This window comes from Blastomonas sp. 34TW (assembly GCF_059803595.1).
This window is the reverse complement of sequence record NZ_JAPFGW010000012.1, coordinates 57672-113540: the sequence shown is the minus strand read 5'-3', so window position 1 is coordinate 113540 and position 55869 is coordinate 57672. Positions and strand designations below refer to the sequence as shown.

55 protein-coding genes (2 of these 55 running past the window's edge) are annotated in these 55869 nt (G+C 65.8%); 33 read left to right on the top strand and 22 right to left on the bottom strand.

What is annotated here, in order from left to right; all coding sequences use genetic code 11:
- Positions 1-408, bottom strand: the 5' portion of a protein-coding gene (locus tag OPU69_RS15510) for a TMEM165/GDT1 family protein (RefSeq protein WP_060979366.1). 156 nt of this gene lie to the left of the window's left edge; only the first 408 of its 564 coding nucleotides appear in the window; the start codon lies at positions 406-408; the stop codon falls past the left edge of the window.
- Positions 409-429: 21 nt separating this feature from the next.
- On the bottom strand, positions 430-771 hold the full coding sequence (locus OPU69_RS15505; RefSeq protein WP_498512237.1) for a hypothetical protein: 342 nt from the start codon (positions 769-771) through the stop codon (positions 430-432).
- A gap of 267 nt (positions 772-1038) precedes the next feature.
- On the opposite strand from OPU69_RS15505, the gene rpmG reads away from it, so the two are divergent.
- From rpmG to OPU69_RS15475, 6 genes are all read left to right on the top strand, one after another.
- Positions 1039-1206 carry a 50S ribosomal protein L33 gene (rpmG, locus tag OPU69_RS15500; RefSeq protein ID WP_023839125.1) on the top strand — a complete coding sequence of 56 codons (168 nt, stop codon included), beginning with the start codon at positions 1039-1041 and terminating at the stop codon, positions 1204-1206.
- Positions 1207-1308: 102 nt separating this feature from the next.
- The gene (locus OPU69_RS15495) at positions 1309-1962 is read left to right on the top strand and encodes a LolA family protein (protein WP_498512235.1); all 654 of its coding nucleotides are present in this window, start codon (positions 1309-1311) and stop codon (positions 1960-1962) included.
- Positions 1963-2566: 604 nt separating this feature from the next.
- Positions 2567-3373 (top strand): exodeoxyribonuclease III, encoded by an 807-nt coding sequence (locus OPU69_RS15490; RefSeq protein WP_060979369.1) that lies wholly within the window; start codon positions 2567-2569, stop codon positions 3371-3373.
- Between the two features lie 25 nt (positions 3374-3398).
- Positions 3399-4448, top strand: a complete 1050-nt coding sequence (gene ribA, locus OPU69_RS15485; protein ID WP_498512232.1) for a GTP cyclohydrolase II — start codon at positions 3399-3401, stop codon at positions 4446-4448.
- Positions 4445-4969 carry a L,D-transpeptidase family protein gene (locus OPU69_RS15480; RefSeq protein WP_498512230.1) on the top strand — a complete coding sequence of 175 codons (525 nt, stop codon included), beginning with the start codon at positions 4445-4447 and terminating at the stop codon, positions 4967-4969. The genes ribA and OPU69_RS15480 overlap by 4 nt, the downstream gene beginning before the upstream one ends.
- A 119-nt stretch (positions 4970-5088) precedes the next feature.
- A complete protein-coding gene (locus OPU69_RS15475) occupies positions 5089-5433 on the top strand; it encodes a hypothetical protein (RefSeq protein ID WP_498512228.1) in 345 nt (114 codons plus the stop codon).
- 535 nt (positions 5434-5968) lie between these two features.
- Here OPU69_RS15475 and OPU69_RS15470 read toward each other — a convergent pair.
- From OPU69_RS15470 to OPU69_RS15450, 5 genes are all read right to left on the bottom strand, one after another.
- Positions 5969-6730 (bottom strand): LytR/AlgR family response regulator transcription factor, encoded by a 762-nt coding sequence (locus OPU69_RS15470; RefSeq protein ID WP_498512226.1) that lies wholly within the window; start codon positions 6728-6730, stop codon positions 5969-5971.
- Complete coding sequence (locus tag OPU69_RS15465) at positions 6720-7844, bottom strand: sensor histidine kinase (protein WP_498512224.1); 1125 nt, start codon at positions 7842-7844, stop codon at positions 6720-6722. Before OPU69_RS15465 ends, OPU69_RS15470 begins: the two co-directional genes overlap by 11 nt.
- A 106-nt stretch (positions 7845-7950) precedes the next feature.
- On the bottom strand, positions 7951-9678 hold the full coding sequence (ggt, locus tag OPU69_RS15460) for a gamma-glutamyltransferase (protein ID WP_498512222.1): 1728 nt from the start codon (positions 9676-9678) through the stop codon (positions 7951-7953).
- A 43-nt stretch (positions 9679-9721) separates the two neighbouring features.
- A complete protein-coding gene (locus tag OPU69_RS15455) occupies positions 9722-9931 on the bottom strand; it encodes a DUF2061 domain-containing protein (protein WP_498512220.1) in 210 nt (69 codons plus the stop codon).
- 283 nt (positions 9932-10214) lie between these two features.
- Entirely contained in the window at positions 10215-11246 is a 1032-nt protein-coding gene (locus tag OPU69_RS15450) for a quinone-dependent dihydroorotate dehydrogenase (protein ID WP_060977644.1), read from the bottom strand.
- A 117-nt stretch (positions 11247-11363) separates the two neighbouring features.
- Between OPU69_RS15450 and OPU69_RS15445 the strand changes: the two genes are divergently transcribed.
- Together OPU69_RS15445 and OPU69_RS15440 are read left to right on the top strand one after the other, a co-directional pair.
- Positions 11364-13172, top strand: coding sequence for a DUF885 domain-containing protein (locus OPU69_RS15445; RefSeq protein WP_060977643.1), 1809 nt, complete (start codon positions 11364-11366; stop codon positions 13170-13172).
- 299 nt (positions 13173-13471) lie between these two features.
- Positions 13472-14311, top strand: a complete 840-nt coding sequence (locus OPU69_RS15440; RefSeq protein ID WP_060977642.1) for a helix-turn-helix domain-containing protein — start codon at positions 13472-13474, stop codon at positions 14309-14311.
- A 22-nt stretch (positions 14312-14333) separates the two neighbouring features.
- On the opposite strand, the gene OPU69_RS15435 is transcribed toward OPU69_RS15440, so the two are convergent.
- The gene (locus OPU69_RS15435; protein WP_060977641.1) at positions 14334-14750 is read right to left on the bottom strand and encodes an ATP-binding protein; all 417 of its coding nucleotides are present in this window, start codon (positions 14748-14750) and stop codon (positions 14334-14336) included.
- An 83-nt stretch (positions 14751-14833) separates the two neighbouring features.
- Between OPU69_RS15435 and OPU69_RS15430 the strand changes: the two genes are divergently transcribed.
- The 6 genes from OPU69_RS15430 (at position 14834) to OPU69_RS15405 (ending at position 20320) form a co-directional block, all read left to right on the top strand.
- Positions 14834-15229, top strand: coding sequence for a FecR family protein (locus OPU69_RS15430; RefSeq protein ID WP_498512216.1), 396 nt, complete (start codon positions 14834-14836; stop codon positions 15227-15229).
- Complete coding sequence (locus OPU69_RS15425) at positions 15226-15828, top strand: OmpA family protein (protein ID WP_498512214.1); 603 nt, start codon at positions 15226-15228, stop codon at positions 15826-15828. Before OPU69_RS15430 ends, OPU69_RS15425 begins: the two co-directional genes overlap by 4 nt.
- Positions 15829-15897: 69 nt before the next feature.
- Positions 15898-17568 carry a formate--tetrahydrofolate ligase gene (locus tag OPU69_RS15420; RefSeq protein ID WP_060977638.1) on the top strand — a complete coding sequence of 557 codons (1671 nt, stop codon included), beginning with the start codon at positions 15898-15900 and terminating at the stop codon, positions 17566-17568.
- 73 nt (positions 17569-17641) lie between these two features.
- A complete protein-coding gene (gene metX, locus OPU69_RS15415; RefSeq protein ID WP_498512212.1) occupies positions 17642-18799 on the top strand; it encodes a homoserine O-acetyltransferase MetX in 1158 nt (385 codons plus the stop codon).
- Positions 18796-19386, top strand: coding sequence for a methionine biosynthesis protein MetW (gene metW, locus OPU69_RS15410; RefSeq protein ID WP_498512210.1), 591 nt, complete (start codon positions 18796-18798; stop codon positions 19384-19386). Before metX ends, metW begins: the two co-directional genes overlap by 4 nt.
- Positions 19387-19390: 4 nt before the next feature.
- Positions 19391-20320 (top strand): NAD(P)/FAD-dependent oxidoreductase, encoded by a 930-nt coding sequence (locus OPU69_RS15405; protein ID WP_060977635.1) that lies wholly within the window; start codon positions 19391-19393, stop codon positions 20318-20320.
- 597 nt (positions 20321-20917) lie between these two features.
- Here OPU69_RS15405 and OPU69_RS15400 read toward each other — a convergent pair.
- The gene (locus OPU69_RS15400) at positions 20918-22678 is read right to left on the bottom strand and encodes a hypothetical protein (protein ID WP_498512207.1); all 1761 of its coding nucleotides are present in this window, start codon (positions 22676-22678) and stop codon (positions 20918-20920) included.
- A gap of 281 nt (positions 22679-22959) precedes the next feature.
- On the opposite strand from OPU69_RS15400, the gene OPU69_RS15395 reads away from it, so the two are divergent.
- The 4 genes from OPU69_RS15395 (at position 22960) to OPU69_RS15380 (ending at position 26552) form a co-directional block, all read left to right on the top strand.
- Positions 22960-24780 carry an ABCB family ABC transporter ATP-binding protein/permease gene (locus OPU69_RS15395; protein ID WP_498512205.1) on the top strand — a complete coding sequence of 607 codons (1821 nt, stop codon included), beginning with the start codon at positions 22960-22962 and terminating at the stop codon, positions 24778-24780.
- On the top strand, positions 24777-25145 hold the full coding sequence (locus OPU69_RS15390; RefSeq protein ID WP_498512203.1) for a hypothetical protein: 369 nt from the start codon (positions 24777-24779) through the stop codon (positions 25143-25145). Before OPU69_RS15395 ends, OPU69_RS15390 begins: the two co-directional genes overlap by 4 nt.
- 166 nt (positions 25146-25311) lie before the next feature.
- Entirely contained in the window at positions 25312-25752 is a 441-nt protein-coding gene (locus OPU69_RS15385) for a protein tyrosine phosphatase family protein (protein WP_498512262.1), read from the top strand.
- A 239-nt stretch (positions 25753-25991) separates the two neighbouring features.
- Positions 25992-26552 (top strand): hypothetical protein, encoded by a 561-nt coding sequence (locus OPU69_RS15380; protein WP_060977631.1) that lies wholly within the window; start codon positions 25992-25994, stop codon positions 26550-26552.
- Between the two features lie 158 nt (positions 26553-26710).
- On the opposite strand, the gene dapE is transcribed toward OPU69_RS15380, so the two are convergent.
- Positions 26711-27865, bottom strand: a complete 1155-nt coding sequence (dapE, locus tag OPU69_RS15375; protein WP_498512200.1) for a succinyl-diaminopimelate desuccinylase — start codon at positions 27863-27865, stop codon at positions 26711-26713.
- Positions 27866-28003: 138 nt separating this feature from the next.
- Here dapE and OPU69_RS15370 point away from each other — a divergent pair, with 138 nt between their 5' ends.
- From OPU69_RS15370 to OPU69_RS15360, 3 genes are all read left to right on the top strand, one after another.
- Positions 28004-28450, top strand: a complete 447-nt coding sequence (locus OPU69_RS15370; protein ID WP_060977630.1) for a cupin domain-containing protein — start codon at positions 28004-28006, stop codon at positions 28448-28450.
- A 176-nt stretch (positions 28451-28626) separates the two neighbouring features.
- The gene (locus OPU69_RS15365; RefSeq protein WP_498512198.1) at positions 28627-30828 is read left to right on the top strand and encodes a TonB-dependent hemoglobin/transferrin/lactoferrin family receptor; all 2202 of its coding nucleotides are present in this window, start codon (positions 28627-28629) and stop codon (positions 30826-30828) included.
- Positions 30829-30867: 39 nt separating this feature from the next.
- Entirely contained in the window at positions 30868-31875 is a 1008-nt protein-coding gene (locus OPU69_RS15360; RefSeq protein WP_060977628.1) for a DUF6607 family protein, read from the top strand.
- A gap of 85 nt (positions 31876-31960) precedes the next feature.
- Here OPU69_RS15360 and hisN read toward each other — a convergent pair whose 3' ends face one another.
- Genes hisN through OPU69_RS15340 form a run of 4 tightly spaced genes read right to left on the bottom strand, consistent with a single transcriptional unit; the run spans position 31961 to position 34966 of the window.
- Positions 31961-32746 (bottom strand): histidinol-phosphatase, encoded by a 786-nt coding sequence (gene hisN, locus OPU69_RS15355; RefSeq protein WP_498512195.1) that lies wholly within the window; start codon positions 32744-32746, stop codon positions 31961-31963.
- A gap of 48 nt (positions 32747-32794) precedes the next feature.
- Entirely contained in the window at positions 32795-33595 is an 801-nt protein-coding gene (locus tag OPU69_RS15350; protein WP_498512193.1) for an arylamine N-acetyltransferase family protein, read from the bottom strand.
- Entirely contained in the window at positions 33592-34023 is a 432-nt protein-coding gene (locus OPU69_RS15345) for a cupin domain-containing protein (RefSeq protein WP_060977625.1), read from the bottom strand. Before OPU69_RS15345 ends, OPU69_RS15350 begins: the two co-directional genes overlap by 4 nt.
- A 7-nt stretch (positions 34024-34030) precedes the next feature.
- Positions 34031-34966 (bottom strand): ribose-phosphate pyrophosphokinase, encoded by a 936-nt coding sequence (locus tag OPU69_RS15340; RefSeq protein WP_060977624.1) that lies wholly within the window; start codon positions 34964-34966, stop codon positions 34031-34033.
- A gap of 147 nt (positions 34967-35113) precedes the next feature.
- Between OPU69_RS15340 and OPU69_RS15335 the strand changes: the two genes are divergently transcribed.
- The 4 genes from OPU69_RS15335 to gltX are packed head-to-tail and all read left to right on the top strand — an operon-like array spanning position 35114 to position 38751.
- Entirely contained in the window at positions 35114-36769 is a 1656-nt protein-coding gene (locus tag OPU69_RS15335) for an NAD+ synthase (protein WP_498512190.1), read from the top strand.
- 37 nt (positions 36770-36806) lie between these two features.
- Positions 36807-37085: a type II toxin-antitoxin system RelE/ParE family toxin gene (locus tag OPU69_RS15330; RefSeq protein WP_060977622.1), complete on the top strand. Its 279-nt coding sequence runs from the start codon at positions 36807-36809 to the stop codon at positions 37083-37085.
- An 11-nt stretch (positions 37086-37096) separates the two neighbouring features.
- Positions 37097-37381 (top strand): HigA family addiction module antitoxin, encoded by a 285-nt coding sequence (locus OPU69_RS15325; RefSeq protein WP_060977621.1) that lies wholly within the window; start codon positions 37097-37099, stop codon positions 37379-37381.
- A 44-nt stretch (positions 37382-37425) separates the two neighbouring features.
- Positions 37426-38751, top strand: coding sequence for a glutamate--tRNA ligase (gltX, locus tag OPU69_RS15320; RefSeq protein ID WP_498512187.1), 1326 nt, complete (start codon positions 37426-37428; stop codon positions 38749-38751).
- 27 nt (positions 38752-38778) lie between these two features.
- Here the strand turns inward: gltX and dapD are convergent, their stop codons facing one another.
- From dapD to queG, 3 genes are read right to left on the bottom strand one after another with little or no spacing between them, the layout of a single operon-like run.
- Positions 38779-39621: a 2,3,4,5-tetrahydropyridine-2,6-dicarboxylate N-succinyltransferase gene (gene dapD, locus OPU69_RS15315; RefSeq protein WP_498512185.1), complete on the bottom strand. Its 843-nt coding sequence runs from the start codon at positions 39619-39621 to the stop codon at positions 38779-38781.
- Entirely contained in the window at positions 39618-40292 is a 675-nt protein-coding gene (locus OPU69_RS15310; protein ID WP_498512183.1) for a pyrimidine 5'-nucleotidase, read from the bottom strand. The genes dapD and OPU69_RS15310 overlap by 4 nt, the downstream gene beginning before the upstream one ends.
- 13 nt (positions 40293-40305) lie before the next feature.
- Complete coding sequence (gene queG / locus OPU69_RS15305) at positions 40306-41451, bottom strand: tRNA epoxyqueuosine(34) reductase QueG (protein WP_060977649.1); 1146 nt, start codon at positions 41449-41451, stop codon at positions 40306-40308.
- A 78-nt stretch (positions 41452-41529) separates the two neighbouring features.
- On the opposite strand from queG, the gene OPU69_RS15300 reads away from it, so the two are divergent.
- Together OPU69_RS15300 and OPU69_RS15295 are read left to right on the top strand one after the other, a co-directional pair.
- Entirely contained in the window at positions 41530-42474 is a 945-nt protein-coding gene (locus OPU69_RS15300; RefSeq protein WP_066282568.1) for an ABC transporter ATP-binding protein, read from the top strand.
- Positions 42467-43660, top strand: coding sequence for an ABC transporter permease (locus OPU69_RS15295; protein WP_060977616.1), 1194 nt, complete (start codon positions 42467-42469; stop codon positions 43658-43660). The genes OPU69_RS15300 and OPU69_RS15295 overlap by 8 nt, the downstream gene beginning before the upstream one ends.
- A 58-nt stretch (positions 43661-43718) precedes the next feature.
- Here OPU69_RS15295 and phbB read toward each other — a convergent pair whose 3' ends face one another.
- The 4 genes from phbB to hflK all read right to left on the bottom strand — a co-directional run bounded on the left by phbB (position 43719) and on the right by hflK (position 48286).
- Positions 43719-44441: an acetoacetyl-CoA reductase gene (phbB, locus tag OPU69_RS15290; RefSeq protein WP_060977648.1), complete on the bottom strand. Its 723-nt coding sequence runs from the start codon at positions 44439-44441 to the stop codon at positions 43719-43721.
- A gap of 179 nt (positions 44442-44620) precedes the next feature.
- The gene (locus OPU69_RS15285; RefSeq protein ID WP_498512179.1) at positions 44621-46147 is read right to left on the bottom strand and encodes a Do family serine endopeptidase; all 1527 of its coding nucleotides are present in this window, start codon (positions 46145-46147) and stop codon (positions 44621-44623) included.
- 145 nt (positions 46148-46292) lie between these two features.
- Entirely contained in the window at positions 46293-47144 is an 852-nt protein-coding gene (gene hflC / locus OPU69_RS15280; protein WP_498512177.1) for a protease modulator HflC, read from the bottom strand.
- Complete coding sequence (gene hflK, locus OPU69_RS15275; RefSeq protein WP_498512175.1) at positions 47144-48286, bottom strand: FtsH protease activity modulator HflK; 1143 nt, start codon at positions 48284-48286, stop codon at positions 47144-47146. The genes hflC and hflK overlap by 1 nt, the downstream gene beginning before the upstream one ends.
- Positions 48287-48432: 146 nt before the next feature.
- On the opposite strand from hflK, the gene OPU69_RS15270 reads away from it, so the two are divergent.
- From OPU69_RS15270 to OPU69_RS15255, 4 genes are all read left to right on the top strand, one after another.
- A complete protein-coding gene (locus tag OPU69_RS15270; protein ID WP_498512259.1) occupies positions 48433-49425 on the top strand; it encodes an Mrp/NBP35 family ATP-binding protein in 993 nt (330 codons plus the stop codon).
- 4 nt (positions 49426-49429) lie between these two features.
- Complete coding sequence (locus OPU69_RS15265) at positions 49430-51733, top strand: xanthine dehydrogenase family protein molybdopterin-binding subunit (RefSeq protein WP_498512173.1); 2304 nt, start codon at positions 49430-49432, stop codon at positions 51731-51733.
- A gap of 26 nt (positions 51734-51759) precedes the next feature.
- Positions 51760-52758, top strand: coding sequence for a ferrochelatase (hemH, locus tag OPU69_RS15260; RefSeq protein ID WP_498512257.1), 999 nt, complete (start codon positions 51760-51762; stop codon positions 52756-52758).
- A 213-nt stretch (positions 52759-52971) separates the two neighbouring features.
- Positions 52972-54555, top strand: coding sequence for a helicase HerA-like domain-containing protein (locus tag OPU69_RS15255; RefSeq protein ID WP_498512171.1), 1584 nt, complete (start codon positions 52972-52974; stop codon positions 54553-54555).
- Positions 54556-54690: 135 nt separating this feature from the next.
- On the opposite strand, the gene OPU69_RS15250 is transcribed toward OPU69_RS15255, so the two are convergent.
- Entirely contained in the window at positions 54691-55119 is a 429-nt protein-coding gene (locus tag OPU69_RS15250; RefSeq protein ID WP_060976906.1) for a CBS domain-containing protein, read from the bottom strand.
- A 144-nt stretch (positions 55120-55263) separates the two neighbouring features.
- On the opposite strand from OPU69_RS15250, the gene OPU69_RS15245 reads away from it, so the two are divergent.
- Positions 55264-55554, top strand: a complete 291-nt coding sequence (locus OPU69_RS15245) for a hypothetical protein (protein WP_060976907.1) — start codon at positions 55264-55266, stop codon at positions 55552-55554.
- A 13-nt stretch (positions 55555-55567) separates the two neighbouring features.
- On the top strand, positions 55568-55869 hold the 5' portion of the coding sequence (locus OPU69_RS15240; protein WP_060976908.1) for an acyl-CoA thioesterase. Its footprint extends 106 nt past the window's final position; the window shows 302 of its 408 coding nt (coding positions 1-302); the start codon lies at positions 55568-55570; the stop codon falls past the right edge of the window.

The window sequence follows — 55869 nt, the reverse complement described above, 5'->3', positions numbered from 1 at the left end:
GATCAGCGGCCAGACCCAGTCATGGCTGCGCGCGGCGGTCGCCGCGACGATGAACTGCCCCTTGTCGCCGAACTGCAGGATAAACAGGCCCAGCAACCCGGTGAGCAGCGGCCCCGTGCGCCATCCCGGCAGCGTATCGACCGGCCGCCGGGGAGCAAGCATGCCGAGCCCGGCAAAGAGCAGCGACAGCGCATAGAACAGCCGGAGCGCATCGAGGCTTATCCAGGTTCCGACCACAACGCCGCCCAGTGCGCCGATCAGCGCCATCAGCCCGCAGGCCAGCGCGACGCCGATCGTCAGCGGCACCGGCCGGGCAAAGCGCTGGCCCAGAGCGGCGCACAGCAGTTGCGCGCGGTCACCCGTCTGGACGATCGCGGTCAGCAGCAAACTGGTGAGAAAAGCTTCCATCCCTGCCGACGTTAGCGCCAATCAGCGCACGCCGCGCACCGCAATCGAGGCCAGCATCGCCGCGCGCATTTCGCCATCGCCCGAATCGCAGGCAATCGCCTCGTCCATCGCATCGAGATAATGCGCGGCCATCGTCCGGCTCCAGCCATGGCTGAGCAGATGCTCGAGGCCATGCGCAAGGTCGCTGACGCAAGGCAGCGCATTCACCTCTGCCATATGCCGCATCTTGCCCAGTTCGCGCTGCAGATCGTTGCGCGCGACGCGGCGGGCGAGCGCGCGGATATGCCCGGCCTGCAGGCGCAATTGCTGGCGCGCCAGCTTCTGCCGGTCCTGCGCGGGGTCCGAAGGCGAAAATGGCTGCATGGCGATCCGCTCCTGCAAGACACCGGCCTGCATTCGGCCGGTCTTGGTCAAGATTCGCACGCATCGGTTAATTTTCGGGTAAGCGCCTTTCGAGCAAACAGCTGGCCCCGGCGCGTGGCGCAGCTTGACAAGCCACCGCCCATCCGGCATGGGCCGCCTTCGCGTTTGAAGGGCGGCCGCATGTGCCGCTCTTTGTGTTTGTGATTCTCAGCAGGGCCCGGCAGCCACCGTGTTCTGCGTCCGATTTCTAACCCAAAGGAACAGGTCATGGCCAAGCCAGCCACTGTCAAGATCCGCCTGGTCAGCACCGAAGGCACCGGCTTCTTCTATGTCACCAAGAAGAACCCGCGCAACATCACCGAGAAGATGACCTTCCGCAAGTACGACCCCGTCGCGCGCAAGCACGTCGAGTTCAAGGAAGCCAAGATCAAGTGATCTTGTCGGTCCGTCCGCGATGAACCGGCGATTCAGCGCCGGTTCAATCGCAACGGACCAGGGGTTTCGGCGTATTTTCCGCTTTATGGAAGCCTGATCCCGATGCTGAAGACCTCTTTCAAACCGATTGCCGCCGTGCTGCTCGCCAGCGCGGCTTTTGCTGCGCCTGCAGCCCTGCCCAGCGCGGCGATCGGCCAGACCGCTGCCCAGGGCGACGAACTCGCGCAGGTCTCTCGGCACCTGAAAGCGATGCAGTCGCTGCGCGCGAATTTCACCCAGACCGACCGCAGCGGCCAGACACTCACCGGCACGCTGACGCTCAAGCAGCCGGGCAAGATCCGGTTCGAATATCAGAAGGACGCGCAGCTGCTGATCGTCAGCGATGGCCGCGCGCTCACCATGATCGACTATCAGGTCAAACAGGTCCAGCGCTGGCCGATTCGCAACTCGCCGCTCGGCGCGCTGCTCGATCCCAGCCGCGACCTCACCCGCTATGGCAAGGTGGTGCCGACCGGCGACCCCAATGTCGTCAGCGTCGAGGTGCGCGATCCCAAGCGCCCCGAATATGGCGTGATCACGCTGATCTTCACCCGCAGCGGCTCCGCGCCGGGCGGACTGTCGCTGGTCGGCTGGGTCGCGCTCGATTCGCAGAACAAGCGCACGACCATCCGCCTCTCGAGCCAGCAGTATAATGTCGCGGTGGCCGATACCGCCTTTGCCTGGACCGACCCGCGCGGCAAGGGCCCGCGGCGTTGATCGACCCACAAGCTGAGCGCGTCGCCTCGCTGAATTGAGCATTCCCCCCCCTTGATGGGGGAGGCAGCGAGACTTGGCGACAAAGGAGCCGAGTCGCAGCGGTGGGGGTGAGGGCGCGTCCGGGCGCGAGCTTGGCGATCACTGAACGGACGGCTCTATCCCGCACCATCACCCCCACCCAAACCCTCCCCCATCGAGGGGGAGGGCTTTTCAGCCGCGTACCCGTGCTCGTCACCCCCGCGAAGGCGGGGGTCCCGCTTGTTCTTCACCGGCACAGCAAAAGCGGGATTCCCGCCTTCGCGGGAATGACGAGGGTCCTGGGGGAAGATCGCACGCGCACCCTGACGAACCGACGCGCGCCATCGACGAACTGCGAAAGATTCTCAAATCCGTTCACATGGCAGACAGGGTTCGCCCGCTAGAACGGTTTTCGAAGACGGCGACGAGGTTTCCCCCTGTTACCTGGTCGAACCACCGGCTTCACCCAAGCGTGACGAACGCAACAAAGAACCCTCGTTCCAATGCCCCCGGGACGAGGGTTTTTTGCGGCCTATCCAAAGTTTAGGGCTTGGGTTTGAGGGGATCGCTGGCTAGAGCCTTCCCCATGGCTGCCCCTCTGAAAATCGCTTCGTGGAACATCAACTCGGTCCGTTTCCGGCTGGCCTCGGTGCAGCGGTTCCTGGCCGAGGAGCAGCCCGACATCCTGTGCCTTCAGGAAACCAAGGTCATCAACAACGACTTTCCCGAAGGTCCCTTCCGCCAGCTCGGCTATAATTTCCAGAAGCTGCACGGCCAGCCGATGCACCATGGCGTGGCGATCATCAGCAAGATGCGGCTGAGCGACGACAACCGGCTCGACTGGCAGGCCAATGGTGAGGCGCGGCATATTGGCGTCAGCATCACCGGCCCGCTGGGTGGCACGGTGCGGCTGGAAAATGTCTATGTCCCCGCGGGCGGCGAGATCCCGGACCGCGATCTCAACCCCAAATTCGGCCAGAAGCTCGATTTCCTCGAGCGCATGACGCAATGGTCGCGCGGGCTCGACGGGCGCACGATCATCCTGGGCGATTTCAACATCGCACCGCTCGAATCGGACGTGTGGAGCCACAAGCAGCTGATCAACACCGTCAGCCATACCGCGATCGAGATCGAACGGCTGAAGGCGCTGCAGGATGCGCACAATTGGGTCGATATCGGCCGCAAATTCTATCCGGCGCCGCAGCGGCTCTACACCTGGTGGAGCTATCGCGCGCGCGACTGGTCGGTATCGGACAAGGGCCGCAGGCTCGACCATATCTGGGTTTCGCCCGACATTGTCGACGCAGTGAAGAGCCACCGCGTGGTCGAGCCATGCCGCGGCTGGGCGCAGCCTTCGGACCATGCGCCGCTGATCAGCGAGTTCCTGTTCTGATGGCACGCGCCTCGGGGGGAGCGCGATGAACGCGCGCGCTGCGGCCCGGGCGCTCGATGCGCTGGCCCGGGGCTGGGACATAGTGGTCGAGAGCGAGAGCGGCAGGCTCGCGCTGCGCCCGGTGGAAACCGGCGGCGCGCCGCTGGGCACGGGCCGCAAGCTGCTCATTTCCGCCGCACGCGCGATCACGCTCAAGCTCGCCAACCAGAAGGAAGCCGCGCGCCCAGATGCGCCGGTGCTGATCGCGGTGCCCGGGGAGCTCGATGCGGCGCGCGCAATTGCGATTGCCGATCCCTCGCTCGATCTGGCGCAGCCGATGAAGGGGCCGTTTGCCGCGCTCCCCTTGCCTGCTCCGCAAGCCGCCGAGGGGGCGATGCAGCTCGCGCGACTCGCAGGGTTGCTGCCCGCCTATCATCTGCTGGCAGACGGCGAGGCGGATTTCGACGCGCCGATGGTCACCCCCGCCGATGTCGCCGCCTATGCCGATCCGGCGCAGCTGCGCATCGCGGCGCGCGCGCGGCTGCCGGTGAGCGCGAGCGAAAGCGCCGAGATCGTCGCCTTCCGCTCGGACGCCGATTTTCACGAACATGTCGCGCTGATCGTCGGCACGCCCGATGACAGCATCCCCGTCGTCCGTCTGCACAGCGAGTGCCTGACCGGCGATGTCTTCGGCAGCCTGAAATGCGATTGCGGGCCGCAGCTCAACGGCGCGCTGCACGCGATGGCGCACGCGCGCTGGGGCATATTGCTGTACCTGCGCCAGGAAGGGCGCGGGATCGGCCTGATCAACAAGCTGCGCGCCTATCAGCTGCAGGACCAGGGACATGACACGGTCGATGCCAACAATCGGCTCGGCTTCCCCACCGATGCGCGCGATTTCGCGGTGGCGGCGCAGATGCTCAAGGCGCTGCGCGTGCCCGCCATCCGGCTGATGACCAACAATCCGGAAAAGCAGGCGGTGCTCGCGAGCCTGGGGGTCGAGATTGCCGAGCGGCTGCCGCTGCAGATCGAAGCCAATCCGCACAACGAACGCTATCTGGTCACCAAGCGTGACCGCACCGGCCACCAACTATGAGCGATACGGTCCGCGTCGATACCGCAGCGCTGACCGTGACGCTGGGCGACTGGACCGTCTCCTGCACCATCGGCCGCAGCGGCGCGTGTGCCGCCGATGCCAAGCGCGAGGGCGACGGCTGCACGCCGCTGGGCACCTGGCCGATCCGCGCCGCGCTGTTCCGCCCCGGCCGCAGCAGCCCCCCGCCGGGCTTCGCGCTGCCCTGGCGCTGGACGAACGCTGCGGACGGCTGGTCCGACGACGCGCAAGACCCTGCGTACAACCGCCCCGTCCGCCTGCCGCACGGCTTCAGCGCCGAGACGCTGCAACGCGAGGACATGCTCTACGACATAGTGCTGGTGCTCGGCCATAACGACGCACCGCCGGTGCCGGGTGCAGGCAGCGCGATCTTCTTCCATCTGTGGAACGAGGCCAAGCCGCTGGCGGAGCGCACGACCGAGGGGTGCGTGGCGATTGCGCGCGCGGATATGGAGGCGTTGCTGCCGATGCTCGGGCCGGGGATGGTGCTGGAGATCGGGTGAGCGGGGTTGGGCGGCTTTTGAAACGTCGGCTTTTGGTGTGTGTTCCGTAGTCGGCTGATGGCGGGCTTCGGGTGGTTTCCTGTCATTGTTCTGAAGTTTAAGCTCGACTAAAAAGGGGCATGGCGAAAACAGACTACTTCCTGCTGGTAACTGGTATCTTGCTGAGCTTGATCGGCATTGTGATTGCGTTCGATGTCTTTGCAGCGATTGGGGCCGAAGCTTGTACCGAAGGCGCAGGAAGCGCGAACTGCTACCCTTGGGCCGCTGAGGGGCCTTCTTCGGAATCGTGGCGCTACGAAAGCAAAAGCATCTACATCGCCTCGGGCGTCGCCATCGCAGTCTTGCCTATCGTTGCGACCGGCTCAATCGCTCTGAAGGGAGCCCAGAGGATTCAACTTTCAGGCCGTCATCGCGGAGTAGTTGGAGCAACGCTGGCGGTAGTGTTAGCGCTAATCTTTGCCTAATCTGAGCGGCAGGAATGGGGCTGGCTTAGGAACGGCGGGTTTTCTTCGGCTTGGTTCGATATCCGTCACACCTCCATTCAGCCCGAGCGCAGTAGAAGACCGCACTATGCGGCCAGCGTGGGCGCGGGTCCTTCGACGACGCGGGCTTAAGGCCGCTGCTCAGGATGAACGGGGGTGGGTGAATGGGTGGCTTTGGCGAGACGGATGCAGGCCGGCTACGAACGGTAAGACCAGGCGCGTTCCCCTGCCTGCAAGGGAGGGGTTAGGGGTGGGTTTGGGCGGGGCTCGCTGGGGTTGTGCCGACTATCGGGCGTGGCTGACCCACCCCCCTGCCCCTCCCTTGCAGGCAGGGGAGTATTGTGCGGCAGGTGAGGGAGTGAGCCAGCTAAGTCCTCTCCCCTTCAGGGGGGAGGGTTTGGGAGGGGGGAATGCGCTGCCCTTGCCTGATACGCTAGGCCCCTCTCAACTGCGGCTAGGCAGCATTGCTGCCAAGCCTCCGTATCTCTCCCCCATGGGGGAGAGAGCAACCCGCCGCTCAACGCCCCGCCATTTCCTTCACTCTTGCGAGATACGTCCGCCCGACCCTCAACTCGCTACCGTCTGCCAAACACGCGAACCAGACGCCGCCGCCATTGTGGCGCAGGCTCGTGATGTAATCGTTGCGCACGATGTGCGAGCGGTGGAGGCGGACGAAGCGGGAGGGGTCGAGCCGCTCCTCGAGCGTCTTGATCGTCTCGTGCATCAGATAGCTGCGCGTGCCGACATGCAGCCGCATGTAATCGCGCTCGGCGTCGATGCGTTCGATCAGATCGGCGTCGATGCGTTTCAGCTCGCTGCGGTGCGGCACCCAGAATTCGCGCACCCAGTCGCCCTGCGCCGGTGCTGCCACCGGCGGGTTGGCGAGCACCGCGCTGCGCCGTTCGAGCACGCGCGCCACCGCGCGTTCCAGCCGGTCAGTGGCGACGGGTTTCAGCAGATAGTCGATCGCGGCGAGATCGAACGCCTCGACCGCGAACGCCTGATAGGCGGTGACGAAGATGATCGCGGGCGATTGCCCAGTCTTGCCGAGCGCGCGCGCGACGCCCATGCCATCGAGGCGCGGCATGTTGATGTCGAGAAAGACCAGCTCGGGCTTCAACTGTTCGGCGAGGCGCAGCGCGGATTCGCCGTCGCTCGCGGTGCCGACCAGGCTGATCCGCGGCAGCCGCGCGCACAGCAGCTGCAACCGCTCGACCGCGAGCGGCTCATCATCGACGATCATGGTCCTGAGCGGAGCGGCGTCGCTCTCAACAGTCATGGCGCACCGCCGGCAAGGTCAATTCCACCACAAAGCCTCCTTCAAACGGGACATGCCATTCGATCCGTCCGGCGCTGCCATAGCGCGCGTCGAGCCGGTCGCGGACATTGGCGAGCCCGATGCCGCTGCCCTTCTCCGAATCGGTCGGGATGACATCGCCATCGTCGCTGACCGTCAGGTGCAGCACGCCATCACCCTCGCATGCGCCGATGCGGATGGTGACCGGGCGGGTGGCGCGGGCGACGCCGTACTTGATCGCATTCTCGACCAGGGGCTGCAGGATCAGCCCGGGCACGCAGCAATCCATCAGTTCGTCCGGAATATCGATCTCGATCCGCAGGCGATCGGGAAAGCGCACCTCCTCGATCGCGAGATAGAGCTGCTGCAGCTGCACCTCGTCCTCCAGCCGCACATCGTCGAGCGGATCGCCGGTCAGGCTGGTGCGATAGAAGGTCGAGAGGTTCATGATCATCGATTCGGCCTCGTCGGGCCGGTTGCGCAGCACCAAAGTCGAGAGCGAATTGAGCGTGTTGAACAGGAAGTGCGGGTTGACCTGATAGCGTAGCGAGCGAAGCTCCGCCTGCTGCGCGGCCTGGGCAAAGCGTGCGGCCTTGCGCTCGGCGGTGCGCACCTCGGCGGCATAGCTCAATGCCAGATAGAGCATCGCCCATGAGCTGAGGAAATAATAGCTGGAAATGGCGAATTCGAGGACGTTGGCGACCGGATCGAGCGTCACAATCTTTTCGGCGAGTTCATTGTCCTGGAACACGCTCATCGGGTCATAGACGTTGAACGCGAAATAGTTGAACACCGAGATGGCGAGAGCCGCCGGGATCGAACCGACCACCGCCGCGACGATGCGCGGGGTGAGCGGCTTGTCCTCGAACCAGCGCAGGCCGAAATACAGCACCACATTGATCAGCACGCCGAACAAGGTGACCGCGATGCGGCGCACCACCAGTTCCTGCTGCGCGGGAAAATCGAGCACCGCCGCGCGCAGCGTGACGATGATCATGTAGAACAGCCAGAAGCCCAGGATCGACAGCAGGGCGACCTGCTGATCGACACGGGGGCGGGCCGGGCGGGTTATGGCGCGGGGAACAGGAAGTTTCATCACGGGTCGTCTTAACCTGCGATGACCCGCCTGTCTGCCCCGTGCCCTTGTGCTGGTCGAAGCCCGCGCCGCCTTGGTCGAAAGCGCGCGCCCCAGGATCAGGCGGTCATTCGGCGAGCGCGACGCCCGGGCTGCGCGGATCGGCATAGCCGGTCCAGCCCTTGCCGTTGAACTGCGCGGCGTTGAGCTTCGATCCCAGCTCGTCAACGACCACCGGCTGACCGAAAGCGGCGAGCGCCTCGTTCATGCCGCCCAAGGGCGTCTTGCCCTCGACGATCAGCGAGCCGTTTCCGAAATAGATATTGGGCAGGGCCAGCGCCTCGCCCGCAGGCAGCTTGAAATCGATCACCCCGATCAGCGCCTTTGTGACGTGCATGATGATACGCTTGCCGCCCGCCGAACCGACGGCAAGCACCGGGCGATCCTGAGCATCATAGACGATATGCGGCGACATCGACGACAGCGGGCGCTTGCCAGGCTGCACCCGGTTGGCGACCTTTTTGCCGTCCTTTTCGGGCGCGAAGGTGAAGTCGGTCAGCTCGTTGTTGAGAAAATAGCCGTTCGCGATCAGCTGGCTACCGAACGGGCCTTCGACGGTCGATGTCATGCTGACGATATTGCCCGCGCCATCGACCGCGACGAAATGCGTAGTGCCCGCGACTTCGCTCGACAATGCGGCGGTGCGCGGCTCGGAGCCCGGCGGGGTGCCCGCTTCATATTTGTTCAACGCCTTGTCGGGATCGATCAGCGCCGCGCGCGACTTCACATAGGCCGGGTCGAGCAGGCCGTTGACCGGCACCGAAACAAAGTCGGCATCGCCCAGATAGCTTTCGCGATCGGCATAGGCGAGCTGCATCGCCTCGCCGATCAGGTGCCAGGTCTTGGCATTGTCCGGCCCCATCGCGCCGATATCGTGCGGCTCGAGCATGCCCAAGATCTGCTGCACCGTGGTCGCGCCCGAGGAGGGCGGACGCATGCCGCAGATCTTGTAGCCGCGATAGCGCGAGCAGACCGGCGGGCGCTCCTTGGCCTTGTACGCGGCAAGGTCCGCCAGCGTCATCGCCACCGGATTGACGCTGGCCTTGCTCACCGCATCGACCAGCGCCTGCCCGTGCTTGCCGGTATAGAAGGCATCGGGGCCCTGCTTGGCCACCGCGCGGAGCAGCTCGGCGAGCGCGGGATTGGTGACGCGGTCGCCGACGGTCTTGGGTCCGGTCGCGTTCCAGTAGACCGCGCGCGCATCGGGGAAGCGCGCCCAGATCGGCGCGAGCCGCGCCAGCGCCCGGGCCAGCGCATCGTTGACGACAAAGCCCTCTTCCGCGAGCTTGATCGCGGGACCGAACAGATCGGCCCAGGGCAGCTTGCCCCATTTGGCGTGCGTCATCGCCATAAGCCGGATATTGCCCGGCACGCCGACGCTGCGCCCACCCTGGAACGCTTCGATAAAGGGCAAAGGCTTGCCGTCTGCGCCGAGCAGCAACTGCTCGCTCGCCGAGGCCGGGGCCATCTCGCGCCCATCGATGGTCGCAAGCGTGCCCGTTGCCGCATCATGGTGCAGCAGCAGCCCGCCGCCGCCGATGCCGGAGCTTTGCGGTTCGACCACGGTCAGCGCGAGCATCATCGCCATCGCGGCATCGGCAGCAGACCCGCCCTTGCGCAGCATCTCCTGCCCGGCCGCCGTTGCGCGCGGATCGGCCGAGGAGACCACGCCCTTGCCGAGCGGCGCAGTAGCGGAGGTATCGGCGGGCGGCGTGCTCTGCGCATGGCAGGCGATCGAGAGCGAGGACAAAGCCAGCGCGGCGGCGGCAACGAAGGTGCGGGAGATGAAGCTCATGCTAAGCGTTATACTGGCATGGTGCGATGCGGCAAGCACCGCATCAGGCAGCCAAGACCTCCCTCGGTCGCGGGGATACCCCACGCGCCCAGAGTTTCTCGTGGAAGAAGAATGCGACCGCGTTGATCATCGGCTCGATGATCGCGAGGCCGCTGGCGATCTCGATCGATCCGGTGAAGGCATAGGCGACCGAGAAACCCACGGTGAGATGCACCGCAAGATAGCTCAGGGTCTTGGCAAGATCGCGGGGCATGGCAAACTCCTGTCGGCTCAACAGAGGTATTGATAATCATTTGCAATTAAGACTGCCAATGAGCGTTTTGCGGCGGGTTGATCGAGCGGGTCGATCAATTCGGGCCGGTCCGCTGGGGTTCACGTGAGGACGCGAAGGCGCGTAGAGCTTCTCAGCATGCCGTTCTCCGGCGAAAGCCGGAGCCCAGGAGCCGAGGGGCGAAAGCGCGCCTCTGGATTCCGGCTGTCGCCGGAAAACGAGAATCTTCGCGGCTTCGCGCCTTCGCGTGAACCAACGAGAACGCTCAGCCAGCGCCGACTGCCTCGCTCAAAGTCGCAAAGCCATCGCGCTGGAGCAGCGCCTCCAGCCCCCGGTTGATTCGCGCGGCGAGCCCCGGTCCCTCATAGACCAATGCCGAATATAGCTGCACCAGCGAGGCCCCGGCGCGGATGCGGGCATAGGCGTCGTCGGCGCTCGCGATGCCGCCGACGCCGATCAGCGGGATCGCGCCGCCGCTGGCCGAGCGGAAATCCTTGAGCCGCTGCTGCGCCAGGTCGCGCAACGGCGCGCCCGAAAGCCCGCCGGCCTCGCCAGCATGGCGAGAGCGCAAGGCGGGCCGCGAGATCGTGGTGTTCGACACGATCAGCGCATCGAGCCTTTTGTCGATCGCGATGCGGGTGATGTCGTCGATATCCGCTGCTTCCAGATCGGGCGCGAGCTTGAGGAACACCGGGCAGCCGTGACTGCCCCGCGCCTCGGTCACCGCATCGAGCAGGTCGGACAGGGCACCGGCGTCCTGCAGCGCGCGCAGGCCCGGCGTGTTGGGCGAGGAAATGTTGACCGTGAGATAGCGCGCGAGCGGCGCCATCGTCCGCGTCATCATCGCATAATCGGCGATGCGATCGGCCGAATCCTTGTTCGCGCCGATATTGACGCCGATGATCCCGGCACGCCCCTGCCCGGCCTTCAGCCGCGCGACCACGGCCTCCGCGCCGTGATTGTTGAAGCCCATGCGGTTGATCACCGCCTTGTCTTCGGCAAGCCGGAACAGCCTGGGGCGCGGATTGCCCGCTTGGGGCAGCGGTGTCACCGTGCCGATCTCGACGAAACCGAAGCCGAAGCCGAACATCGCGTGCGGCGCTTGCGCATTCTTGTCGAAGCCGGGCGCAAGCCCCACCGGTGTCGGAAAATCGAGCCCGGCAACGCGCATCGCCAGCACCGGATCGGGCCTGGGCGGCGCGGAGGCGGGCAGCAGGCGGAGGCCCGCGATGGTCAGCCGATGGGCATCCTCGCCATCGAGCAGGAAAAGGGCGGGCCGGGCGAGCGAGAACAGCATGTCGCCCTATGGCTTTGCGACGGGCCGATGGTCAAGCGGCGGCGAGACGGTTTACGTATGCGGTAACTCCCGATAGCTTCGCCATTAACCCTGCACGACATAACGGAAAACCGCTTCATGACCCTACGCCCGATCGCCCTTGCCCTTTTTCTCGCGGCCAGTCCGCTTGCCTTGACCGTCTCCGCCAGCGCCCAGAGCGCGCCCGCCGAGGCCGCTGCGCAGAACGCCGAACTCAAGGCCTTCTTCGACCAGGTCGATGCCGAGAATCTCGCCGCCGCGCCGCAGGGCAAGGCCTATCGCGGCATTCGCGACGGTGATTACGGCAAGTGGAACGACCCCTCGGATGCCGCCGAGGCCGCGGCCTTCGCACGCGGCCAGAAGGCGCTGGCGACGATGAAGGCGCGGTTCGACCCTGCGAAGCTCTCGCCCGAGGACCGGCTTAGCTACCGCCTGTTCGAATATCAGGCCGAGCGGTCGGCGCGCGCGCACCCCTATCGCAAGAACGAGTATATCTTCGACCAGATGAACGGCGCGCAGAGCCAGATGCCCGCGTTCCTGATCAACATCCACAGCGTCAAGAGCAAGCAGGACGCCGAGGCCTATGTCCAGCGGCTGCAGGGCATGGGGCCGCAGATGGATGCGCTGGTCGCCGAATCCAGGCAACGCTCGGAAGCGGGCGTTATGCCGCCGAAATGGGTCTATCCTTTCGTCCTCGACGATGCGCGCAACGTCATCAAGGGCGCGCCGTTCAATGAGGGCGCGCCGTCGACGTTGCTTGCGGACCTGACCAAGAAGGTCGAGGCGCTCGACATTGCCGCACCGGAAAAGGCCGCGCTGATCGAGGCGGGGCGACAGGCGCTCACCACCAGCGTCAAGCCCGCCTATCAGCGGCTGATCGCCGAGATGGAGCGGCAACAGGCCATCGCGCCGACCGAGGACGGCATCTGGCGGCTCAAGGACGGCGGCGCCTATTACACCCAGTTGCTCGCCAATTACACCACGACCGATCTTAGCGCCGACCAGATTCACCAGATCGGGCTCGACAATGTCGCGCGCATCCACGGGGAAATGCGCGAGATCATGAAGAAGGTCGGGTTCAAGGGCAGCCTGCAGGAGTTCTTCGCCTTTGTCCGCACCGACGACCGCTTCTATTTCAAGACGCGCGAGGACTATCTCGCCACGGTCGATACCAGGCTGAAAGCGATGCAGGCGAAGCTGCCCGACTATTTCGCGACGCTACCCAAGGCCCCGCTGACGGTCAAGGCGGTCGAGGCGTTTCGCGAGAAATCGGCGGGCAAGGCCTTCTACCAGAGCCCCGCGCCCGACGGCTCGCGCCCCGGCACCTATTATGTGAACCTCTACAATCTCAAGGACATGGCCTCGACCGAGCTCGAGGCACTAGCCTATCACGAAGGCCTGCCCGGCCATCACCTACAGCGCGCGGTTCAGACCGAGCTGGGCGACCTGCCGCCGTTCCGGCGCTTTGGCGGGGTCACCGCCTATACCGAAGGCTGGGGGCTCTATTCGGAAGAGCTGGGCAAGGACATGGGCTTTTACGAAGACCCCTATTCGGACTTCGGCCGACTGGGCATGGAGTTGTGGCGCGCCTGCCGCCTGGTGGTCGATACCGGCATTCACCACAAGCGCTGGAGCCGCGAGCAGGCGATCCAGTATCTGACCGACAACACCCCCAATCCGCCAGGCGACATCTCCAAGGCGATCGAGCGTTATGTCGTCTATCCCGGCCAGGCGACCGCGTACATGATCGGCAAGCTCAAGATCATGGAGCTGCGCGACAAGGCGCAGAAGACGCTGGGGCCGAAGTTCAGTTTCGCGCGGTTCCACGATGCCGTTCTGCGGAGCGGACCGGTGCCGCTGACGGTGCTCGAGGAGCGGATCGACGCCTGGATCCAGGCGGGCGGCTGAAAACCCCGGTTTTGCGGCGTTTCAGGGCAGACACCCGATTTTGCACGATTTTTCAGAATGTCGAATCTGTCCAATCGCCCTGACTCGCTTGCGATTATACACCGCCTTGCGACCCGAAGGGCTCAAGGCGGAGACGCCGAGAGTTCTTTTCCTAACAGGCGACCCTGATTTTTTCGGGGTCGCCTTTTTTTTGGTCCGATTTGGAGCTATACCCTCGCCCGGGTCGACAGAAAGATAAATCCGGCGAGAGGAGGACGGCGCAAACGCCGCGCCTGTCGTACGGCCGATTGGGGTCGCCAATGCCACATCTCGAATATGCGCTGCCCAGCGAACCGCTGAGAGAGTTCGTCTCGGTCTATTATCGCCTCACCTGCCCCGAACCTCTGGTGGTGGACGGCGAGCGCGCGGCGATTGCACAGCTGCGCATGGCCACCGGCGGACGCGTGACGCTGCACATGCCCGACGGCAGTTCGACCGTGTGCACCGGGGCGGTGCTGGTCGGGCCGACCACGGCAGCGGTGCGATTCGAGATCGAGGGGCCGTTCCACATGTTCGGCATGGGCATTACCGCCGCCGGATGGGGCGCCCTCACCCATGCCAGCGCTGCCGATTTCGTCGACAAGGTGGTGCCTGCAGCCACCGTGTTTCCGCGAATCGAAGAGCGCATGGCGTTGCTGCGCACTCTCGATACCCTGCCGCAGATGACGGCTGCGGCCGATGAGATCATCCAGGGCTTTGTCGATCAGGTCTCGCCCGAGATGGTCGAGTTCACGCGCATGGTCGATGCCTGGCTTGCCTCCAGCGTATCGCCGATGGTCACCGACCTGCACGCTCAGAGCAAACTTTCCGAACGTCAGCTGACCCGCCGGGTGAAACAGCTTTACGGGATGCCGCCCAAATATCTGTCGCGCAAATATCGCGCGCTGCGCGCCGCGCGTTCGCTGATCGATGCCGAACCCGACGAAGCAGACTATCTGCGCGACGCGTTCTACGACCAGTCGCACATGATCCGCGAGCTGAAGCTGTTTGCGGGCACGACCCCGACACGGCTGCGCACCGGCGAGGGCGAGATGGCGCGGCTGATCGACCAGCGCAGCCAGCTCAAGGGCGCGATCAACCCGCTGGTGGCAGAGACCTGAACGCCGCCTGCCGCGCCGACGCTCAGCCGAGCAGCACGAGTTCGAGCAGGTTGAAGCCGTCCTCGCGCCGGTAATCGGCAATCTCTGCCCAGGCGCGGATCATCGCGAGCCCGGCTCCGCCGCCGCGCTCCGCGTTCGGCGCATCGATCTCATCAGCTTCGCGCGGGTCGAAAGGGCGGCCATTGTCGGCCAGGATGATGCAGATTCCCGCTGGGTCCGGATAGAGGTCCAGCCAGCCGGACAGGGACCCTTCCACCGCGCCATGCTCGTAAACATTTGTCACAGCCTCTTCGACCAGAACGGCAAGCTTTGCGCCGAGCATGGGGGACAGGCTATGTTCCTCGGCAAAGGCCTGCGCCTGCGCGACCGCGCGATGTATCGATTCGGGACCATTGCCGTCCAGATCGCAGCGATACGGATTGAAATTGCGCGACGTCATGGCGCAGGTTATGCCATGCATGCGGGCAAGTGGGGATGCCTAATATGAGACGCGTACTGCTTGTAACACTGTCGCTGCTGGCCATGACCGCTCAACCCGCCTGGGCCGATATCGGCCGGGTCAAGAAAAGCGCAGGCGCCGCGCAGATCGAGCGCAAGGGCACGCGGATTAACGCTGCGGTGGGCACGTCACTGCTGCCGGGCGACGTGCTCGTCACCGGCAAGGGCGGGCAGATCGCGGTCGCCTTTGCCGACAACACCCGCTTTTCGGTCGGCCCCAACAGCCGCATCGCGGTCGATAAGTTCGACTTTGACCGCACCACGCGTTCGGGAGCCTTCGAGACCCGGGTGGAGCGCGGATCGCTGGGCGTCGTTTCGGGCCAGATCGCCAAGTCGCGGCGGGACGCGATGAAGGTGCGCACCCCCACCTCGCTGCTCGGCGTGCGCGGCACCCGCTTCATCATCAACGTGCCCGAATGATGCGCGCAAGGGGGCTTTCGATCGCGTTGCTCGCGCTGACCCTGGCCGGCTGTGCCGGGCCTTCGCTGCTGCTGCTCAGCAGCGAGGAAGGCGGGGAAGAGGGCGCACTGGCGGTGATCGACGAGAAATGCGGCAATCCCGACGGATCGACCATTGCCGGATCTTTCACCCGCACCAGGCTTTCGGGCTGTGCGCCGCGCCCCAAGGGTGTGGGCGAGGCGGCCCTCAAGCCGGAGGAGCGCAGCCTGATCGCCAATCTGCCGCCGCCACCGGCGCGCTTCACCATGTATTTCATTCCCGACACGACCGTGCTGGCGCCAGGATCGGAAGGCATGATCGATGCTCTTGCCGAGCATTTCAGGGCGCGGCCCGGCGCGGAGCTCGAGATCATCGGCTATACCGATACTGTCGGCAAGGCCGAGTATAACCTCACCCTGTCGCAGAAGCGCGCCGACGAGATCAAGGAACGGCTGGTGCAGCTGGGCTTCCCGGCCGAGGTCATCACCACGACGGGACGCGGCGAGACCGAATTGCGCTTCCCCACCCCCGACGAGACCGAGAATGGCGGCAACCGCCGGGTGGAAATCATCGTCCGCTGATCATCGGCGCTTGCCTGTACCGGCATGACCGCTACCACCATCGGTCAACGCTTGTTCCCGCGAGGCCCGATGCTCACCGATATTCAGATTTCGCGCGCCGCTAGCCTGCAGCGCATCTCCGCCATTGCCGAGACGCTCGGGCTGCCAGATGCAGCGGTCGAACCTTATGGCCATTACAAGGCCAAGATCGACCTCAAGGCGGCGGGACTCGACGGCGCCGAGCCGAGGGGCAAGCTGATCCTGGTCACCGCGATCAATCCGACGCCCGCCGGCGAGGGCAAGACCACGACATCGGTGGGGCTCGCCGATGCGCTCAACCGGATCGGCCACAAGGCAGTGCTCGCACTGCGCGAACCCTCGCTCGGCCCCTGTTTCGGCACCAAGGGCGGCGCGACCGGGGGTGGCTATGCCCAGGTCGGGCCGATGGAAGACATCAACCTGCACTTTACCGGCGATTTCCACGCGATCACCTCGGCGCACAATCTGCTCGCCGCAATGATCGACAACCACATATACTGGGGCAATGCGCTCGATATCGACGTGCGCCGCGTGGTCTGGCGGCGGGTGCTCGACATCAACGACCGCGCGCTGCGCGCCATCGTCCAGTCGACCGGCGGGGTCGGCAACGGCTTCCCGCGCGAAAGCGGCTTCGACATCACCGTCGCGTCCGAGGTCATGGCGATCCTGTGCCTGGCGCGCGACCTTGACGATCTGGAGGAACGGCTGGGCCGCATCGTCATCGGTTATACCCGCCAGCGCCAGCCAGTGACCGCGAGCGACCTCAAGGCGGCAGGCGCGATGGCGGTGCTGCTCGCCCAGGCGATCAAGCCCAATCTGGTGCAGACGCTCGAGGGCAACCCCGCGCTGCTGCATGGCGGGCCGTTCGCCAATATCGCGCATGGCTGCAATTCGGTGATCGCGACGCGCGCCGCGCTGGCGCTGGGCGATTTCGTGGTGACCGAGGCCGGGTTCGGCGCCGATCTGGGCGCGGAGAAATTCTTCGACATCAAGTGCCGCCAGGCCGGGCTCGATCCGGCGGCGGCGGTGATCGTGGCGACGGTGCGCGCGCTCAAGATGAACGGCGGCGTCGCCAAGGCCGAACTCGGCCATGAGGATGTCGAGGCGGTACGGCGCGGCAGCGTCAACCTGATCCGCCATATCGAGAATGTGCGCCAGTTCGGCGTGCCCGTCGTCGTCGCGATCAACCATTTCCACAGCGACAGCGAGGCCGAGATCGCGGTGCTGCGCGAAGTGGCCGAGGCGCAGGGCTGCGAGGCGCATCTGTGTCGCCACTGGGCCGAAGGCGGGGCGGGCGCGGAAGGGCTGGCACACGCGGTCGCGCGCATCGCAGCCAGCGGCGGAGCGCAGTTCAAGCCGCTGTATGACGATGCGTTGCCGCTGATCGCCAAGATCGAGACGGTGGCAAAGCGCATCTACCGCGCCGAGGGCGTTTCGGCGACGCCCGCCGTGCTGGCGCAGCTCCAGCGCTGGGAAGAGGCGGGATACGGCCATCTGCCGGCGTGCATGGCCAAGACGCAGTACAGCTTCTCCGCCGATCCGACGCTGCTCGGCGCACCGACGGGCCACGTCCTGCCGGTGCGCGAGGTGCGGCTGAGCGCGGGCGCGGGCTTTGTCGTCGCGATCTGCGGCGAGATCATGACCATGCCCGGGCTGCCGCGCGTCCCCGCCGCCGAAGCGATACGGCTCGATGCCGATGGCGAGATCGAGGGGCTGTTCTGAGCGGCATGACGCGCGCTCGGCGATCATCGCGCCCCATTGACAGCCGCACGGCTTGACGCCAAGCCCGCGGCCCATGGCGAGCGCATCTGCCCCTCTTTCCGACGAACGTTTCGGCCTCGACCGGCGGATCACGCTGCTCGGACCGCTGCCGCTCGATTGCGGCGCCGCGCTCGCACCGGTGCAGATCGCGTACGAGACCTATGGCAGCCTCAACGCCGACAAGAGCAACGCGATCCTGATCTGCCATGCGCTGACCGGCGACCAGTATGTCGCCTCGACGCACCCGATCACCGGCAAGCCCGGCTGGTGGCAACGGCTGGTGGGGGAGGGAAAGCCCGTCGATCCATCGCGCGACTTCATCATCTGCGCCAATGTCATCGGCAGCTGCATGGGCTCTTCGGGCCCGGCAACGGTCAATCCCGCGACCGGCGAGCCATGGGGCATGGACTTTCCGGTGCTGTCGATCGCCGACATGGTCCGCGCGCAGGCGCTGCTGCTCGATTATCTGGGCATTCCCGTGCTCTCCGCCGTCATCGGCGGATCGATGGGCGGCATGCAGGCGATCAGCTGGCCGGTGCTCTATCCCGACCGTGTCCGCGCCGCGCTCGTCATTGCCTCGACCGCACGCCACTCGGCGCAGAATATCGCGTTTCACGAGGTCGGCCGCCAGGCGATCATGGCCGATCCGCGCTGGCGCAAGGGGGCCTATTATGCCGATGGCGACGTGCCCGCATCGGGCCTCGCCGTGGCGCGCATGGCGGCGCACATCACGTACCTCTCCGAAGCGGGCCTCACCGAGAAATTCGGTCGGCGGCTGCAGGACAAGAGCGGCCAGGATTGCAGCGGCAGCAGCTTCGGCTTCGATGCCGATTTCCAGGTCCAGAGCTATCTGCGCCATCAGGGGATCAGTTTCGTCGACCGGTTCGATGCCAACAGCTATCTCTACATCACGCGCGCGATGGACTATTTCGACCTCGCAGAGCCCTATGACGGGGTGCTCGCCAGAGCGTTCATGGGCACGAAGACCCGCTTCTGCCTGATCAGCTTCGATACGGACTGGCTCTATCCCACCGCGGAATCGCGCCGCATCGTCCACGCGCTCAACGCCGCCGGGGCCGAGGTGAGCTTTGTCGAGCTGTCCTCGCCCTTCGGCCATGACGCCTTTCTGCTCGAATGCCCCGAAATGAACCGCATCGTCGATGGTTTCCTGCGCGCGGGGGCGAACGCGTGACCGGATTGCGCCCCGACCTCCAGATCATCGCCGAGAACGTGACGCCCGGCGCGCGCGTGCTCGATATCGGGTGCGGCGACGGCGCGCTGATGGCGGCGCTGCGCGACACGCGCCAGGTGCGCGCGCGCGGGCTCGAGCTCGACCCGGCCAACGTGAGCGCGGCGGTAGCCCGCGGCCTTTCGGTGATCCAGGGCGATGCCGATACCGATCTTGCCGATTATCCGTCGGACAGCGTCGATTACGCGATCCTCAGCCAGACGCTGCAGACCACGCGCGCGCCGCATCAGGTGCTCGAACAGCTGCTGCGTATCGGGCGGCAGGCGTTCGTCAGCTTCCCCAATTTCGCGCACTGGCGCATCCGCCTGTCGCTGGCGACGCAAGGCCGGATGCCTGTCACCCGGCTGCTGCCCGAAAGCTGGTACGACACGCCCAATATCCACCATGTCAGCATCGAGGATTTCCGCGATCTGATCGCGGCGCGCGGCTGGACCTGCGATGGCGCGTGGTTCCTGTCGGGCGGCAAGCCGACATCGCGCAGCATGGCCAATCTGCTTGCCGAACATGCCGTGTTCCTGCTGAGGCGCTGACCACATGAAGATCGGAATCATCGGAGCCGGGCTGGCAGGGCTCACCGCAGCGCGCGGGCTGGCAAAGGCCGGGCACGCGCTCGTGCTGTTCGACAAGGCGCGCGGCCCGGGCGGCCGGATGTCCACCCGCCGGACCGAAACCGGGCAGGGCATGGCGTATTTCGACCATGGCGCGCAATATTTCACCGTGCGGGACGCCGGTTTTGCCGAAACGGTCGCGCGCTGGGAGGTCGAGGGCGTCGCGGCGCGCTGGGCGGCGGCGGGCGACAATGCCTGGGTCGGTACCCCGGGCATGAACGCGATCATCAAGGCCGAGGCGGCGGGGCACGATGTCCGCTGGAACTGCCGGATCGAGCGGATCGTGCGCGAGGGCGCGGGTTGGCGGTTCGAGCACGATGCGGGCAGCGAGAGTTTCGATACCGCGATCGTCGCGGTTCCGGCAGAGCAGGTCGCGCCGCTGCTTGCCTCCCATGCCCCCGAATGGGCGGCGCTGGCCGAGGCCACGGTATCGCAGCCGTGCTGGACGGTCATGGCAAGTTTTGCCGAACGGGTCGATTTCGGTCCCGATTGCCTGCGCGACATGGGCGCGATCGGCTGGGCGGCGCGCAACAGCGCCAAGCCGGGGCGGACGGGGCCGGAAAGCTGGGTCATCCAGGGATCGCCCGCCTGGTCGGCGGCGCATCTCGAGGACGAGGCCGACAGCGTGATCGCGGCGCTGATCGCCGATCTGGCGGCGGCGACAGGTGTGGCGCTTCCCGAAACACTGGTCGTGCAGGCGCATCGCTGGCGCTATGCGCTGTCGGGCGCGGCGGCGCGGACGATGCTGTGGGATGAAGGTTCGAGGCTGGGGGTCAGCGGCGACTGGCTGATCGGACCCCGGATCGAAAGCGCCTGGGCCTCGGGCCGGGCGCTTGCGGCGGCGATGACCGCCTGATCGGATCACCTGAAGATCAGACGATCGCGCCGGGGCCGATGCTCGCGGCGAGGAACAGCGCCGAACTCAGGATCGCGAGCGCGGCGGCACCGATCTGGCTGGAAAGCTGGAGCGACATTGTTTCTTTTCCTTGAAAGATGACAGTGAACGGGCGGTCAGACGATGATGCCGGGGCCGACGCTGGTTGCGACCAGGATGACCGAGCAGATCGAAGCGAGAGCGGTGGCGAGGATGTTCATGGGGAAGGTCCTTTCGATTTCGGTTTGAGGTGCTGGCTGGGGATCAGGCGACGACGCCGGGAGCGACGCTGGCGGCGATGAACAGGCTGGAGGTCAGGATGGCGAGAGCGACGGCGGCGATCTGACTCTGGGCGTTCGAGAAGAGGGTCATGGCGGTGTCCTTTCGTGGGTATCTGGTGGTTCCGGTCGGTGTGTCCGGAGATGCCAGATACTTTGCACACGCCGTGCCAAACTGAGAAAACCACGCTATTCCAGCGACTTAGGCTTTTTCAGGCCCAAGTTGAACATGAACAAATGCTGACTGTTGGGAACATTTCCCATTAATCGGGATCAGTGCTGTGCGGGGGTTGCAGGCGCGTCAGCCTGCCGCAGGGACCAGCCCGGTCGCCTCGGCCTCGGCCTGCATGCGGCGCGCGAAGAAGGGCGAAATGGTGAACCGCGCCAGCACGTCGGAGGCGGGGGCGCCGGAGGGCGCGCCCACCAGCTTTTCCAGCGCGCGCCAATCGGCCCGGCCTTCCGCAACGCGGCCGTTGGCGGCCAGTGCCAGTGCGCGCCCGAGCAGGAAATTGGGCTGCGTCTCCAGTTCGGGCTTTTCCGCACTCAGCGCGAGTTGCAACGCTTCGGCGCGCTTGCCGTTGATGACGCGCGTGATCACAAGCGACGAGATCTGATAGCCCCCGGGCTGTTCGTTCAGCGCACTTGCGCGTTCTAGCACGGGTTCGGCGCCCGTGTAATCGCCGCACGCCATCAACAAGCTGCCCGCAAGGCCCAGCGTATCAGGCTCGAGCGGATTGCTCTCGATCGCACGGCGGGCAAAGGCGGTCGCGCGCGGGCAGTTGCCCCGCGCCCAGGCCGAGCGCGCCACCGCGATCTGCGCCAGCGCCGATGTTCCGTTGTTGCGCAACGCAGCTTCTGCAAGATCGCGCCCCCTGGCGGTCGGGGTCAGCGGCACCAGGCTCTTGCCGCGCGGCCGCGAAAGTTCGAGGAACGATTGCGCCTGCAGCACCAGCGATTCGTTGGGGAACAGCTTGGCCGATGCATCGAGGCATTGGCTCACCGCCGCCCGCTCCGCGGGATCGCGGCTCTGGCGGTAACTGTCATAGGCGATCAGGCAGGGATAGCCGGGGGACGTGTCGCCGCCCAGCAGCTTGCGCTGATGCTGGATGATCACCCCACCCGAGCGCGCGACCTCCGAAATGCCGTTCCCGATGGCCTGCTCGACATCCGGCGCCGCGATCTCGGTGCCGTCATGGTTTACCTCATAGGACCACAAGGTCGTCCCGCTCGCCTTGTGGCGCAGCGCGAGGAAGATCGGCGCGTTCGCCCGGGCCGGACCGGAACCGCTGCCGCGGACGACCAGCTGGTACGCGCGTGCCCTCTCCGTCTCGCTGACATCCTCGTGCGCAGCGCTGGTCACCGCGAGCATCTCGAAGCGCTGCAGGTGCATTTCGGCAATCTGCGCGGCGGTGTTGAGCGCGTCATTGCCGCTCGCCGGCTCGGTCAGGATCGTGACATGCGCGATCTGGCGGCGCATGTCGCGCCGTGCAGCCTCTTCGCTGGCGGTTTCGGGCTTGGCCAGCAACCAGATGACGTAGAGCAGGCCGAGCAGCAGCAGGATACGCACCACCCAGAGAATCCAGCCCCGGTCGATCCCCGATGGCGCCGGGGATGATGCCTGCGAGCGGGCGTGTCCCTGGCTATCTTCCGCGCCTGCAGCGCCCCCGAAGGCGGCCGTATCGCCCCCTGAGTTCGGCAACGACTGAGGTCCGGCTCCAACCGGCGCGGTGGCGGCCGGCTCTGCCATGGGCGCCAGCTCGACATTGTACCGCCCCACCGGAATGACGATGCGATGACGGCCTGCGGCCTCCTGCGCGGGCAGCCCGGCATAATGCAGTTCGAGCATCTTGCGCAGCCGACCGACCTGCACACGCGGATAGCTGTCGCTCTGCGGATCGAAGCTGTCGTCCCGGCCCAGGCCGTCGACCGCGATCTGATAGGCCTTGAGCCGCTCCCCGTTGCCCGCAAGTGTCTGTTCGACAAGATATTCGAGCAAACGCCGCAACACGGGTGAGCGGACGAACTCCGGCGAGCGCATCACCAGGGCAAGTTCGTTCTGCAATGCGCTTCTTTCAGGTTGCGCACTCACCTGCGTGTCATCCCTTCAGGGCTGGCGGATTGTCGGTAGCAACGGATGAAGCGCCCGGAACCGTTATCTTGTCCGTGTTTGCTTCCATGAGGATATAGGCCGAAATGTAACTTTGCAATCGAACGTGACATGAAAATGGCCGGAGGCACTGAAAAACTTGCATTTTACGGGTAACAACCAGCCCAATTGGCGTTTGGGGTTTTTGTTCCCAAGGGGTTGGAACCGCCGACCATCACCCCTATCGAGGGCATAGCATGCCGCCGCAAACCCCCTCCTCTGCCGATCGAACGGCCCCGCCCGCCATGCGCGAGACGCTGGGGCGGTTCCTGCCCTATCTCTGGCCAGCGGATCGGCCCGATCTGAAACTGCGAATCTGCGGGGCGATGCTGATGGTGCTGCTGGGCAAGGCGGCGGTGCTGTCGATGCCCTTTGCCTACAAGGCCGCGGTCGACCGCATGACAATCGACGGCACCACCATGGCGATGGCGGCGATCATCGCGGTGCTGGCCTATGGCGCGGCGCGGTTGGGATCGGTGCTGTTCGACAATCTGCGCAACGTGGTGTTCGAACGCGTCGGCCAGGAGGCAACGCGGACGCTGGCCGAGAATGTCTTCGTCCAGCTGCACCGGCTGTCGCTGCGCTTCCACCTCGCCCGCCGCACCGGCGAGGTCACCAAGGTGATCGAGCGCGGCACCAAGAGCATCGACGTGATGCTCTATTTCCTGCTGTTCAACATCGCGCCCACAGTGCTCGAGCTCATCGCGGTGCTCGTGATCTTCTGGATCAATTTCGGCTTCGGGCTGGTGCTGGCGACGGTGGCGATGGTGGCGATCTATATCGTCTTCACCCGCAAGATCACCGACTGGCGCAACCATCTGCGCGAAGCGATGAACACGCTCGACGGCAAGCAGCTCGCGCGCGCGGTCGATTCGCTGCTCAATTACGAGACGGTCAAATATTTCACCGCCGAGGAACGCGAGGCCAAGCGCTATGGCGATGCCGCGCGCACCTATGCCAATGCGGCAGTGAAGTCGGAAAATTCGCTCGCGCTGCTCAATATCGGCCAGTCGCTGATCACCAACCTGATGATGGCAGGCGCGATGGCCTATACCATCTGGGGCTGGAGCCAGGGGCAGTTCACCGTCGGCGATCTGGTGCTGGTCAACACGCTGCTGATGCAGCTGTTCCGCCCGCTCGACCTGCTCGGCATGGTCTATCGCACCATCCGCCAGGGGCTGGTCGATATGGCCGCGATGTTCGACCTGATCGACACGCCCGCCGAGATCGTCGATGTGCCGGGTGCTCCCGCGCTCGACATCCGTCAGCCTTCGGTCGAGTTCCGCAACGTCGATTTCGGCTATGATCCCGACCGGCAGATCCTGCACGGCTTGAGCTTCCGGGTCGAACCTGGTCAGACGCTGGCGCTGGTCGGCCCCTCGGGCGCGGGCAAGTCGACCATCGCGCGGCTGCTGTTCCGCTTCTACGATCCGCAAGGGGGCCAGGTGCTGATCGGCGGGCAGGATATCGCCAAGGTCACCCAAGCCTCGCTGCGCGCCGCGCTGGGCATCGTGCCGCAGGATACGGTGCTGTTCAACGACACCATCGGCTATAATATCGGCTATGGCCGCGAAGGCGCGACACAGGAGGAGATCGAGCGCGCGGCGCATGGCGCGGCGATCGGCACGTTTATCGAATCCTTGCCCAACGGCTATGACACCGAGGTCGGCGAGCGCGGGCTGAAGCTGTCGGGTGGCGAGAAGCAACGCGTCGCGATCGCGCGCACGCTGCTCAAGAACCCGCCGCTCACCATCTTCGACGAGGCAACCAGCGCGCTCGACAGCGCCACCGAGGCCGAGATTCTCGATACGCTGCGTTCGCTGGCCGAAGGCCGCACCACGCTGATCATCGCGCATCGGCTCTCCACCGTGACCCATGCCGATACGATCATCGTGCTCGACAAGGGCCAGGTGGCGGAGCAGGGATCGCATCGCGAGCTGCTGCAGAGGCGCGGGCTCTATGCGGCGATGTGGGAACGCCAGGCGCAGGAACGCGCCAAGGAAGAGGTGGCGGCATGACGATGACGGCGGCAATTCTCGCGGCACTGGCGCTGCAGGGCGTAGCGCTCGATCCGCCGGTCGAGGCCGAGGCGGCAGAGGTGGAGCAACCGACGCGCTCGGGCCCGTGGAACGACATGTATGGCGAGCCACAGCATCCAGGCGCGACCTATCGCGTGCGGCTGTTCGTGCATGCCGCGCAGGCCTGTCTTCATTTTGCCGGCGAAGAGCCCTATGATGCCGAGCGCGCCGAATTCCTCAACGCGATGATGGATGAAAGCTGCGCCGGGCTGAAAGAGCGCTATAGCGCGATCCTGGCCGATCCGAAGACCGATGCGCCGTCGCGCGCACTGGTCGAGAAAGCATGGGAGCCGTTTCGTGAGTGACAAGCTTTCCAGGATTCCCGCCGCCGTGCTGGCTGCCGCGCTGCTGATGCTGCCCGCCTGCAAGGACCGCAACCAGTCCGACCGTTCGCCGGTGCAGATGCCGCCGATCCTCGCGTCTGCCACCGCCGCACCCGCAGCCATGCCCATAGCCATGAAAGAGACAAGCATGTTCACACCGCTGACCGATGATGTTCAGGTTTCCCCGCAGATCAGCCTCGATCAGGTGGCGGCAGCCAAGGCGGAAGGCGTGACGGTGATCATCAACAACCGCCCCGATGGCGAGGACCCGAGCGCGCCGCAAAGCGCCGAGATCGAGGCGGCAGCAAAGGCTGCCGGGATCGATTATGTCTCGATTCCCGTCACCCATGCCGGTTTCTCCGCCCCGCAGGTCGATGCGATGATCGCGGCGCTGGACAAGGCCGAGGCGAGCGGCGGCAAGGTGCTCGCCTATTGCCGATCGGGCACGCGCTCGACGCTGCTCTGGTCGCTCGCCCAGGCCAAGCAGGGGCGCAGCCCCGCCGAACTCACTCGCATCGCGGCGCAGGCTGGCTATGACCTGACCCCGATCCGTCCGATGCTCGACGCGCTCTCGGGCAAGGCGGATTGACAACACCAGATCCTTCCCGAGCTCGTCTCGGGCCAGGTGGACTGACTAAAAAATCCTCCCTGAGCCCTTCCATGCCAGAACTATCCGTTTGCCCTTCCACCACCCGCTATGCGGGCGGTCCCCCTCCCCCAGGACGCTGTGGGAGGATTTCATGGTTAACCCGATAATAACCATCTTGTGACCAATCTTGCTCATTCCACCGCGGCGACTCTGCGGTGGCGATGCAAGGAGAATGGGGCATGGCCAGCCATCCCGGCGCGGCATCCGGCAATTCCGCAGCGGCACTCACGCTTGCCGAGCTGCGCGAGTTCGCGAGCTTCTCACCCGCGGCACAGCGCTATATCAAGCGCGCGCTCGATATCGGCCTCGCGCGCGAGGACGCGTTCAAGCGCTGGGCGCGCAATGCCGAGGAAACCGCCTCGATCCGCATGCATTATCTGGTCTATCAGGACCTCAAGCTGCTGCGCGGCAATGTGCCCGATGCACCGCATGAGGACGGGTTCGAGCATTTCATGGCGCTCCTGGTGCGGCTGGCGGCGTTCGATCTGGCGCAGGGCCGGATCGAGAGCTTCTCGGCCTTCCGCTTCCTCTACGAACGCCTGCTCGGCGCGGATGTGCGCCCCTGGCTGCCGTCGGCCTATTGCGCCGCCGCCGCGCTGCCGCAGATTCAGCCCGAACGGCGCAAGATGCTGCTCCAGTCGATCAGCGAGGCGGCTGCCACTGCTCCGGGCTGGTCGCTGCGCGCGCCGGTCTTCTTCCCCGAATGGGTCGAATGGGTGAGCGGCGACGCCGCGCATTGAGGGGCTCGTTTAGCGCACACGTCCCTCGACTTCGCTCGGGACAAACGGAAAATGGGATGGTGCCCCTAGGAAATGGGCCTCCCGATATCAGCTGAGCCTATTTACCCCCGTTTGTCCCGAGCGAAGTCGAGGGACGCTACAGAGCGCCGGTTGCCGGATCAGCTCGTCCCCACCAAAGCCGCGACCGCCACGCGGCGATAGATTCGCGCCAGCACGTCCAGGTCCGCCACAGCCACCGCTTCATCGAGCTTGTGCATCGTCGCGTTGCACAGGCCGAATTCCACCACCGGGCAGATGCGTGAGAGGAAGCGCGCGTCGGACGTGCCCCCCGTCGTCGACAGCTCGGTTTCCACCCCCGTCTCCGCGCGGATTGCCTCGGCAATGATGCCCGAAAGCTCGCCCGGCGGAGTGAGGAAGGCCTCGCCCGAAATCTTCGCCTCGACCGTCCCGCCCAGCGGCTCGGCAATGCCGCGAATCAGCTCGATCAGAGATTCGCCGCTGTGCAGATCGTTGAATCGGATGCTGATCCGCGCCTCGGCGGCGGCGGGGATGACATTGTGCGCCGGGTTGCCGACATGCAGGTCGGTCACCTCGATATTGCTCGGCTGGAACCAGTCGGTGCCCTCGTCCAGCACCACCGCCTCGATCGCCGAGAGGATCGCCACCAGCTTCGGGATCGGATTGTCGGCCAAATGCGGATAGGCGACATGGCCCTGCTGGCCGGCCACGCGGATCCACATGTTGACCGAGCCGCGCCGCCCGATCTTCACCATGTCGCCGAGACGGTTGACCGAGGTCGGCTCGCCCACCAGGCACAGGTCGGGAATGGTATTTTCGCGCAGCATCAGGTCGATCAGCGCGCGGGTGCCGTAGATCGCCGGCCCTTCCTCGTCGCCGGTGATGATCAGGCTCAGCGTCCCCGCCTCGCGCGGAATATCGGCGGCGGCGGCGACGAAGCTCGCGATCGAGCCCTTCATGTCGACCGCGCCGCGCCCGTGCAGCAGATCGCCGCGGACTTGCGGTTCGAACGGATCGCTCGCCCAGCCCTTGCCCGGCGGCACCACGTCGAGATGCCCGGCAAAGGCGAAATGCCGCCCCGCATCGCCCGATGGCCGCCGGATCGCGAACAGATTCTCGACCGGACCGTCGGGCGCCGCGCCGCAGACGAAGCGCGTGACTGCAAAGCCGAGCGGCGCGAGCATCGCCTCGAGACAATTGAACACCGCGCCGGTGGCGGGCGTGACGCTTTCGCAGGCGATCAGCCGGCTGGCAAGCTCGAGCGGTGCGGCGGAAATCATCGCGGTATCGGTCATCGGGGCTTTCTCGTTGGTCGCAGGCGCATTTGAGTGATTTCGAGTGAAATGGAACATTTCACGGCTCGGAAATCACGGCAAAACAGAAATATAGAGCCAGCTTTTGATTCCATCAAAATCTGGCTCTAACATCGCGCCATGCCCAAAGTCGACCTGCAAGCGGTTCCGCAAACCAACGCCACCGGATATCCGCCGCATCTGGCCGATGTGGTCCAAGGCCGCTGGTATCGCCGCCTGTCGCCCGCGCTCGGCCTGACCGATTTCGGCGCGAGCCATGTCGTGCTCAAGCCCGGGGCCTGGTCTGCCCAGCGCCACTGGCATGAAAACGAGGACGAGATTCTGGTGATCCTGTCCGGCGAGGCGGTGCTGGTCGATGACCATGGCCGAACGCCGCTGGTTGCCGGGGATATCGCGGCCTTTCCCAAGGGCGAGCCCAATGCGCATTGCCTGGTCAACGAAAGCGATGTGGATTGCACGTTCCTGGTGATCGGCCAGAGCGTCAATGGCCCCTGCCATTATCCCGATGTCGACATGCATGAGAACGGTGCGGGCGACAAACGCCGCAAAAATGGCACCCCTTTCTGAAGCCTGTTTCCTGATCCCCTGAGGGCCAGCTCGCCCCTATTGCGATGACCGCACGTCACAACCTGCCCCAAATGGCAGGCACCGATCCTCCATGCCCTGACCTTGCGCGGTTGACCGCAGGCCGAAAACACTTAATAGGCTATTGCGAATCGCTAGCATTAGCAAAAGGGGTTTTCATGACACGTTGGTTGGTATCGGCAGGGCTGGTGGCCCTGTGTGTTGCGCAAGCACCGCTCCTCGCAGCAGAGAGATCACAGGGTGAGACCGAGGCGCTCGACGAAGCCGAGGCTGGCGACGGGCGCACCATCGTGGTTTCGGCCACGCGCACGCCCATCACCATCGACGAGGCCCCCGTCACCATCTCGGCCAAGACCGACGAGGAGATCGCCGACGAGCTAGCGACCGACATCAAGGACCTGGTGCGCTTCGAACCCGGGGTCAGCGTCCGCCGCCAGCCCGCCCGTTTTGGCGCGGCACTGGGCACCACCGGCCGCGCGGGCAATGAGGATTTCACCATTCGCGGCATCGGCGGCAATCGCGTGTTGATCCAGGTCGATGGCGTGCGCCAGCCGATGGGCTTCAGCTTCGGAGCGCAAAGCGTGGGCCGGGGCGATTCGGTCGATATCGGACTGGTCAAATCGGTCGAGATCCTGCGCGGTCCGGCTTCCGCGCTCTATGGCAGCGATGGCCTGGCGGGCGCGGTCAGCTTCACGCTCAGCGATCCCGAGGACATTCTGAAGGGCAAATCGGTCGCTGGCCTCGTGCGCGGCCAATATGCCAGCGCCGACAACGAGTTTGCCGAAACCGCGATCCTGGCCGGGCGCAGCGGCGAGCTGTCGGCCATGATCGCCTATACGCGGCGCGATTTCGAGGAGCTGGACAATCGCGGCACCAATGACGTGCTGGGGGCGAACCGCACCACGCCCAATCCGCAGGACGGGCAAAGCAACGCTGCGACCGCACGGCTGGTCTGGGACCCCGCCGGTGGCCACAAGTTCCGGCTTACCGGCGAATATCTCGACAACCGCATGGTCACCGATCTGCTCTCGGGCCGATCGGCAACGGTCGACAATCTGGTCGCGCGCGACACCGGCAAGCGCTGGCGCGTGGCGGGCGACTGGACCTGGGAAGGCACCGGCGTGATCGAACTGGCGCGGGCAAGCCTGTACTGGCAATCGGCCAAGGATCACCAGTTCACGCAGGAAGACCGCACCCCGCTCGCCGATCGCACCCGGCTCAACACCTTCGACAACCGCGTCTATGGTGCCTCGGCCGAAGCGCGCGCCGCGTTCACGACTGGCCCGTTGACGCACAAGCTGGTCTTCGGCGGCGATGCCAGCTTCACCCGGCAGGAAGGCCTTCGCGACGGTACCGTGCCGCCCGCAGGAGAGCGCTTCCCGTCCTCCGCCTTTCCGGTGACCGACTATACGCTCGCGGGGCTCTTTTTGGGCGACGAGATCAGCGTCGGCCCGCTCACGCTGTTTCCGGCGCTGCGCTTCGACTATTACAAGCTCTCGCCGCAAAGCGACCCGCTGCTGCCGGCGACGTTCGTGACCACCGGCCAGTCGGGCAACCGCTTAAGCCCCAAGATGGGCGCGGTGCTGAAACTGAACAGCGAGGTGCGGCTGTTTGCCAATTATGCGCAAGGCTTCCGAGCCCCCGAGCCCTCGCAGATCAACCAGTTCTTCGAGAATCTCGCCCAAGGCTATACCTCGCGCCCCAATGCCGATCTGGGGCCGGAACGCAGCGAGAGCATCGAGGGCGGCATCCGCTTCACCAGCGAGGCGGTGAGCCTCAGCGCCACCGCATTCAGCGCGCGCTACAAGGATTTCATCAGCCAGGAAGTGGTCGGCGGCGGCTTCACGCCGAACAATCCCGCGATCTTCCAGTTCATCAACCTCGACCGGGTGAAGGTGGAAGGCGCCGAGGCGCGGCTCGAGCTGCGCGACAGGAACGGGCTCAATGGGCAGGTCGCACTCTCTTATGCCACGGGCGACGTCATCGATCCGCAGGCAGGCACGCGCGTGCCGCTGGCGACGGTCGATCCGCTGAAGCTGGTCGCGGGCATCGGCTGGCGCGACCCGAAGGGACGGTTCGGCGGGCAGCTGATCGCCACGCACAGCGCGCGCAAGTCCGAGGAACGCAGCGCGGGCGTGTGCACCCCCTCGTGCTTCCGCCCCGAGGCCTTCACCATTCTCGATGCGACGGCATTCATCGCGCTGGGGCCGGTAAAGCTACGTGCGGGTCTGTTCAACCTCACCAACGCCAAATACGCCTGGTGGTCCGACGTGCGCGGGCTCGCCAGTACCACGACCATCGCCGATGCCTTTACCCAGCCGGGCCGCAACGGCAGTGTTTCGTTGACTTATCGCTTCTGAGTCGCAATACCGTTATCAATAAATAGCAGGGGTTCTCATATGAAGAGCAGGATCATCGCCTTTGCCGCCGCCAGCCTCGTCGCGCTGGCCTCCACCACCGCGCTTGCCCATCCGCCGATTGCCGAACGTCCCGCACAGGAAGAGGCCGCCGCTTTCGAAGCCGATCGCGCCGACATCCTGGCGATGGCGGGCAATTTCAAGGTGCGCTTCGACATGCAGGAAGCGACGCCCTGGACCAGCGGCTACACCCCGCTCGACCGCAAGATTTCGGGCGGGCACGAGGTCGTGCGCGTGATCGAGGATACCGGCCGCCGCATCGTGCTGCAGCACATTCTGGTCAGCGAGATCGACGGCAAGCCGCACATCACCAAGCACTGGCGGCAGGACTGGGAGTACGAGCCCGCCAAGGTGCTGGTCTATTCCGACCGCAATGCCTGGACCTGGGAGGACGTGCCCGAAAAGATGCGGCGCGGTCGCTGGTCGCAGACCGTGTGGCAGGTCGATGACAGCCCGCGCTATGCCGGCTGGGGCCAGTTCGAGCAGCAGGGCGGGGTGCGCCGCTGGCGCTCCAACTGGACCTGGCGTCCGCTCGCCCGGCGCGATGCGGTGCGCAACCCGGTCTATGACCGCTATTACGCGATCAACCGCCACCAACCTACGCCCGATGGCTGGGTGCACTGGCAGGACAATATGAAAATGGGCGTGAAGGACGGAAAGCTGCAGCCGATCGTCCAGGAATATGTGCTCAACACCTACACCAAGTTCGATGGCTATAACGTCAAGGCAGCGGACGATTACTGGGCCGCGACCAAGGACTATTGGGCCGCTGTGCGCGCCGAATGGGACAAGGTGGCGAGCACCAAGGGCGGCATCGCGATCCAGGAAGAAGCACAGGCCGGAACCATTATCAGCGCCCGGCTGCTGACGATGGCGGACGAGATTGTCGAGGGCAAGCTGAGCCCGGCCAAGGCCATTGCAGAGGCGCAGAAGCTGATCGGCGACAATACGAGGGCGATCGACACGAAACAGGTCGCCAGCGCCCGGTAGTCAGGTTCGGCGCTCCGCCCCCTGTTGGAGCGCCACTCGTCCCCCGCCATGCCGCCTGGACACGGCGGGCGGGGGACATTCCATGTCAGTGATCGTGCTGCGACAGCGCCTCGAGCACATCTTCGAGCCGCGCCGGATCGCCCATCGCGACGACACGTCCGTCGCTGTCCTTGTGCAGCGGATCGCCGTTCCAATCGCACATATGCCCGCCTGCGCCTTCGACCACGGGGACCAGAGCGGCGAAATCGTGCAGCTTGAGCTCGCTTTCGCAGACCAGATCGACCGATCCTTGCGCGACCAGCGCATAATTATAGCAATCGCCGCCCCAGATCAGCCGCCGCGTATCGCATTGCTTGGCGAGCGCCATGAAATGCATCGCGTCATGATCGCTGAACAGGTGCGGGCTGGTGGTGGCGAGCACCGCATCGCCGATCTCGGGGCAGAGCCGCGCCTTGACCGGCCTGCCGTTGAACGTGGTGCCGCGACCGGTCGCGCCGACCCAGCGCTCGCGCCCGATCGGCTGGTCGATCACGCCCAGCACCGGCCATTCCTCGGCGATCAAGGCGATCAAGGTGCCGAATATCGGGCGTCCGGCGATGAAGCTCGTCGTGCCGTCGATCGGATCGAGCACCCAGACCCGGCCCGTCGTTCCGGGCTTCTCGCCATATTCCTCACCGATCACACCGTCTCGCGGGGCCTCGGCATCGAGGATGGCGCGCATCGCCGCCTCGGCAGCGCGATCGGCCTCGGTCACGGGCGACGCATCGGCCTTGCGATCGGTGGTGAAATCGGCGCGGTAAAAGGGACGAATCGCTTCCCCCGCCGCATCGGCGAGCCGCTGCGCGAGCTCGATATCCTTGCTGTGTATCATGATGATCTAGCTAGGGACTGACGGAACGCTTGGCCAGAGGCGATGGCGTCAGAACAGGCCGAGCGCCGCCACCTCGGCGTCGGACAGCAGTATGCCGAATTCGTCCGCGAGCAGGGCGCGCATCGCCCCGACACCGGCAATCGGCAATCGCTCGGTCTCCGCCCCGCGCTGGACGCTGAACTGATCGTTGGTGATCGACTTGAGCCCGTTGCGCGTCACCTGGCTGACCAGCACGTTGCGGATGAAGCGCGATTCGGGCGAGGTCGCGGTCCAGTGGTTGGACATGGCGATATCGGTGGGATGGGCAAGCTCGTCGGTGAAGCTGTATTGCGGGCGGACCTCGCCGCCGAAATGGCGCTCGAGCATCCAGCCGAACGTGTCGTCGTGGCGCAGCCGATGGACCGCGCCGTCATTGCCTGCGGCCTGTGCCCCATCGGCGATCCGCATCGCGGGGACATGCCCGCCGCCAAAGCCCGCATCGGCGAGCCAGCGCTCGCCCTCCAGCCAGACGGCCAGCACGATATGCGTGCGCGGCGGCACCGGATCGCCCGGCTGCTGGCGGAACCAGACACGTGCGAGCAGCGGATCGACGCGAAAGCCCAAGGCTTCGAGCGCGCGCTGGAACAGCGGGTTAAGCTCGAAGCAATAGCCGCCGCGCGTTCCCGAGAAGAGCTTGGCGGCAATCGCATCGGGCGCGACATCGACCCCGCGCCCGAGCCTGGGGTCAAGCGCATCATAAGGAATGGCGAGCCGCTGCGCCCAGAGCAGCGCATCGAGCCCGGCGAGATCGGCCGCTGGCCGCTGCGTCAGAGCCAGCCGTGCGAGATAGCGTTCGAGAAAATCGCTCAACGCGCCGTGCCCGTTTGCTCCGGCACGGCCACGCGCAGCGGCTGGCCATCGGGCACGACCCAGCTCGAAACCGCGCGCAGGCCTTGCGGCCCCGCCCTGCCCCAGTGCACGGTGCCCGGCGCGATGCGGATCGCCTGCCCGGGCAGCAAGGTCAGTTCGCCCTGGCCTTCGCGCACGATCACCGTGCTGCCGCCGAGGATGTAGAGAAATTCCTCGCCATGATGGTAATGGCGCGGAATCGGGGCATTGGCGGGAATATTCAGATCACCGGTCACAAGGTGATGGCCGGGCGCGGCCTGAATCGGTCCGGACAGAACCTCGGTGATGCCTGGCTTGGGCTGATACACCACGGCACCCTGCGGACCGGGAGAAGCGCAAGCGCCCAGCCCCGCTGCCAGCGCGATCAGCACGGGCAGGCTCGGGCGCACGGGCCGATCAGTCGAACAGGCTGGAAACCGAGCTTTCGTCGGCGATGCGGCGGATCGCCTCGCCGATCAGCGCTGCCATCGGCAGACTGCGGATGCGGCTCGATTCGGTGACGGCCTCGGTCGCCTGGATCGAATCGGTGATGACCAGCTCCTTGAGTGCGCTGTTGTTGACGCGTGCCACCGCGCCGCCCGAGAGCACGCCGTGCGTCACGTAACTCACCACATCGACCGCGCCGGCGTCCTTCAGCGCCTGCGCCGCGTTGCACAGGGTGCCGCCCGAATCGACGATGTCATCGATGAGGATGCAGAAGCGCCCTTCGACATTGCCGATGATGTTCATAACTTCCGATTCGCCGGGACGCTCGCGGCGCTTGTCGACGATCGCCAGCGGCGCGTTGTCGAGCCGCTTGGCGAGCGCACGCGCGCGCACCACGCCGCCCACGTCGGGCGAGACGACCATCAGCTTGTGCTCGCCGAACCGCGCCTGGATGTCCGCCGCCATCACCGGTGCAGCATAGAGATTGTCGGTGGGGATATCGAAAAAGCCCTGGATCTGTCCGGCGTGCAGATCGACCGAAAGCACGCGGTCGGCGCCTGCGACAGTGATCAGATTGGCGACCAGCTTGGCCGAGATCGGCGTGCGCGGGCCGGGCTTGCGGTCCTGCCGGGCATAGCCGAAATAGGGGATCACTGCGGTGATGCGCCGCGCCGATGCACGCTTCAATGCATCGATGCAGATCAGCAGTTCCATCAGATTGTCGTTAGCGGGATAGCCGGTCGACTGGATGACGAACACGTCTTCGCCGCGCACATTCTCATGGATTTCGACGAAGATTTCCTCGTCGGCAAAGCGGCGGACGCTGGCATCGGTCAGCGGCATTTCCAGATAGGCGGCAATGGAGCGCGCCAGCGGCAGGTTGCTGTTGCCGGAAAGGATTTTCATATGGCTTCCCCGTTGCCTTGATCGCGCCCGCCTTAGCCAGATGGTCCGCAAACCGGAAGATGAAACTTTGATGAAATGCAGGCGGCGGCTCTCCCCTTCCCATCAAAAGCTGTTGCCGCTCCCCTGGCCAGCCCCTATCCCGCAGCCATGACCGACCGGCTTATCATCACGCTTGTCCAGTGCGGGCAGACCATGGGCGATCTGGCACGCAATGCCGATGCGATGCTGCAGGCGCGCGCCGAGGCGCAGGATTGCGACCTTGTCGTCTTTCCCGAGTTGCAGCTGATCGGCTATCCGCCCGAAGACCTGGTGCTGAAACCTGCGCTGATCGCACGCGCCGAGGCGGAGCTCGAGCGGCTCGCGGCGGCCACGGCAGATGGCGGCCCCGCAATGCTGGTGGGCAGCGTGTTCCAGCGTGAGGGCGCGCTGTACAACGGCATCGCGCTGCTCGACGGCGGAGCGATTGCGGCGGTGCGGCTGAAGCACGAACTGCCCAATTACGGCACGTTCGACGAAAAGCGGCTGTTCGCTTCGGCCCCGCTGCAGTCGCCGGTGCCGTTCCGGGGCGTGATGCTGGGCCTGCCGCTGTGCGAGGATATCTGGTTCCCCAAGGTGTGCGGGCATCTGAAAGCGATGGGCGCCGAATTGCTGATCGCGCCGCATGGCAGCCCCTACGAGATCGAGAAAGACGACCGCCGCCTGCACAATGTGGCGCGCGCCCGCGTCGCAGAAACCGGATTGCCGCTCGTGTTCCTCAACCGTATCGGCGGGCAGGACGAGCTCGTGTTCGACGGCGCCTCGTTCGTGGTCAATGCGGACGGCGCTCTGGCGCATCAACTGCCCGACTGGGAAGCGGCGACCGTACGCACCGAATGGACGCGAGGGCAAAGCGGCTGGGTCTGCGCGCCAGGCGAGATCCATTCGCTCGATCCATTTCCGCAGGACGTCTATCACGCGATGATCGTGGGGCTTCGCGATTATGTGAACGCCAATGGCTTCCCGGGCGTGGTGCTCGGCCTGTCGGGCGGGATCGACAGCGCGCTGTCCGCTGCGGTCGCGGTCGATGCGCTGGGGGCGGACCGGGTGTGGTGCGTGATGCTGCCAAGCCGCTATACCAGCCAAGCCAGCCTCGACGATGCCGCCGAATGCGCGCGGCTGCTGGGCTGTCGGCTCGACACGATCGGAATCACGCCCGCGGTCGATGCCTTCGATGCAATGCTGGCCCCCAGCTTTGAAGGCCGCGCCCCGGACCTCGCCGAAGAGAATATCCAGTCGCGCATCCGTGCGGTCACGCTGATGGGGCTGAGCAACAAGTTCGGTCCGATGCTGCTTACCACCGGCAACAAGAGCGAGATGAGCGTCGGCTATGCCACCATCTATGGGGACATGTCGGGCGGCTATAATGTGCTGAAGGACGCCTATAAGCTCACCGTGTTCGACCTGTCGCGCTGGCGCAATGCCAACAAGCCGCCGCTCGGACTTGGCCCCGACGGCCCGGTCATGCCCGAAAGCGTCATCACCAAGCCGCCCAGCGCAGAGCTGCGCCCCGATCAGCGCGACGACGACAGCCTGCCGCCCTACGAAATCCTCGACCCGATCCTGCACGGCCTGGTCGAGGAGGAGCTGAGCGTCGCCGAGATCGTCGCGCGCGGCTTTGACGAGGCGACCGTCACCCGGATCGAGCGGTTGCTCTACCTCGCCGAATACAAGCGCCGCCAGGCGCCGCCGGGGGTAAAGCTGGGCATCCGCAATTTCGGCCGCGACCGGCGCTATCCGATCACCAACCGGTTCCGGACGGGATAGACTTGCATCTTGTATCGTTACGCGATATAGAAGCAACGTGATCGTCAGCTTCCGCCACAAGGGCTTGCGCCTGCTGTACGAAACCGGATCGACCAGAGGCATTCAGGCCGCGCACAAGGCCAAGCTGCTCAGCATATTGGCAGCACTGGACGTCGCCACGGCTCCGGCGGAACTCAACCTTCCGTCCTATCGTCTGCATCCGCTCAAGGGCGATCTGGCGGGACATTGGTCGATCTGGGTGAACGGGAACTGGCGTGTGACCTTCTGCTTTGTCGGAGTCGATGTCGAACTTGTCGACTATCAGGATTATCATTGAGGCTGATTGCTATGATGAAGACCCCGCCCCATCCCGGACTGATGCTGCGCGATGATGTCATTGCGCCGCTGGGCCTGGGCGTCACCGAAACCGCCCGCAAGCTGGGCATGTCGCGCGTGGCGCTTTCGCGTGTCGTCAATGGCCGCGCGGCGATCAGTCCTGATCTCGCGATCCGGCTTGAGCGTGCCGGGGTCAGCACCGCGCGGTTCTGGATCAGCTTGCAGGCGAACTATGATCTTGCCATGGCGCTGGGTCATGACCAGCCTGATGTCGAACCGCTGCAATCTGCGGCGTGATCGGGCGATCTTCGATTGCCCCCAAGAACGAGCCCCCTTACCCCATGACCATCACCCGTTTCGCCCCGTCCCCCACCGGGCACCTGCATATCGGCAATATCCGCACCGCGCTGCATAACTGGATGTGGGCGAAGAAGACCGAAGGCCGCTTCATCCTGCGCATCGACGATACCGATGCCGAGCGCAGCCGGGAGGAATATGTCGAGGGGATCCGCGCGGACCTCGCCTGGCTGGGGCTCGCTCCCGATGCCGAATATCGCCAGTCCGAGCGCTCAGCGCTATACGAGGCGGCGTTCGACAAGCTGCGCGCCGCGGGCCGGGTCTATCCGTGCTATGAGACCGCGCAGGAACTCGACCTCAAGCGCAAGATCGCTTTGGGACGCGGGCTGCCGCCGGTCTATGATCGCGCTGCGCTCAACCTGACCGAGGCCGAGCGTTCCGATCTCGAAGCGCAGGGGCTGAAACCGCACTGGCGGTTCAGGCTCGATCATGACGAGCCGATCGCCTGGGACGACCTGATCCGGGGCGCGCAGAAATTCGATGCAGCAAGCCTGTCCGACCCCGTCATCCGCCGCGCCGATGGCAGCTGGCTGTACATGCTGCCGTCCGCGATCGATGATGTCGACATGGCCATCACGCATGTCGTGCGCGGCGAGGACCATGTGTCGAACACCGCCGTCCAGCTGCAGATGTTCACCGCGTTGGGCAGCACCCCGCCGGCATTCGCGCACGAGGCGCTGCTGACCGGCGCGGAAGGCAAGCTCTCCAAGCGATTGGGCTCGCTGGGCGTGGGCGAACTGCGCGAAAAGCACATATTGCCCCAGGCGATCGTCGCGCTGCTCGCCCGGCTGGGCACCTCCGACCCGGTCGAGCCGTTGCACGACCGCGCCGCGCTGCTCGAGACGTTCGACTTTGCACGCTTCGGCCGTGCGCCCGCGCGTTTTGCCGAGGAGGATCTCGAGCGGATCAACCGCCAGCTCGTCCACACCGCCGATTTCGCATCGGTCGCGGAAGAGCTGCCGGGCGAGATAGACGAAGCGATCTGGCACGCCATCCGCCCCAATATCGCGCATCTGGGCGAGGTCGGCGATTACTGGCGGATCATCACCGGGCCGGTCGACGCGCCCGCGCCCGAGCCGGACGATACCGCCTATCTGGCCGAGGCGCGCACCGTTCTGGAAGGGCTCGAATTCGGCCCGATGGTCTGGAAGGACTGGACCGAGGCGCTCAAGGCCAGCACCGGGCGCAAGGGCAAGACGCTGTTCCTGCCGCTGCGCCGCGCGCTCACCGGCATGGACCATGGTCCCGACATGGCAGAGCTGCTGCCGTTGATCGGCAAGGGCCGGGCGCTGGAGCGGCTGGGGGGATAGGTTTGCCTATAGGCCCCCCGCGCGCCATCAGCTGCGCAGCAGCTCGTTGATGCCGGTCTTGGAGCGGGTCTGTGCGTCGACGGTCTTGACGATCACCGCGCAATAGAGCGACGGGCCGGGCGTGCCATCGGGCAGCGGCTTGCCGGGCATCGCGCCGGGCACGACCACTGCATAGGGCGGCACCTTGCCATAATGCACCTCGCCGGTGGCGCGGTCGACGATCTTCGTGGACGCGCCGAGATACACGCCCATCGAAAGCACCGCGCCCTCGCCGACGATCACGCCCTCGGCCACTTCCGAACGTGCGCCGATAAAGCAATTGTCCTCGATGATCACCGGCCCGGCCTGAAGCGGCTCGAGCACGCCGCCGATGCCGACGCCGCCCGAGATATGCACGTTGCGGCCGATCTGCGCGCAGCTGCCGACGGTGGCCCAGGTATCGACCATCGTGCCCTCGCCGACATGCGCGCCGATATTGACGAAGCTCGGCATCAGCACTGCGTCCTTCGCGATGAACGCACCGCGCCGCGCCACCGCGCCGGGGACCGCCCGAAAACCGGCGGCCTTGAACTCGTCCGCGCTCCAGCCGTCGAACTTGCTCGGCACCTTGTCCCACCAGCTCGCCCCGCCGGGCGCGCCGCTGATCAGGTCCATCGGGTTCAGCCGGAACGAGAGCAGCACCGCCTTCTTGAGCCACTGGTTGACCTGCCAGCCGCCCTGGCCATCGGGCTCGGCAACGCGCGCCGCGCCGCTGTCGAGCAGGTTCAGCGCTTCGATGACATCGGCGCGCACGGGGCTGCCCGCGCCGGTGTCCAGACTATCGCGGCCATCCCAGGCGGCTTCGATCCGGGTTTGCAGGGTGTCGGTCATGCAGAAGTCTCCTCGGTCAGCGCCGCGAGCCACTCGCCCAGCGCGGTAATTTCATGGTCGATATAGTCGTGATCGTGCTCGTGATTGCCGCCGTCCGAGCCGTTGTTCATCCACACCGTGGTCATGCCGAGCTGCTTGGCGGGTCTGAGGTTGCGCGCCAGATCGTCGACGAACAGGGCGCTCGCAGGATCGATGTCGAGCGCATCGACCAGGCTTGCATAGGCAGCGACATCCGGCTTGGGCCGGTATTGCGTCGCGTGGATGTCGTGGATCGCCTCGAACTGGTCCACGAGACCGAGCCGGTCGAGCACCCGCGAGGCATATTTGACATCGCCATTGGTGAAGATGAGCTTGCGCCCCGGCAGCCGCGCCAGGCCCTGCGCGGTGATCGAACAGGGCGAAACGCGGCCCATGTCGATATCGTGGACATAATCGAGGAAATGGTGCGGATCGACGCCATGGTCGAGCATCAGCCCGGCCAGCGTCGTGCCGTGCCGGTAATAATAATCCTTCTGGATTCGCCGCGCCTCGGCGAGATCGACCTGCATCAGATCGGAGACATATTGCCCCATGCGCTCGTCGATCAGCGCGAACAGGTCGGTCTCCGCCGGATAGAGCGTGTTGTCGAGATCGAAGATCCAGGTGCGGACATGATCGAAGGGCGGGCGCATGATGAAGCTGCGCCTAGACCGGCTGCGGCGCGTCGGCAAGCTGCCATTCGGCGATCACCTGCGGATCGGTTTCGTGCGCAGCCCTGGCCGCGCGTTCGGCCCCCGCCCGCGCCGGATCGAGCCTCGACAGTGCCCAGACCGCCGCGCCGCGCACCACCGGGTCCGCGTCGTCGAGAAGCACTGCCACCGGCGCGATCAATGCGCCATCGCCGCTATTGCCCGCCGCAATCAGAGCGTTGCGCACCATCCGCCCGCGCCCGCTGCGCTTGATCGGCGAGCCCGAGAACAGCGCCCGGAACGCGGCGTCGTCGAGGCTAAGCAGATCGGCGAGCGAGGGCGCGACCAGCTCCGCGCGCGGAAGGAACGCTTGGTTCCGGTGCGCCGCATCGGCAAACTTGTTCCACGGGCAGACCGCCAGGCAATCGTCGCAGCCATAGACATGGTTGCCGATGCCTGCGCGCAGCTCGGCCGGAATGGGTCCTTCATGCTCGATCGTCAGATACGAGATGCAGCGTCGCGCATCGAGCCTGTAGGGCGCGGGGAACGCATCGGTCGGGCAGATGTCCTGGCAGGCGGTGCACGATCCGCAGCGATCGCGCCCTGCCCCGCTCGGTGCCAGCTCCAGCGTGGTGTAGATCGCGCCGAGGAACAGCCAGCTGCCATGGCTGCGGCTGACCAGGTTGGTGTGCTTGCCCTGCCAGCCGAGGCCTGCCGCCATCGCCAGCGGCTTTTCCATCACCGGCGCGGTATCGACGAACACTTTCACCTGCACGTCTTCCGCCTGCGCGACGATCCAGCGGGCGAGCGCCTTGAGCGCGGACTTCACCGTCTTGTGATAGTCCCCGCCCTGCGCATAGACCGAGATGCGGCCCCGATCCGCTTGCGCCTCCAGCGCGAACGGATCGCGTCCCGGCGCATAGCTCATGCCCAGCATGATGACCGATCGCACATCGCTCCACAGCACCTTGGGCTCGGCGCGCTGGTGGCTGCGCCCCTCCATCCACAGCATGTCGCCATGGCAGCCCGCATCGAGCCAGGCCTGGAAGCGCGCGGCGTTTTCCGGGCCGAGAGCGGCAGGCGCGAAGCCGCAATCGGCAAAGCCCAGCTTCGCCGCTTCTGCTGCTATCTCGGCCTCAAGGTTTCGCTTGCCGCTCGCCATGCTCATCCGCTACCCGATTCATGGGCTTCCACCAAGTGCGACGGCCCGCCCGGAGAGACGCTTGAGCAAGGATCGCCCGTGACCGCCAACGCCATCGAAGCGCATGGCCTCGTCAAGATTTTCGGGCGGCAGCGCGCGGTGGACGGGGTGGATCTCACCGTTCCCGCCGGCAGCATCTTCGGCATATTGGGCCCCAATGGCGCGGGCAAGACGACGACGCTGCGCATGCTGCTGGGCATTGTCGACCCCGATGAGGGCACGCGCACCTTGCTCGGCACCGATCATCCGCTCGATGTCGCGCGCCGGGTCGGCTATCTGCCCGAGGAGCGCGGGCTTTACCCTTCGATGAAGGCCTATGATGCCATTGCCTTCATGGGCGCGCTGCGCGGGCTGCCGCTCGCCGAGGGGCGCAAGCGCGGGCGTGCGATGCTCGAGGAGCATGGCCTGGGCAAGGCGGCGGACAAGGAGGTGCGCACGCTCTCCAAGGGCATGGCGCAGACGGTGCAGCTGCTCGGCACTTTGGTGCACGATCCCGAACTGATCGTGCTCGACGAGCCATTTTCCGGCCTCGATGCACTCAACCAGGCCAAGCTCGAACGGATGATCCGCGCCCAGGCAGCGCGCGGCGTCACCGTGATCTTTTCGACGCATGTCATCGCGCATGCCGAACGGCTGTGCGAGCGGATCGCGATCATCGCGGGTGGCAAGGTGCCCTTTGCCGGTTCCGTATCCGAAGCGCGCGACCGGCTGCGCCCGCAGGTGCGGCTAGAGACGCGCGCGCTCGACGGGCCATGGCGCGCCGCGCTGCCCGCCGATGCGGTGCCCGAGGGGCATTTCTGGCATTTCACCCTGCCCGAAACCGGAGTCGAGCCGCTGCTGCGCGCGCTGATCGAGGGCGAGGCGGGCATCCAGTCCTTGTCGATCGAGCGGCCGGGACTGCACGACGCCTTTGTCGCAATCGCCGGAGCCGATGCCGCGCGCCAGCTCGAGGAAGACCAGCAGCAGGAGAGCGCCGATGCCTGAACTCCTGCGCGCCTCCTGGGTCATCGCCCGGCGCGACTTTGCCGCGATCATCTTTTCCAAGGCGTTCTTCTTCTTCCTGCTCGGCCCGATCTTCCCGCTGGCGATCGGCATCGCGGCGGGCAGCATCGGTGGACAGGTCGCGCGCGACATCGACAAGAACAGCTTCGCGCTGGTGATGGATGCGGCCGACAGTGCGGCCGCGCTCGAGGCGCGCGCCAGCCTGGCGAAGCAGCTGGGCGAGCCGCGCGTTCCTGTGCTTGTTGCGGTCGAAACAGGCGATCCCGACAGCGTGATCGCTTCGGGCAAGGACACGCGCTATCTGGGCGTGCTGACCGGAAGCCTGGCCGAGCCGAGGCTGATCGGTACCAGGGACGAGGTGGAGCGGTGGAAAGGCCCGCTCGAGCTTTTGGTCGAACGCGCGCGCGAGGGCGATAGCGCCGCCCCGGCGCGGATCACGACGCGGCTGGTGGCTGAAAGCAGCGGCTCGGTCGAACAGGGCCGGCTGGTGACCGCGCAGGTCGGCCAGGCGTTGCTGGTGCTGCTCACCATGCTGCTTGCAGGCATGGTGCTGTCGAATCTGGTCGAGGAAAAGACCAACAAGATCATCGAGATTCTCGCCGCAGCGGTACCGATCGACGCGATCTTTCTCGGCAAGCTGTTCGCGATGCTGGGCATGGCGCTGATCGGCATTGCCTGCTGGACCTCGTTGGCGCTGGTTGCCATCCTGCTTGCCGCAGACGGCCTGCCGCAACTGCCACTCCCCGCGATCGGCTGGCCCGCCTTCCTCGCGCTCGGCGTCGCCTATTTCGCCATGGCCTATCTGCTGCTCGGATCGCTGTTCCTCGGCATCGGTTCGATGGCGAGCACCGTCCGCGAGGTGCAGACATTGTCGATGCCCGCGACCATGGGCCAGCTGGTGTTCTTCTTCCTGGCCTCGTTCTCGATCACGCGACTGGGTGAACCGATCGAACTGTTTGCGGCGATCTTTCCGTTCAGCTCGCCTTTCGCGATGCTCGCGCGCGCAGCGCAGCAGGGCGTGCTGTGGCAGCATCTGCTCGCGCTTGGCTGGCAGGCCTTCTGGGTGCTGCTGCTGATCCGCTTCGGCGCACGGCTGTTCCGCCGCAACGTGCTCAAGTCAGGTGGCGGCAAGCGTGGGCTGATCGCAGGGATGTTCGCGCGCAACTGACGCAAAAAGGGCCGCGACGGCATCCCGGCGCGGCCCTTCTGGTGGCTGCTGGGCCAAATCAGTACATGTGCTGGCCGCCGTTGATCGACAGCGTCGATCCGGTGATGAACGCGGCCTCTTCGGCGGTCAGGAACACCACGCCGCGCGCGATTTCCTCGGCCTGGCCGAGCCGTCCGACCGGGATTTGCGCGACGATCTTGTCCATCACGTTCTGCGGAATGGTGGAGAGCATTTCGGTGGCGATATAGCCCGGCGCGATCGCGTTGGCGGTGACGCCATATTTCGCGCCTTCCATCGCCAGCGACTTGGTGAAGCCATGGATTCCCGATTTGGCGGCGGCATAGTTGACCTGGCCGATCTGCCCGCCCTGGCCGTTGACCGAGCCGATATTGACGATGCGGCCCCAGCCGCGCGTGCGCATGCCGGGGAAGCACGCCTTGGCCATGTTGAAGCAGCCGGTGAGGTCGACGCGAATCACCTCGTCCCACTGTTCCCAGGTCATCTTCATCATCGTGGCATCGCGGGTGATGCCGGCATTGTTGACCAGAATGTCGACCGGGCCGTAATCCGCCTCGATCTTCGCGACCGCATCCATGCTCTGCTGATGATCGCCCACATCCCATTTCTGCACCGCAATTCCCGTGCGATCGGAAAAGGCCCGGGCCGCCTCGTCATTGCCACCATAGCTGGCGATGACATGCGCGCCGGCATCCTTGAGCGCCAGGCTGATCGCCTCGCCAATGCCGCGGGTTCCGCCAGTCACGATTGCGATACGACCCATATTCATCCTCCTCCTTGCCCGGAAATCGGTGCATTCGAGGCCACACTAGGAAGGCGTCGCGCGCAAGACAAGTTGACGCGGACGGGAAGTGTCGGGTGGTATTTGTTTCGGGTGAGATAACAAAAAAAGGGCGGCACCCTGCGGCACCGCCCCTTTGCATTCTCGCGAAAAATTCGCCGTTACTTGGTGCGCAGGCGCACCGGCAGGAACTGCGGCTGGCCGGTGCGGCGCTGCACGCGCAGCAGCACGGCCTCGCGATTGGCCGAGCGCGCCTCGGCGATCACGCGGTCGACCTCGGCCGAGGTGGCGACCGGACGGTTGTTGATCGACAGAATCACGTCACCGCGACGGATACCCTTGGTTGCCGCATCGCCCGACGGATCGACCGCCGCGACGACCACGCCCTTGATCTCGGGCGGCACGCCGATCTGGCGCGCGATCTGCGGCGTCAGCTCGGTCACCGCCATGCCCAGCGCCTGGCGGGTGGCGGTTTCGCTGTCCTGCTCGTCCTGGTCGGAGAAGTCTTCCGCCGCTTCGGGGTTGAAGGTCTGCGCGGCGAGCTCTTCATCGGTCGGACGGCGGCCCACGGTGGCGTTGAGCGTCAGCCGCTCGCCATTGCGAATCACGACGACCGGGATCTTCTTGCCCGGCGCAGTATTGGCGACGATGAACGAGAGCGTCTGGTCGGGCGTGACATCCTTGCCATCGACCGAAACCACGACGTCGCCCGCCTTGATGCCGGCCTTTTCCGCGGCTTCACCCGGCTCGACGCGCTGGACGAATTCGCCACGACGCTTGGGCAGGCCGAGCGATGCCGCAAGGTCATCCGTCAGCGGGTTGATGCCGATGCCCAGATAGCCGCGCTCGATCGCCGAACCGCTGCGCAGCTTCTCGACGATCGGTGCTGCGACCTCTGCGGGGATCGCAAAGCCGATGCCGACGCTGCCGCCAGTGGGCGAGATGATGGCGTTGTTGATGCCGATGACATTGCCGTTGAGGTCGAACATCGGGCCGCCCGAATTGCCGCGGTTGATCGCAGCGTCGGTCTGCAGATAGCGGTCATAGGCGCCGCCCTGGCCGGTATTGCGATAGACCGCCGAGATGATGCCCGAGGTCACCGTGCCACCGAGGCCGAAGGGATTGCCGATCGCGATGATCCAGTCGCCGACGCGCGTCTTGGTCGAATCGCCGAAGCGCACGAACGGGAAGGGCTTGGTGCCGCTGATCTTGAGCACGGCAAGGTCCGACTGCGGATCGCGGCCGATCAGCCGGGCGGGATATTCGGTGCCGTCGGGCATGGTCACGGTGATCGATTCGACCGACGCATTGCCCTCGGCGGCGATCACGTGATTGTTGGTGACGACATAACCATCGGCCGAGATGATGAAGCCCGAACCGAGCGACTGCGCCTCGCGGGTGCCGCCGCCACCGCCCTCGGGTGCGCCGAACAGGCCGCCGAACGGGGTTCCGGCAAACGGGTTGTTGGGCACGCGCACGCGCTGGCGCGTCGAGATATTGACCACGGCAGGCTGCAACTGCTCGGTCAGATCGGCAAAGCTCATCGGCGCGCCGGGCCGGGGAGCGGCGGCGAGCATCGCGCTCTGGTCGTTCTGCGCCACCTGCGCGCCCAGCGGCTGGCCGGTCGCCAGAACGATCGCGCTGCCACCCAGCAAAAGGGCCGACGTCACTGCATAGGCATATCGCACGTACAAATCCTCTTCATCTACAAGAAGCGACCATCGGCGTGCCCCAGAACGCCGGAAAACCGGCACACGCCATGGCAATATTCGGTTTGCAATCCACGCCTGAACGCAGATTGAATGGCGGGCGCGCATTCACGCGCCCAGGCTGTTATCGGTTCCCCCGACCCTGAAATTCCCGCAGATACTCGTTGTTCGGCGACAGGATGATCGAGGTGTCGCCCGATCCGCCCAGGAACGTCCGCTCATAGCTCTGCATCGCGCGGTAGAATTCATAGAAGGACGGATCCTTGCCGAAGCTGTTGGCATAGGTCCGCGATGCGGATGCATCGGCTTCCGCCCGGATGATCTGTGCGTTCTTCTGACCCTGCGCGGTGATGGTGCGCGCCTCCTGCTCGCGCGCGGTGCGCATGCGCTGGAAGGCGCTCTGCAACGGCGTGCCCTGGGGCAGGTCGGCGCGCTTGATCTGCACATCGACGATCTGCGCGCCATATTGCGCGGCGATGCGGTCAAGCCCGGCCTGGATGCGGTCCATGATGCCGCCGCGTTCGGGGCTCAGCAGCGCGGCAAACTGGCGCTTGCCGAGCTCGTTGCGCAATGCCGATCCCAGGATCGGGCGCAGTTCGGCCGCGACACGCTCGACGCTGCCGGCCGAGACGTACATGCGCTCGGGATCGACGATGCGGAAGCGGGCATAGGCGTCCACCTCTAGCCGCAACTGGTCGGTGGAGAGCACCTGCTGCTGCTCCATCTCGACCGCGATCACGCGCTTGTCGACCCACACGATCTGCTCGGCGAAGGGAATGCGTGCGATCAGGCCCGCACCGGTCTTCCCGAATTCCTCATTGTCGCGATAAACGTTGAAGGTGCGCACCGGCTGACCGAAGCGGACGATCACCGCCTGCTTGGTTTCGGGCACGATCGCGACCGAACTCGCCAGCACGATCAGCAGCAGCGCCAGAAGGCCCAGCAGCAGCATGGGGCGTTGCATCAGGCCGTTCATCAGTTCGACCCTCCCTGCGCACGCGGGGCTTCGACGGTGGTGCTCTCCTGCATCTTCTTGCGCAGCTCGGGCAGCGGCAGATACGGGGTCACGTTGCCCGGTTCGATGATCGTCTTGTCAAGCTTGGACAGCACGCGCTCCATGGTCTCGTAATACATGCGGCGACGCGTCACTTCAGGCGCGAGGCGATATTCCTCGTATACCTTGTCGAACGCGGCGGCCTCGCCCTGGGCAGCAGCGGTGAGCTGCTGCGCATAGGCGCGGGCTTCGTTGAGATAGGTCTGCGCCTCCTGCTGCGCGGCGGACACGGCCTTGAACGCCTCGTTCACTGCTTCGGGCGGGTCGGCCTTCTTGATCGCGACGCCCTGCACCTGGATGCCCGAGCGATAGCTGTCGAGCAGCTCCTTCATCCGCTGCTCGACCTTCTGCTCGACCTCGATACGGCCGGGGCCGATCGCATCGTCGAGCGTCACTTCGGCAACGCTCGCGCGCATCGCGGCCTCGGCGGCTTCGCGGATCGTCGCTTCGGGATCGGCGAGCTGGAACAGGTAGAGCGTCGGGTCCTTGATCGTCCAGCGCACCGAATAAGCGAGGTCGACCAGGTTCTGGTCGCCGGTGAGGATCAGGTTTTCCTGCGTGCCGGCCGCCGGAATATCGATGGTGCGGATGTTCTGCACGTCGACGGTCTCGAACGATTCGATCGGTGCGGGAAGCGTCAGCGCAATGCCGGGCTCGACCGTGCGCGAATAGCTGCCGAGGAAGGTGACGACGCCGCGCTCCTGCGGACCGACACGGTGGAAGCTCGACAGCACCAGCCAGGCGACGACGACCACGCCGATCGCGATCGGCACATAGCTCTTGCCATTGGGGCGCTTGGGCAGGCCGCCAAAGCCGCCGCCCCTGAAACCGCCACCGGGACGACGCTTGAAAAGATCCTCGATATTGCTGGGCTTGCGACCGCCATTGCCGCCATTGCCCGAAGGCTGCCAGGGGTTGCGCGGACCGCCACCACCATTGGAACCGCCGTCGCTGCCGCCCGAACCGGAATCGCCGGAGCCGCCCGAACCTCCCGATCCGCTGCCCCAGGGGCTGTTATTGGCCATCGTCAATATGCGGGGGAACCACCCGGTCAGTCTTGTCATAAGACCTTTATAGGTTGTGCCTTCGCAAAAAACAGGGGGTTCGTGCGCTTGTATTGTGCGTTGGCCCGCATTTCGTCTAGGCGGGGCGGAACGTCCACGGACAGGCTGGCCGGACGAGCGGATATCGCATGAAGCGCGAGGGAATGATGGCAGAGCTGAACGAGATCGAAGCCGTAGCGACAGGTGCCAGCGAGGGTCGGGCGAGCGCGGTGAAACTGCGCGAAGGCGGCGTGGTATCGCTGGTGCTCGACGTCGCCGGGCTCGACGGGCTGGCGCGCGACAGGATGGAGATCGCAGTCAAGGGCGCGCTGCTCAAGATCGAGGGGGTGACGAAGGTGCAGGTCGCGATGACCGCCGAGCGCCGCCCGCCCCGGCTGATCGTGGTGGGCTCGGGCAAGGGCGGCGTTGGTAAATCGACCTTCTCGGCCAATCTCGCGGTCGCGATGCACCGTGCCGGGCGCAAGGTCGGGCTGGTCGATGCCGATATCTATGGGCCCAGCCAGCCGCGCCTGTTCGATTGCGAGGACGTGAAACCCACCGCGCGCGACCAGAAGCTGGTGCCGGTGCCCAATGATTTTGGCGTGCCGATCCTTTCCATGGGTCATCTGGTGCAGCCGGGCCAGGCGATCGCATGGCGCGGCCCGATGGCGGGCAATGCGCTGGGCCAGCTGATCGACGCGCATTGGGGCGATGTGACCGACATCATCGTCGACCTGCCGCCGGGTACGGGCGACGTGCAGCTTTCCATGCTGCAAAAGCACAAGCCCGTCGGCGCGGTGATCGTTTCCACCCCGCAGGATCTGGCGCTGATGGATGCGGTGCGCGCGATCAGCCTGTTCGAACAGGGCAATGTGCCCATTATCGGCCTGATCGAGAACATGGCGGGCTATGTCTGCCCGCATTGCGGCGAGCTGTCCGATCCGTTCGGCATCGGCGGCGCGGAAGCGGCGGCAAAGTCGATGAACCTGCCGTTTCTTGGCCGTGTGCCGCTCGACATGGCGATCCGCAAGTCGTCGGACGCGGGCGTGCCGCCGGCCTCGGGCGAGGGGCTGATCGCCGATGCGTTCGGCAGCATCGCCGCGCGCATCTCGACCTGGATCGACAACCGCTTCGGTGAGCGGTCGGGAGTGGGGGGCTGAGCGCATGGCGCTGATCACGCGGCGCGGGCTGCTGATCACGGCGGCGGCCGGGGCGGGATTGACCGTCGCCTGGGCAGTGTGGCCACGCCGCTATGACGATCCGCCCGGCTTTGCGCAAGGCGAGGCGGCGTTCGGCGCGTTCCTGCGCATTGCCACCAACGGCACGGTGATCGTCGCCAACCCGCATTGCGAAATGGGCCAGGGCGTGGGCACCGTGCTCGCGCAGATCGTCGCCGAAGAGCTCGGCGCGGACTGGCGCACCATCGCGCTAGAACCCGCGCCGCCCGCGCCCATTTTCGCCAACAACCGGCTGGCGAGCGAATGGGTGCCGCTGCTGATGCCGACCGGCTGGACGCTGCAGCCCGACGAGAACGACATCCTCATCAAGCGCTGGGCAGCGATGCGCGATTTTGTCGTGACGGCGGGCGATACCGAGGTCACCGCGTACGAGCCGAGCTATCGTGCCGCAGCGGCGACCGCGCGCGCGATGCTGTGCCAGGCAGCGGCGGAGCGCTGGGGCGCTGCGGTCGAGGAAACCGATACGCGCGACGGCTTTGTCGTCTGGGGCAACGAGAAGCTGCGCTTTGCCGAGCTGGCCGAGGAGGCCGTAAGCTATCCCGTGCCGAGCCCGGCCCCCTTGCGCACCACGCTCCCCGGCAATGTCCGCGCCGAACCGATCGGCGATGCGCCGTCCTTTGCCCGGCTCGACCTGCCCGCCAAGGTCGATGGCAGCGCAAGCTTTGCGGGCGATGTCCGCCTGCCCGACATGGTCTATGCCGCGATCCGCCAGGGTCCGGTCGGCGCGGTGCGGCTGGAAAGCGTCAGCCGAAAGCCGGCAGACGGCGTCACCGGGCTGATCGATGTGGTCAAGGGCGAGGACTGGGTCGCTGCGGTCGCGACGAGCTGGTGGGGGGCGGACAAGGCGGTGCGCCTGCTGCGCCCGCGCTTCGCGCATATCGGCGGCAAGCTCAGCGGCGAACAGATTGCCGAGCGGCTCGACAAGGCGCTCGACGGGCCGGACAAGGGCGGGCGCACCGGTTACCGGATGTTCGCGCGCGGCGAGGAGGACGCCGGTTTCGCGACCGGAAAAGGCATGGCCGCGCGCTACAGTATCGCCGCCGCGCCGCATGCCACGCTGGAGACCGGCGCCGTCACCGCGCGCTTTGCCGACAACCGGCTGGAATTGTGGGTCGCGAGCCAGGCCCCGCAGGTCGCGCGCCGCCGCGCCGCCGCCGCGCTCGGCATTCCGGCAGCTAACGTGCAGATCTACCCAATGCCCGCAGGCGGATCGTTCGACCGCAGACTCGACGACGATCTCGCCGCGCCTGCTGCCATCCTCGCCCGCGATCTGCGCCGCCCGGTGCAGCTGATGCGCTCGCGCCTGGAGGAATCGGCGCGCGATCCCGTCCGCACGCCGGCTGCCGCGCGCATCGCCGCGCTCACCGATACCGAGGCGAATATCCGCGCGCTTTCGATCAAGATCGCCTGTCCGCCCAGCGCGCGGGAGTTCGCCCAGCGCCTGTTCAACGACGCCCACCCCACAGAGGCTATCGAGGCGACCAGCGGCGAGGCCGACCGCATGGCGGTGGCAGGCGCGATGGTGCCCTATGACATCCCGCACCTTGCCATCGATCATTATCCCGTCCGCATCGACGTGCCGACGGGACGCTGGCGCGGCAATGCGGCGAGCTATGGCGTGTTCGTGACCGAAACCTTTATCGACGAGCTGGCATCGCGCGGACGCCGCGAGCCGCTGTCCTACCGCGTGCAGATGCTGAGCCAGAATATCCGGCTCGCCAATTGCCTGACGCGCGTCGCTGGCCTTGCCGAATGGGATGGCGGCATGGACAATAGCGGCCAGGGCGTCGCCTGCTGCTCGTGGAACGGCGCGCATATCGCTGTGATCGCCAGCGCCTCGCGCGCGAGCGATGGCGCAGAGGGCGGCACCGGGCGCGGCGGCTTCCGGGTGGAGCGGCTTTCCGCCGTGGTCGATGCCGGACGCATCATCAATCACGACATAGCCTTGCAACAGATAGAGGGCGGCATGATATTCGGCCTTGCGATGGCGATGGGGTGCGCCACCGGCTGGACCGATGGCTATCCCGATGCCAGAGCGCTCAATGACCTTTCCCTGCCGCTGCTCGCGGACATTCCGGAGATCCGTGTGGACCTTATCGAAAGCCAGGAGCCGCCTGCGGGGCTGGGCGAGATCGGCGTGCCCGCCGTCGCCCCTGCCATCGCCAACGCGCTGGCCTCCGCTACGGGCTTGCGCCTGCGTCAGCTCCCCCTGCTGTCAGGTGGCCTGTGAGCGAAGCTGAAATCTCCCGTTCGGGCATGGTGCCGCCACCCGAGCACCCGCCGATCCTGAAGCCGAAGGTCGGCGTGCTGCTGATCAACCTCGGCACGCCCGCTGCGCCGACGACCAAGGCGGTGCGCGATTATCTGGGCGAATTCCTGTCCGACAAGCGCGTGGTCGAGATCCCGGCGATCGTCTGGCAGCCGCTGCTGCGCGGCGTCATCCTCAACACCCGGCCGCAGAAATCCGCCGCCGCCTATGCCGAGGTGTGGACCGATCACGGATCGCCGCTGATGGTCTATTCGCGCCGCCAGACCGAGGCGCTGCAGCAGCGGCTGGGCGACGGCGTGCTGGTCGATCTCGCGATGCGCTATGGCCAGCCGTCGATCGAATCGCGCCTCACCGCGATGAAGCAGGCGGGCTGCGACCGCATCCTGCTCGCGCCGCTCTATCCGCAATATTCGGGCGCGACGACGGGCACCGCCAATGACAAGGCGTTCGAGGTGCTGCAGGCGATGCGCTGGCAGCCCGCGATCCGCACGCTGCCCGCCTATCATGACGACCCCGCGCATATCGAAGCGCTCAAGCGCAATATCGAGCATGCCATCGCCTCGCTCGATTTCGAGCCCGAGGAGATCGTCACCAGCTTTCACGGCATGCCGCTGCGCACGCTGCATCTGGGCGATCCCTATCACTGCCAGTGCCGCAAGACCGCGCGCCTGTTGAGCGAGGCGATGGGGCGCAACCTGATCGTGTCGTTCCAGTCGCGCTTCGGCCGCGCCAAATGGCTCGAGCCCGCGACCGACGCGACGCTCGAGGCGCTGGGCAGGAAGGGCGTCAAGCGCATCGCCATCGTCGCGCCCGGTTTCTCCGTCGATTGCCTCGAGACGCTCGAGGAACTGGCGATCCAGGGCCGCGAGCAGTTCGAGCACGCGGGCGGCGAGAAATTCGCCTACCTGCCGTGCCTCAATGCGAGCGAGGAAGGCATGGACATGCTCGAGACGCTGGTGCGGCGGGAATTGGGGGGGTGGGTGTAACCTTTGAAGCCCTCTCCCCTTTAGGGGAGAGGGTTGGGAGAGGGGCATGCGCGACTCAGGCCCCTCTCAGCTTCGGCTAATCAGCAAGCTGATAAGCCTCCGCATCTCTCCCCTGAAGGGGAGAGAGCAGGCTTTTACACACCCCCACCCTCGACTTGCCCCCGTTCGCGCGGCATATCATTCGCAACATCATCTGCACGGGGAGCCTTTGCCATGTCCGACATCTTTCTAGGCCTGGGCGGCGGCGAGAAGCAGATGCTCATCCTGTCGCGCGCCAACCGGCACGGGATGATCGCGGGGGCGACCGGCACCGGCAAGACCGTCACGCTGCAGGGCATTGCCGAGAGCTTCTCTGCCGAGGGCGTCCCCGTCTTCGTCGCCGATGTGAAGGGCGACCTCGCCGGAATCGCCATGCCTGGCTCGCCGACCCACAAGGCGCACGAAAAACTCGTCGCGCGCGCGGCCGAGATAGGGCTCGAAGGTTTTGCCTATTCGGACAATCCCGCCGTGTTCTGGGACCTGTATGGCGAGCAGGGCCACCCGATCCGCAACACGATCAGCGAAATGGGGCCGCTGCTGCTCGCGCGGCTGATGGGATTGAACGACACGCAGGAAGGCGTGCTCAACATCGCCTTCCGCTTTGCCGACGAACAGGGGCTGCTGCTGCTCGATCTCGCCGATCTGCAATCGGTGCTCGCTTATACTGCGGAAAACGCGAGCGAGCTCTCGGCGCGCTTCGGCAATGTCACCAAGGCGAGCGTCGGCACGATCCAGCGGCAATTGCTTCAGCTCGAAAGCCAGGGCGCGGCGCAGTTCTTCGGCGAGCCTGCGCTGGAGATCGACGATTTCCTGCGCTGCGACGAGCAGGGCCGAGGCTATATCAACGTGCTCGCTGCCGACAAGCTGATGCAGAGCCCCAAGCTCTACGCCACCTTCCTGCTGTGGCTGCTGTCCGAACTGTTCGAGACGCTTCCGGAAGTGGGCGATCCCGAAAAGCCCAAGCTCGTCTTCTTCTTCGACGAGGCGCATCTGCTGTTCGATGACGTGCCGGAAGCGCTCGAGGAAAAGATCGAGCAGGTCGTCCGCCTCATCCGCTCCAAGGGCGTCGGCGTCTATTTCGTCACGCAGAACCCGATCGACATTCCCGAAAAGGTGGCGGGCCAGCTCGGCAACCGGGTGCAGCACGCGCTGCGCGCCTTCACCCCGCGCGACCAGAAGGCGATCCGCGCCGCCGCCGATACCTTCCGCATCAACCCCGATCTCGATGTCGCCACCGCGATCACCGAGCTCAAGGTCGGCGAGGCTTTGGTCTCGACGCTGATGGAGGACGGATCGCCCTCGATCACCCAGCGCACACTGATCAAGCCGCCGCGCTCGCGGCTGGGGCCGCTCAGCCCCAAGGAGCGCGCGATCATCCAGTCGGTCTCGCCGCATGACGGCAAGTACGACACGCGCGTGGAGCGCGAATCGGCGATGGAGGTGCTGGCGCAAAAGGCTGCCGATGCCGCTGCCGTGGCCGAGGAGGTCGAGGCGAAAGGCAAGGAAGAGGTGGCCAAGCAACCGCGCAAGACCACCTCGGTCTGGGCCAAGGCGGGCAATGCCGCAGCAGGCGCTGCGGCGGCATCGGCGGGTGCGGTGATCGCGGGCGCGCTGCGCGGCAAGAAGAGCAGCGCGCGCCCGGTCGCGTCGGCGGCCAGCGCGGCCGCGGGCGAGGTCGCCACCGAGATCGGCAAGGCGTTCGGCTTTCCGGGCCTCGGCCGCTTCGCGCGCAACCTGCTCGGCGGACTGATGCGATAGGCTTACGCAGCGAGGGTTGCGCACACGTCCCTCGACTTCGCTCGGGACAAACGGAGGGGGGTGCGTCTCGCCTTTGAACGACCTTTTCCGAGTTCCCGAGCGAAGTCGAGGGACGTCGGGACCCAATCCCCCGGTTCAAACGCTCTGGATATAATCCCTGAGCGCCGCCGCCTCGCTTTCGATCTTGTCGATGCGATACTTGACCAGATCGCCGATCGACACAAAGCCGATCAGCGTCGTCCCCTCCACCACCGGCAGGTGGCGGATGCGCCGCCGGGTCATCAGCGACAGCGCGGACATGACCTGGGTATCGGGCGTGACCGTGATCGCCGGCGCGGTCATCGCCGCCTCGACCGGCTGGTCAAGCACCTCGGGCCCATGCGCGTGCAGCTTGTAGACCAGGTCACGTTCGGAAAAGATGCCCACCACCTCGCCGTCGCGCACGATGGGCAGCGCGCCGATGCGTTTTTCCGCGAGCAGGTTGGCGGCATCGCGCACCGTGGCGCTGCACGCGCACTGGTGGACGGTTCCGTCGCGGCCGGAAAGGATATGGGCAATCGTCATGGCAGGCGCTCTCCTTGGGCACGGCCCGGTCGCCTTCTGGGGAGGCAGCGCCGAAACATGAGCGCCGCCAGAGCGACTCAAGGCAGAAGCATCGTCCCACGAAATGCTTGGAAAGAAAAGCCGCGAGCACCTATATCCCTGCCCATGCCGCGCTATTCGAATCTCGATGACCCTGCCTATGCCCGTTTCGCCTGGGGCCGATACTGGCGGGTGATGGGCTGGATGACGGCGGTGACCACGCTGGCGATCGGACTGATCCTGGGCACCCTGTTCCTGCTGCACGGGCTGGTCTCGATCCATCTCTATATTGCCGCAGCGCTCGGCATCGGCTTTACCATGCTGCTGACGGCGGCGCTGATGGGGCTGGTGTTCCTTTCCAGCGGCACCGGCCATGACGAATCGATAGACGACGCGCTCGATCCCGACGCGCCTTGAGGGGGTCTTTTTCATGTCCGAACCGACCGGATCGCTGACCGCGGGACGCGAACCCGTGCTGCGCGTGGTGCCCGCGCCTGCCGACATCAATTCGAACGGCCATATCTTCGGCGGCTGGGTGCTGGCGCAGATGGATATCGCAGGCGGCATCGTCGCCGGGCGCGAGGTGCAGGGGCCGTGCGCCACCGTTGCGATCGAGACGATGCAGTTCCTCGCGCCAATCCTGCTGCGCGACATCATCTCGATCTATGGCGAGGTCGAGCGCGTCGGCCGCACCTCGATCGCGATCCGGCTCGACGTGATCGCCACGCGCGG

Bases quoted from the DNA above. Each gene is read 5' to 3' on its own strand.
- OPU69_RS15405 (WP_060977635.1), top strand. From the start codon at position 19,391: ATGAAGATCGGAATCATCGGAGCCGGGCTGGCAGGGCTCACCGCAGCG.
- OPU69_RS15465 (WP_498512224.1), bottom strand. From the start codon at position 7,844: ATGAAACTTCCTGTTCCCCGCGCCATAACCCGCCCGGCCCGCCCCCGT.
- OPU69_RS15250 (WP_060976906.1), bottom strand. From the start codon at position 55,119: ATGACGATTGCCCATATCCTTTCCGGCCGCGACGGAACCGTCCACCAG.
- queG (WP_060977649.1), bottom strand. From the start codon at position 41,451: ATGGCGAGCGGCAAGCGAAACCTTGAGGCCGAGATAGCAGCAGAAGCG.
- OPU69_RS15420 (WP_060977638.1), top strand. From the start codon at position 15,898: ATGCTCACCGATATTCAGATTTCGCGCGCCGCTAGCCTGCAGCGCATC.
- OPU69_RS15475 (WP_498512228.1), top strand. From the start codon at position 5,089: ATGGCGAAAACAGACTACTTCCTGCTGGTAACTGGTATCTTGCTGAGC.
- OPU69_RS15385 (WP_498512262.1), top strand. From the start codon at position 25,312: ATGTTCACACCGCTGACCGATGATGTTCAGGTTTCCCCGCAGATCAGC.
- OPU69_RS15440 (WP_060977642.1), top strand. From the start codon at position 13,472: ATGCCACATCTCGAATATGCGCTGCCCAGCGAACCGCTGAGAGAGTTC.
- OPU69_RS15495 (WP_498512235.1), top strand. From the start codon at position 1,309: ATGCTGAAGACCTCTTTCAAACCGATTGCCGCCGTGCTGCTCGCCAGC.
- hflC (WP_498512177.1), bottom strand. From the start codon at position 47,144: ATGAACGGCCTGATGCAACGCCCCATGCTGCTGCTGGGCCTTCTGGCG.
- OPU69_RS15435 (WP_060977641.1), bottom strand. From the start codon at position 14,750: ATGACGTCGCGCAATTTCAATCCGTATCGCTGCGATCTGGACGGCAAT.
- OPU69_RS15430 (WP_498512216.1), top strand. From the start codon at position 14,834: ATGACCGCTCAACCCGCCTGGGCCGATATCGGCCGGGTCAAGAAAAGC.
- OPU69_RS15265 (WP_498512173.1), top strand. From the start codon at position 49,430: ATGGCGCTGATCACGCGGCGCGGGCTGCTGATCACGGCGGCGGCCGGG.
- OPU69_RS15340 (WP_060977624.1), bottom strand. From the start codon at position 34,966: ATGAAAATCCTTTCCGGCAACAGCAACCTGCCGCTGGCGCGCTCCATT.
- OPU69_RS15450 (WP_060977644.1), bottom strand. From the start codon at position 11,246: ATGCTGTTCTCGCTCGCCCGGCCCGCCCTTTTCCTGCTCGATGGCGAG.
- OPU69_RS15445 (WP_060977643.1), top strand. From the start codon at position 11,364: ATGACCCTACGCCCGATCGCCCTTGCCCTTTTTCTCGCGGCCAGTCCG.
- phbB (WP_060977648.1), bottom strand. From the start codon at position 44,441: ATGGGTCGTATCGCAATCGTGACTGGCGGAACCCGCGGCATTGGCGAG.
- OPU69_RS15335 (WP_498512190.1), top strand. From the start codon at position 35,114: ATGACCGACCGGCTTATCATCACGCTTGTCCAGTGCGGGCAGACCATG.
- OPU69_RS15310 (WP_498512183.1), bottom strand. From the start codon at position 40,292: ATGCGCCCGCCCTTCGATCATGTCCGCACCTGGATCTTCGATCTCGAC.
- ggt (WP_498512222.1), bottom strand. From the start codon at position 9,678: ATGAGCTTCATCTCCCGCACCTTCGTTGCCGCCGCCGCGCTGGCTTTG.
- OPU69_RS15295 (WP_060977616.1), top strand. From the start codon at position 42,467: ATGCCTGAACTCCTGCGCGCCTCCTGGGTCATCGCCCGGCGCGACTTT.
- hflK (WP_498512175.1), bottom strand. From the start codon at position 48,286: ATGACAAGACTGACCGGGTGGTTCCCCCGCATATTGACGATGGCCAAT.
- dapD (WP_498512185.1), bottom strand. From the start codon at position 39,621: ATGACCGACACCCTGCAAACCCGGATCGAAGCCGCCTGGGATGGCCGC.
- gltX (WP_498512187.1), top strand. From the start codon at position 37,426: ATGACCATCACCCGTTTCGCCCCGTCCCCCACCGGGCACCTGCATATC.
- OPU69_RS15395 (WP_498512205.1), top strand. From the start codon at position 22,960: ATGCCGCCGCAAACCCCCTCCTCTGCCGATCGAACGGCCCCGCCCGCC.
- OPU69_RS15455 (WP_498512220.1), bottom strand. From the start codon at position 9,931: ATGCCCCGCGATCTTGCCAAGACCCTGAGCTATCTTGCGGTGCATCTC.
- OPU69_RS15245 (WP_060976907.1), top strand. From the start codon at position 55,264: ATGCCGCGCTATTCGAATCTCGATGACCCTGCCTATGCCCGTTTCGCC.
- OPU69_RS15390 (WP_498512203.1), top strand. From the start codon at position 24,777: ATGACGATGACGGCGGCAATTCTCGCGGCACTGGCGCTGCAGGGCGTA.
- OPU69_RS15360 (WP_060977628.1), top strand. From the start codon at position 30,868: ATGAAGAGCAGGATCATCGCCTTTGCCGCCGCCAGCCTCGTCGCGCTG.
- OPU69_RS15370 (WP_060977630.1), top strand. From the start codon at position 28,004: ATGCCCAAAGTCGACCTGCAAGCGGTTCCGCAAACCAACGCCACCGGA.
- rpmG (WP_023839125.1), top strand. From the start codon at position 1,039: ATGGCCAAGCCAGCCACTGTCAAGATCCGCCTGGTCAGCACCGAAGGC.
- OPU69_RS15380 (WP_060977631.1), top strand. From the start codon at position 25,992: ATGGCCAGCCATCCCGGCGCGGCATCCGGCAATTCCGCAGCGGCACTC.
- OPU69_RS15270 (WP_498512259.1), top strand. From the start codon at position 48,433: ATGGCAGAGCTGAACGAGATCGAAGCCGTAGCGACAGGTGCCAGCGAG.
- hemH (WP_498512257.1), top strand. From the start codon at position 51,760: ATGGTGCCGCCACCCGAGCACCCGCCGATCCTGAAGCCGAAGGTCGGC.
- OPU69_RS15365 (WP_498512198.1), top strand. From the start codon at position 28,627: ATGACACGTTGGTTGGTATCGGCAGGGCTGGTGGCCCTGTGTGTTGCG.
- OPU69_RS15325 (WP_060977621.1), top strand. From the start codon at position 37,097: ATGATGAAGACCCCGCCCCATCCCGGACTGATGCTGCGCGATGATGTC.
- OPU69_RS15480 (WP_498512230.1), top strand. From the start codon at position 4,445: ATGAGCGATACGGTCCGCGTCGATACCGCAGCGCTGACCGTGACGCTG.
- OPU69_RS15505 (WP_498512237.1), bottom strand. From the start codon at position 771: ATGCAGCCATTTTCGCCTTCGGACCCCGCGCAGGACCGGCAGAAGCTG.
- ribA (WP_498512232.1), top strand. From the start codon at position 3,399: ATGAACGCGCGCGCTGCGGCCCGGGCGCTCGATGCGCTGGCCCGGGGC.
- OPU69_RS15425 (WP_498512214.1), top strand. From the start codon at position 15,226: ATGATGCGCGCAAGGGGGCTTTCGATCGCGTTGCTCGCGCTGACCCTG.
- dapE (WP_498512200.1), bottom strand. From the start codon at position 27,865: ATGACCGATACCGCGATGATTTCCGCCGCACCGCTCGAGCTTGCCAGC.
- OPU69_RS15490 (WP_060979369.1), top strand. From the start codon at position 2,567: ATGGCTGCCCCTCTGAAAATCGCTTCGTGGAACATCAACTCGGTCCGT.
- OPU69_RS15255 (WP_498512171.1), top strand. From the start codon at position 52,972: ATGTCCGACATCTTTCTAGGCCTGGGCGGCGGCGAGAAGCAGATGCTC.
- OPU69_RS15470 (WP_498512226.1), bottom strand. From the start codon at position 6,730: ATGACTGTTGAGAGCGACGCCGCTCCGCTCAGGACCATGATCGTCGAT.
- metX (WP_498512212.1), top strand. From the start codon at position 17,642: ATGGCGAGCGCATCTGCCCCTCTTTCCGACGAACGTTTCGGCCTCGAC.
- hisN (WP_498512195.1), bottom strand. From the start codon at position 32,746: ATGATACACAGCAAGGATATCGAGCTCGCGCAGCGGCTCGCCGATGCG.